Source organism: Geodermatophilus tzadiensis, assembly GCF_003002915.1.
GTDB lineage: Bacteria > Actinomycetota > Actinomycetes > Mycobacteriales > Geodermatophilaceae > Geodermatophilus > Geodermatophilus tzadiensis.
Genome location: NZ_PVTG01000017.1, coordinates 1 through 56,970, shown reverse-complemented (window position 1 = coordinate 56,970; position 56,970 = coordinate 1). Strand labels below are relative to the sequence as shown.

General features: G+C 76.6%; 54 protein-coding genes and 1 tRNA gene (1 of these 55 only partly in view). 16 read left to right on the top strand and 39 right to left on the bottom strand.

All coding sequences use genetic code 11. The features are described from left to right. On the bottom strand, positions 1–507 hold the 5' portion of the coding sequence (locus LY71_RS19075) for an ABC transporter permease (RefSeq protein ID WP_211297424.1). It extends 189 nt beyond the left edge of the window; 507 of the gene's 696 nt are visible here — the first part of the coding sequence; the start codon lies at positions 505–507; its stop codon lies beyond the left edge, outside the window. Between the two features lie 39 nt (positions 508–546). On the opposite strand from LY71_RS19075, the gene LY71_RS19070 reads away from it, so the two are divergent. After that, positions 547–1,731 (top strand): ABC transporter ATP-binding protein, encoded by a 1,185-nt coding sequence (locus tag LY71_RS19070; RefSeq protein ID WP_211297423.1) that lies wholly within the window; start codon positions 547–549, stop codon positions 1,729–1,731. Between the two features lie 9 nt (positions 1,732–1,740). Here LY71_RS19070 and LY71_RS19065 read toward each other — a convergent pair whose 3' ends face one another. The 10 genes from LY71_RS19065 to dacB all read right to left on the bottom strand — a co-directional run bounded on the left by LY71_RS19065 (position 1,741) and on the right by dacB (position 11,169). Further along, positions 1,741–2,259, bottom strand: a complete 519-nt coding sequence (locus LY71_RS19065) for a DUF3180 domain-containing protein (protein WP_245888090.1) — start codon at positions 2,257–2,259, stop codon at positions 1,741–1,743. A gap of 5 nt (positions 2,260–2,264) precedes the next feature. Next, positions 2,265–2,768 (bottom strand): 2-amino-4-hydroxy-6-hydroxymethyldihydropteridine diphosphokinase, encoded by a 504-nt coding sequence (folK, locus tag LY71_RS19060; RefSeq protein ID WP_106280644.1) that lies wholly within the window; start codon positions 2,766–2,768, stop codon positions 2,265–2,267. Then, a complete protein-coding gene (folB, locus tag LY71_RS19055) occupies positions 2,765–3,139 on the bottom strand; it encodes a dihydroneopterin aldolase (protein ID WP_106280642.1) in 375 nt (124 codons plus the stop codon). Before folB ends, folK begins: the two co-directional genes overlap by 4 nt. After that, complete coding sequence (gene folP / locus LY71_RS19050; RefSeq protein ID WP_211297422.1) at positions 3,132–3,986, bottom strand: dihydropteroate synthase; 855 nt, start codon at positions 3,984–3,986, stop codon at positions 3,132–3,134. Before folP ends, folB begins: the two co-directional genes overlap by 8 nt. Then, on the bottom strand, positions 3,983–4,600 hold the full coding sequence (folE, locus tag LY71_RS19045) for a GTP cyclohydrolase I FolE (RefSeq protein WP_106280640.1): 618 nt from the start codon (positions 4,598–4,600) through the stop codon (positions 3,983–3,985). Before folE ends, folP begins: the two co-directional genes overlap by 4 nt. Positions 4,601–4,673: 73 nt before the next feature. Next, positions 4,674–6,689, bottom strand: a complete 2,016-nt coding sequence (gene ftsH / locus LY71_RS19040) for an ATP-dependent zinc metalloprotease FtsH (protein ID WP_106280638.1) — start codon at positions 6,687–6,689, stop codon at positions 4,674–4,676. Positions 6,690–6,911: 222 nt separating this feature from the next. Next, a complete protein-coding gene (gene hpt / locus LY71_RS19035; protein WP_425433034.1) occupies positions 6,912–7,583 on the bottom strand; it encodes a hypoxanthine phosphoribosyltransferase in 672 nt (223 codons plus the stop codon). Further along, a complete protein-coding gene (tilS, locus tag LY71_RS19025) occupies positions 7,580–8,608 on the bottom strand; it encodes a tRNA lysidine(34) synthetase TilS (RefSeq protein WP_106280636.1) in 1,029 nt (342 codons plus the stop codon). The genes hpt and tilS overlap by 4 nt, the downstream gene beginning before the upstream one ends. Positions 8,609–8,621: 13 nt before the next feature. Beyond that, complete coding sequence (locus LY71_RS19020) at positions 8,622–9,707, bottom strand: zinc-dependent metalloprotease (protein WP_211297421.1); 1,086 nt, start codon at positions 9,705–9,707, stop codon at positions 8,622–8,624. A gap of 40 nt (positions 9,708–9,747) precedes the next feature. Then, a complete protein-coding gene (gene dacB / locus LY71_RS19015; RefSeq protein WP_106280633.1) occupies positions 9,748–11,169 on the bottom strand; it encodes a D-alanyl-D-alanine carboxypeptidase/D-alanyl-D-alanine endopeptidase in 1,422 nt (473 codons plus the stop codon). A gap of 68 nt (positions 11,170–11,237) precedes the next feature. Between dacB and LY71_RS19010 the strand changes: the two genes are divergently transcribed. After that, the gene (locus LY71_RS19010) at positions 11,238–11,729 is read left to right on the top strand and encodes an inorganic diphosphatase (protein ID WP_091109232.1); all 492 of its coding nucleotides are present in this window, start codon (positions 11,238–11,240) and stop codon (positions 11,727–11,729) included. 153 nt (positions 11,730–11,882) lie between these two features. Here LY71_RS19010 and LY71_RS19005 read toward each other — a convergent pair whose 3' ends face one another. The 7 genes from LY71_RS19005 to tmk form a co-directional block, all read right to left on the bottom strand. Next, positions 11,883–12,629, bottom strand: coding sequence for an SAM-dependent methyltransferase (locus LY71_RS19005; protein WP_106280631.1), 747 nt, complete (start codon positions 12,627–12,629; stop codon positions 11,883–11,885). Positions 12,630–12,651: 22 nt separating this feature from the next. Further along, on the bottom strand, positions 12,652–13,416 hold the full coding sequence (locus tag LY71_RS19000) for a response regulator (protein ID WP_106280628.1): 765 nt from the start codon (positions 13,414–13,416) through the stop codon (positions 12,652–12,654). Between the two features lie 91 nt (positions 13,417–13,507). Beyond that, positions 13,508–14,155 (bottom strand): flagellar brake protein, encoded by a 648-nt coding sequence (locus tag LY71_RS18995; RefSeq protein WP_146146185.1) that lies wholly within the window; start codon positions 14,153–14,155, stop codon positions 13,508–13,510. 130 nt (positions 14,156–14,285) lie between these two features. Then, the gene (locus LY71_RS18990) at positions 14,286–16,694 is read right to left on the bottom strand and encodes an ATP-binding cassette domain-containing protein (protein ID WP_106280623.1); all 2,409 of its coding nucleotides are present in this window, start codon (positions 16,692–16,694) and stop codon (positions 14,286–14,288) included. 108 nt (positions 16,695–16,802) lie between these two features. Further along, a tRNA-Thr gene (locus LY71_RS18985) sits at positions 16,803–16,875 on the bottom strand. A gap of 109 nt (positions 16,876–16,984) precedes the next feature. Beyond that, the gene (locus LY71_RS18980) at positions 16,985–18,157 is read right to left on the bottom strand and encodes a DNA polymerase III subunit delta' (RefSeq protein ID WP_106280621.1); all 1,173 of its coding nucleotides are present in this window, start codon (positions 18,155–18,157) and stop codon (positions 16,985–16,987) included. Further along, complete coding sequence (tmk, locus tag LY71_RS18975; protein WP_281261626.1) at positions 18,154–18,777, bottom strand: dTMP kinase; 624 nt, start codon at positions 18,775–18,777, stop codon at positions 18,154–18,156. Before tmk ends, LY71_RS18980 begins: the two co-directional genes overlap by 4 nt. A gap of 132 nt (positions 18,778–18,909) precedes the next feature. Between tmk and LY71_RS18970 the strand changes: the two genes are divergently transcribed. Next, on the top strand, positions 18,910–19,704 hold the full coding sequence (locus LY71_RS18970) for a trans-aconitate 2-methyltransferase (RefSeq protein ID WP_106280616.1): 795 nt from the start codon (positions 18,910–18,912) through the stop codon (positions 19,702–19,704). Here the strand turns inward: LY71_RS18970 and LY71_RS18965 are convergent. From LY71_RS18965 to LY71_RS18945, 5 genes are all read right to left on the bottom strand, one after another. Further along, positions 19,691–20,452, bottom strand: a complete 762-nt coding sequence (locus LY71_RS18965; RefSeq protein ID WP_245888089.1) for a class I SAM-dependent methyltransferase — start codon at positions 20,450–20,452, stop codon at positions 19,691–19,693. The genes LY71_RS18970 and LY71_RS18965 overlap by 14 nt on opposite strands. Positions 20,453–20,460: 8 nt before the next feature. Continuing rightward, positions 20,461–23,334: a type I DNA topoisomerase gene (gene topA / locus LY71_RS18960; protein ID WP_106280614.1), complete on the bottom strand. Its 2,874-nt coding sequence runs from the start codon at positions 23,332–23,334 to the stop codon at positions 20,461–20,463. Positions 23,335–23,542: 208 nt separating this feature from the next. Continuing rightward, positions 23,543–25,123: an alpha/beta hydrolase gene (locus tag LY71_RS18955; protein ID WP_106280612.1), complete on the bottom strand. Its 1,581-nt coding sequence runs from the start codon at positions 25,121–25,123 to the stop codon at positions 23,543–23,545. Continuing rightward, complete coding sequence (locus tag LY71_RS18950; protein ID WP_106280609.1) at positions 25,120–25,440, bottom strand: hypothetical protein; 321 nt, start codon at positions 25,438–25,440, stop codon at positions 25,120–25,122. The genes LY71_RS18955 and LY71_RS18950 overlap by 4 nt, the downstream gene beginning before the upstream one ends. Positions 25,441–25,613: 173 nt before the next feature. Continuing rightward, positions 25,614–27,869 (bottom strand): sodium-translocating pyrophosphatase, encoded by a 2,256-nt coding sequence (locus LY71_RS18945; protein ID WP_106280607.1) that lies wholly within the window; start codon positions 27,867–27,869, stop codon positions 25,614–25,616. A gap of 206 nt (positions 27,870–28,075) precedes the next feature. On the opposite strand from LY71_RS18945, the gene LY71_RS18940 reads away from it, so the two are divergent. The 3 genes from LY71_RS18940 (at position 28,076) to LY71_RS18930 (ending at position 32,106) form a co-directional block, all read left to right on the top strand. Further along, on the top strand, positions 28,076–30,721 hold the full coding sequence (locus LY71_RS18940; RefSeq protein WP_106280605.1) for a DEAD/DEAH box helicase: 2,646 nt from the start codon (positions 28,076–28,078) through the stop codon (positions 30,719–30,721). An 87-nt stretch (positions 30,722–30,808) separates the two neighbouring features. Further along, the gene (locus tag LY71_RS18935; RefSeq protein WP_106280603.1) at positions 30,809–31,519 is read left to right on the top strand and encodes an SDR family NAD(P)-dependent oxidoreductase; all 711 of its coding nucleotides are present in this window, start codon (positions 30,809–30,811) and stop codon (positions 31,517–31,519) included. After that, positions 31,519–32,106, top strand: coding sequence for an SDR family oxidoreductase (locus LY71_RS18930; RefSeq protein WP_106280601.1), 588 nt, complete (start codon positions 31,519–31,521; stop codon positions 32,104–32,106). Before LY71_RS18935 ends, LY71_RS18930 begins: the two co-directional genes overlap by 1 nt. Positions 32,107–32,112: 6 nt before the next feature. Here LY71_RS18930 and LY71_RS18925 read toward each other — a convergent pair whose 3' ends face one another. Both LY71_RS18925 and LY71_RS18920 read right to left on the bottom strand, forming a co-directional pair. After that, positions 32,113–32,787, bottom strand: coding sequence for a cyclase family protein (locus LY71_RS18925; RefSeq protein WP_106280599.1), 675 nt, complete (start codon positions 32,785–32,787; stop codon positions 32,113–32,115). A 22-nt stretch (positions 32,788–32,809) separates the two neighbouring features. Beyond that, the gene (locus LY71_RS18920; RefSeq protein ID WP_106280597.1) at positions 32,810–33,391 is read right to left on the bottom strand and encodes a helix-turn-helix domain-containing protein; all 582 of its coding nucleotides are present in this window, start codon (positions 33,389–33,391) and stop codon (positions 32,810–32,812) included. 135 nt (positions 33,392–33,526) lie between these two features. Between LY71_RS18920 and LY71_RS18915 the strand changes: the two genes are divergently transcribed. Continuing rightward, positions 33,527–35,107: a purine-cytosine permease family protein gene (locus LY71_RS18915; RefSeq protein ID WP_106280595.1), complete on the top strand. Its 1,581-nt coding sequence runs from the start codon at positions 33,527–33,529 to the stop codon at positions 35,105–35,107. 26 nt (positions 35,108–35,133) lie between these two features. Here LY71_RS18915 and LY71_RS18910 read toward each other — a convergent pair whose 3' ends face one another. From LY71_RS18910 to ssd, 8 genes are all read right to left on the bottom strand, one after another. Further along, the gene (locus tag LY71_RS18910) at positions 35,134–35,490 is read right to left on the bottom strand and encodes an Rv3654c family TadE-like protein (protein WP_106280593.1); all 357 of its coding nucleotides are present in this window, start codon (positions 35,488–35,490) and stop codon (positions 35,134–35,136) included. Continuing rightward, a complete protein-coding gene (locus LY71_RS18905) occupies positions 35,487–35,819 on the bottom strand; it encodes a TadE family type IV pilus minor pilin (RefSeq protein ID WP_106280762.1) in 333 nt (110 codons plus the stop codon). Before LY71_RS18905 ends, LY71_RS18910 begins: the two co-directional genes overlap by 4 nt. A gap of 53 nt (positions 35,820–35,872) precedes the next feature. Continuing rightward, positions 35,873–36,139 (bottom strand): DUF4244 domain-containing protein, encoded by a 267-nt coding sequence (locus LY71_RS24250; protein ID WP_245888087.1) that lies wholly within the window; start codon positions 36,137–36,139, stop codon positions 35,873–35,875. A 117-nt stretch (positions 36,140–36,256) separates the two neighbouring features. Further along, entirely contained in the window at positions 36,257–36,889 is a 633-nt protein-coding gene (locus tag LY71_RS18895) for a hypothetical protein (RefSeq protein WP_106280591.1), read from the bottom strand. A gap of 56 nt (positions 36,890–36,945) precedes the next feature. Beyond that, entirely contained in the window at positions 36,946–37,680 is a 735-nt protein-coding gene (locus LY71_RS18890) for a type II secretion system F family protein (protein ID WP_245888085.1), read from the bottom strand. Further along, positions 37,677–38,468, bottom strand: a complete 792-nt coding sequence (locus tag LY71_RS18885; RefSeq protein WP_106280588.1) for a type II secretion system F family protein — start codon at positions 38,466–38,468, stop codon at positions 37,677–37,679. The genes LY71_RS18890 and LY71_RS18885 overlap by 4 nt, the downstream gene beginning before the upstream one ends. Continuing rightward, positions 38,465–39,607: a TadA family conjugal transfer-associated ATPase gene (locus LY71_RS18880; RefSeq protein WP_106280586.1), complete on the bottom strand. Its 1,143-nt coding sequence runs from the start codon at positions 39,605–39,607 to the stop codon at positions 38,465–38,467. The genes LY71_RS18885 and LY71_RS18880 overlap by 4 nt, the downstream gene beginning before the upstream one ends. Next, positions 39,604–40,719, bottom strand: coding sequence for a septum site-determining protein Ssd (gene ssd / locus LY71_RS18875; protein ID WP_106280584.1), 1,116 nt, complete (start codon positions 40,717–40,719; stop codon positions 39,604–39,606). The genes LY71_RS18880 and ssd overlap by 4 nt, the downstream gene beginning before the upstream one ends. A gap of 127 nt (positions 40,720–40,846) precedes the next feature. On the opposite strand from ssd, the gene LY71_RS18870 reads away from it, so the two are divergent. Beyond that, complete coding sequence (locus LY71_RS18870) at positions 40,847–41,695, top strand: HAD family hydrolase (RefSeq protein WP_106280582.1); 849 nt, start codon at positions 40,847–40,849, stop codon at positions 41,693–41,695. Positions 41,696–41,709: 14 nt separating this feature from the next. Here LY71_RS18870 and LY71_RS18865 read toward each other — a convergent pair whose 3' ends face one another. Next, the gene (locus tag LY71_RS18865) at positions 41,710–42,678 is read right to left on the bottom strand and encodes an aldo/keto reductase (protein ID WP_106280580.1); all 969 of its coding nucleotides are present in this window, start codon (positions 42,676–42,678) and stop codon (positions 41,710–41,712) included. Between the two features lie 42 nt (positions 42,679–42,720). Then, entirely contained in the window at positions 42,721–43,509 is a 789-nt protein-coding gene (locus tag LY71_RS18860; protein ID WP_106280577.1) for a Fic family protein, read from the bottom strand. A gap of 64 nt (positions 43,510–43,573) precedes the next feature. On the opposite strand from LY71_RS18860, the gene LY71_RS18855 reads away from it, so the two are divergent. From LY71_RS18855 to LY71_RS18845, 3 genes are read left to right on the top strand one after another with little or no spacing between them, the layout of a single operon-like run. Beyond that, positions 43,574–44,137, top strand: a complete 564-nt coding sequence (locus LY71_RS18855) for a histidine phosphatase family protein (protein ID WP_106280574.1) — start codon at positions 43,574–43,576, stop codon at positions 44,135–44,137. Next, positions 44,134–44,655 (top strand): bifunctional adenosylcobinamide kinase/adenosylcobinamide-phosphate guanylyltransferase, encoded by a 522-nt coding sequence (gene cobU, locus LY71_RS18850; RefSeq protein WP_106280572.1) that lies wholly within the window; start codon positions 44,134–44,136, stop codon positions 44,653–44,655. The genes LY71_RS18855 and cobU overlap by 4 nt, the downstream gene beginning before the upstream one ends. Continuing rightward, positions 44,652–45,428: an adenosylcobinamide-GDP ribazoletransferase gene (locus LY71_RS18845; RefSeq protein WP_106280570.1), complete on the top strand. Its 777-nt coding sequence runs from the start codon at positions 44,652–44,654 to the stop codon at positions 45,426–45,428. Before cobU ends, LY71_RS18845 begins: the two co-directional genes overlap by 4 nt. Positions 45,429–45,461: 33 nt before the next feature. On the opposite strand, the gene LY71_RS24245 is transcribed toward LY71_RS18845, so the two are convergent. The 3 genes from LY71_RS24245 to LY71_RS18830 all read right to left on the bottom strand — a co-directional run bounded on the left by LY71_RS24245 (position 45,462) and on the right by LY71_RS18830 (position 49,775). Then, on the bottom strand, positions 45,462–45,611 hold the full coding sequence (locus tag LY71_RS24245) for a hypothetical protein (protein ID WP_245888083.1): 150 nt from the start codon (positions 45,609–45,611) through the stop codon (positions 45,462–45,464). A 193-nt stretch (positions 45,612–45,804) separates the two neighbouring features. Beyond that, a complete protein-coding gene (cobN, locus tag LY71_RS18835; RefSeq protein ID WP_106280564.1) occupies positions 45,805–49,413 on the bottom strand; it encodes a cobaltochelatase subunit CobN in 3,609 nt (1,202 codons plus the stop codon). Between the two features lie 32 nt (positions 49,414–49,445). Continuing rightward, complete coding sequence (locus LY71_RS18830) at positions 49,446–49,775, bottom strand: tetratricopeptide repeat protein (protein ID WP_245888081.1); 330 nt, start codon at positions 49,773–49,775, stop codon at positions 49,446–49,448. A gap of 149 nt (positions 49,776–49,924) precedes the next feature. Between LY71_RS18830 and LY71_RS18825 the strand changes: the two genes are divergently transcribed. Together LY71_RS18825 and cobG are read left to right on the top strand one after the other, a co-directional pair. Next, positions 49,925–50,749, top strand: coding sequence for a DUF4383 domain-containing protein (locus LY71_RS18825; protein ID WP_106280562.1), 825 nt, complete (start codon positions 49,925–49,927; stop codon positions 50,747–50,749). 44 nt (positions 50,750–50,793) lie between these two features. After that, positions 50,794–51,957 (top strand): precorrin-3B synthase, encoded by a 1,164-nt coding sequence (gene cobG, locus LY71_RS18820; RefSeq protein WP_106280560.1) that lies wholly within the window; start codon positions 50,794–50,796, stop codon positions 51,955–51,957. A 73-nt stretch (positions 51,958–52,030) separates the two neighbouring features. On the opposite strand, the gene LY71_RS18815 is transcribed toward cobG, so the two are convergent. After that, the gene (locus tag LY71_RS18815; RefSeq protein WP_106280557.1) at positions 52,031–53,209 is read right to left on the bottom strand and encodes a glucose-1-phosphate adenylyltransferase family protein; all 1,179 of its coding nucleotides are present in this window, start codon (positions 53,207–53,209) and stop codon (positions 52,031–52,033) included. 42 nt (positions 53,210–53,251) lie between these two features. Between LY71_RS18815 and LY71_RS18810 the strand changes: the two genes are divergently transcribed. Genes LY71_RS18810 through LY71_RS18800 form a run of 3 tightly spaced genes read left to right on the top strand, consistent with a single transcriptional unit; the run spans position 53,252 to position 56,641 of the window. Continuing rightward, the gene (locus LY71_RS18810; RefSeq protein ID WP_106280555.1) at positions 53,252–53,872 is read left to right on the top strand and encodes a precorrin-8X methylmutase; all 621 of its coding nucleotides are present in this window, start codon (positions 53,252–53,254) and stop codon (positions 53,870–53,872) included. Then, positions 53,869–55,362: a precorrin-2 C(20)-methyltransferase gene (locus LY71_RS18805; protein ID WP_106280552.1), complete on the top strand. Its 1,494-nt coding sequence runs from the start codon at positions 53,869–53,871 to the stop codon at positions 55,360–55,362. The genes LY71_RS18810 and LY71_RS18805 overlap by 4 nt, the downstream gene beginning before the upstream one ends. A gap of 49 nt (positions 55,363–55,411) precedes the next feature. Beyond that, complete coding sequence (locus LY71_RS18800; protein ID WP_106280550.1) at positions 55,412–56,641, top strand: MFS transporter; 1,230 nt, start codon at positions 55,412–55,414, stop codon at positions 56,639–56,641. Positions 56,642–56,970 lie beyond the last annotated feature (329 nt).

Genomic DNA, 56,970 nt, shown 5'->3' with positions numbered 1-56,970 from the left:
CGTCAGCGCCACCGTGGACACCGTGGCGATGCGCAGCCCGGCCATGAACGCCGGCAGCGCCAGCGGGAGGTCCACCCGCCAGAGGGCCTGGGCCGGGGACAGCCCCATCCCCCGGGCCGCCTCCCGGACGTCGGCGGGCACGCCCTGCAGCCCGGCCAGGAAGTTGCGCACCAGGATGACCAGCGAGTACGCGACCAGGCCGACGAGCACGGTGTTCGACGACAGCCCGGTGAAGGGCACCAGCAGCGCGAACATCGCCAGCGACGGGATCGTGTAGACGACCGTGGACAGCCCGAGGACCGGCGCGGACAGCAAGCGGCTGCGCCGGGCCAGCAGCGCCAGGGGCAGCGCGATCACCGCGCCGATGACCACCGCGAGCACCGTCAGCCGCACGTGCTCGCCGGTGTAGGCCAGGATGGAGTCCCAGTTGTCGGTCACGTAGGACGGGTCGAACCACGGGTTCGGGGCCTCGTCCACCGCGAGCAGCCCCACCGGGGGGTCGCTCACCGCGTCCAGCAGAGGGCGCGCACCCAGGGAGGTCACCCCGTGGACGCTACTGCCGGGAGCGGCGCGGAGGGCGCCGCGCAGGAGATCCGGCTCGAGGGGGTCAGCAAGACCTACGCCGACGGCACGGTCGGGGTCGAGCGGCTGGACCTGACCTTCGCCGCGGGCGAGCTGTCGGTGCTGGTCGGCCCCTCGGGCTGCGGCAAGACCACCACGATGAAGATGATCAACCGGGTCATCGAGCCGACGACGGGACGGATCCTGCTCGGCGGCGAGGACGTGACCCGGGTCGACGCCGACCGGCTGCGCCGCCGCATCGGCTACGTCATCCAGAACGTGGGCCTGTTCCCCCACCAGACGGTGCGGGCGAACGTGGCCACGGTGCCGCGGCTGCTGGGCTGGGACCGGCGCCGCACCCGGGCCCGGGTGGACGAGCTGCTGGCCACCGTCGGCCTCGACCCCGCCGTCCACGGCGACCGCTACCCCAGCCAGCTCTCCGGCGGCCAGCGCCAGCGCGCCGGCGTCGCCCGGGCGCTGGCCGCCGACCCCTCGGTCCTGCTGATGGACGAGCCGTTCTCCGCCGTCGACCCGGTGGTCCGCGAGCGGCTGCAGGGGGAGTTCCTGCGGCTGCAGGAGACGGTGCGCAAGACGATCGTCTTCGTCACCCACGACATCGAGGAGGCCGTGCGGCTCGGCGACCGGATCGCCGTGATGAGCTCCGGCGGGCGGGTCGAGCAGTTCGCGCCGCCGGCGGAGCTGCTGGGCCGGCCGGCCAACGCCTTCGTGGCCGACTTCGTCGGCGCCGACCGGGGCCTCAAGCGGCTCGCGGTCACCGGCATCTCGGTCGAGGACCTCGAGCGGCCGCCGGTGGTGCACGTCGCCGACGGGCTGGCCGACGCGCGCGCCTCGCTGCAGGTCACCGGGGCGCGCTGGGCGGTGGTCCTCGACGACGCCGGCCGGCTGCACGGGTGGCTCTCGGCCGACCGGGCCGCCGGCGCGGGCACCGTCGGGTCGGCGGCGCACCGGATGGACGCCTGGGTGCCGGCGGAGGCCAGCCTGAAGACGGCGTTCTCCACGATGCTGCAGCACGAGGCCGGCTGGGTGGCGGTGCTCGACGGCGAGGTGTTCCTCGGGGTGCTCACGCCCGAGTCGCTGCACCGGGCACTGCGCCGCTCGGTGGACGGGACGGTCCCCGAGACCGCCGGCGCCGCCGTACCGGCACGCTAGAGCCCGTCGTCAGGCGCGAGCGCCGTCTCCGGGGCGCTGGTCGTCGCGCCGGGACGGCGGCACGCGGCAGACCGACTCCAGCCACAGCGCGGCGGCGGTGAGCGCGGCCGCGCAGAGCACGCCGATGACCGCGGTGACCGTGTCGCCGGCCGCGGCCTCCAGGCGCCCCACCGCGGGCGCCACGTGCAGCAGCACCCCGGCCCACACGCCGGCGACGGCCGCGCCGACGAAGGCGCTGGCCTGCGCGAGCACCGCCAGCCGGGCCACCAGCATCGGCTCGACCGGGCGGACCAGCGGCGCCGCCGCTTCCCCGTGCTGCGGGCGGGTGTCGCCGCGCCGGGCGGCCCGCTCGGCGGCCAGCCGCGCGCGCAGCGTACGGGCGCCGAGCGCCTCGGCGACCGCGAGCAGCGCCAGCGGCACCGGCAGCCACCAGCGCAGCGGCGGCAGGCTGCCGTAGGCCACGCGCACGACCAGCCACGCCGCCAGCGCCAGCCCGGCCCCGACGACGAGGAGGTCCCGCCGGTTCACCGGCCTCACTGCAGGTGCTCCCACCTCACGACCGCGGCGACGTCCGCGGCGGGCAGCGCGGCGACCAGGTCGGCCACGCGGCCGCGTCCGGGCAGGACGGCGGTCGGGTCCAGCGACAGCCAGGGGACGAGCACGAACGCCCGCTCGTGCGCCCGCGGGTGCGGCAGCGTGAGCGCCGGGTCGTCGGAGACCACCGGGGCGCCGTCGTCACCGGTGACCGTGACGACGTCGACGTCGAGGGTCCGGGCGCCCCAGCGCACCTCGCGGGTGCGCCCGGCGGCCTGCTCGAGCTCGTGGGCCCGGGCCAGCCACCCGGCGGCGTCGCGGTCGCCGCGGACGACGGCGACCGCGTTGAGGTAGGGCGGCTGCTCGACCGGGCCCCACGGCGGGGTCTCGTACAGCACCGAGCGGGCGACCAGGCCGTCGTCCTTCAGCGCCTCGATCGCGCCGCGCAGGGCACCGGCCCGGTCGCCCAGGTTGGCACCGAGCGACAGCACGGCGCGGCTCACGCGCGCTCCCGCCGGATGGTGACGGTGACGTCGTCGAAGGGGACGCCGAGGTCGGCCTGCGGCTTGTGCACGGTGATCTCGGCGGCCTGCACCAGCGGGTCGGCCAGGCAGACGTCGGCCAGCCGCTGGCAGAGGGTCTCGAGCAGGTCGACCGGCTCCCCGGTGAGGACGGCGTGCAGCCGCTGGGCGAGCTCGGCGTAGTTGACCGTCAGGGCGAGGTCGTCGGTGGCGGCCGCCGGCGCGGTGTCCACCTCGAGGACGGCGTCGACGCCGAACGTCTGCCCGTTCTCGCGCTCGAAGCCGTAGACGCCGTGGTGGGCGTGCGCGGTCAGGCCCCGGACGGCGATCCGGTCGGGCCGGGCGTCAGCCACGGTGCAGCCCCCGCGCGGCGTGCACGGCCGCCACGGTGCGCACCGCGTCCACCGAGGAGGCGGCGTCGTGCGCCCGCACGCCCCAGGCACCGGCCTCGGCGGCGAGCACCGTGGTGGCGAGGGTGGCGGCGTCGCGCTGCTCGGCCGGCCGCGGCTCGGCGTCCGGTCCGGCGAGCAGCCGGCCGAGGAAGGTCTTGCGGGAGGCGCCGACGAGCACCGGCAGCCCGAGGGCGATGAGCCGGTCGAGGCCGCCCAGCAGCGCCCAGTTGTGCTCGGCGCGCTTGGCGAAGCCCAGCCCGGGGTCGAGCACCAGCTGCCGCGGGTCGACGCCGGCGGCGACGACGTCCTCCACCCGGGCCGTCAGCTCGGCGCACACCTCGGTGACGACGTCGCCGTACCGGGCGGCGGCGTACATCTCGCGGCTGTGCCCGCGCCAGTGCATGAGCACCCAGGGGACGCCGGTGTCGGCGACCAGGTCGGCCATGTTCTTGTCGGCCAGCCCGCCGCTGACGTCGTTGACCAGGACCGCGCCCGCCGCGATGGCGGCCTCGGCGACCTCGGCCCGGGTGGTGTCCACGCTGGTGCGCACGCCGGCGGCCGACAACTCGCGGACGACCGGCACCACCCGGCGGCACTCCTCGTCGACGTCGACGCGGTCGGCGCCCGGGCGGGTGGACTCGCCCCCGACGTCGACGTAGTCGGCGCCGGCCGCGTGCATCGCCAGCCCGTGCGCGACCGCGGTCGGCGCGTCGGCGAAGCACCCCCCGTCGGAGAACGAGTCGGGGGTGACGTTGAGGACGCCCATCACCACGCAGCGCCCCGGCCGCGGGAGGGCGGTGGCGGTCACCGGCCCAGTACGAGGCCCATGGCCTCGGCGCGGGTGGCGGCGTTGTCGCGGATGATGCCGCGCACCGCCGAGGTGACCGTGATCGAGCCGGGCTTGCGGATGCCCCGCATGCCCATGCACAGGTGCTCGGCCTCGATGACGACGAGGACGCCGCGCGGCTTGAGGTGCTCGTCGACCGCGTCGGCGATCTGCCGCGTCATCCGCTCCTGCACCTGCGGCCGCCGGGCGTAGACGTCGACCAGCCGGGCGATCTTCGACAGCCCGGTCACCCGGCCGTCCTCCCCGGGGATGTACCCGACGTGCGCGGCGCCGTGGAAGGGCACCAGGTGGTGCTCGCAGGTCGAGTACATCGGGATGTCCTTGACCAGCACCAGCTCGTCGTGGTCCTCGTCGAAGACCGTCGCGAGGATCTCCCCCGGGTCCTGCCAGAGACCGGCGAAGGTCTCGGCGTAGGCGCGGGCCACCCGGCCGGGGGTGTCGCGCAGCCCCGGCCGGTCGGGGTCCTCCCCCACGGCCAGCAGCAGCTCGCGGACGGCGGCCTCGGCCCGTGCCGTGTCGACGCGCGACAGGTCGACGCGGACCTCGTCCTCCGGCTCCTCCGGGAGCTCGCTCACGCCGACTCCTCGCTGGCGCTCGTCGTCACCTCTCGCGGCGCTGCGGTGCTCACGGGTGAGCTCGCGAGCCCACTCACCTCTGGACGGGTGCGCCGACGTCGCCCACGGCGGTGCTGCCGCCCTTGACCAGGCTGGCCCCGTGGCCGTGCGCGTGCCCGTTGCCGTTCGCCTGGGCCGCGGCCTCGGCGGGCGTGAGCACCGGCGGCTGGTCGGACGGCGTCCGCTTGCCGAAGCCGTTGTAGGGCGCCAGCGAGGGCCGCTTGGTGACCGGCGCGCAGATGCGGGCCATGTCCTCCTTGGAGAGGGTCTCCTTCTCCATGAGCTCGAGGACCAGCGAGTCGAGCACGCCCCGGTACTCCACCAGGATCTCCCACGCCTCGTCGTGCGCGGCCTCGATGAGCGCGCGCACCTCGGCGTCGATGTCGGCGGCGACGGCCTCGGAGTAGTCCGGCCGCGAGCCCATGTCCCGGCCGAGGAACGGCTCGGAGTCGGTGCTGCCGTACTTGACCGCGCCGAGCTTGGCGCTCATGCCGTACTGGGTGACCATCGCGCGGGCCATCGAGGTGGCCTTCTCGATGTCGTTGCCGGCACCGGTGGTCGGCTCGTGGAACACCAGCTCCTCGGCCGCCCGCCCGCCGAGGGCGTAGGCCAGGGTGTCGATCATCTCCGAGCGGGTCTGGGTGTACTTGTCCTCGGTCGGCAGCACGAGCGTGTGCCCGAGCGAGCGGCCGCGCGGCAGGATCGTCACCTTGTGCACCGGGTCCAGGTTGGGCAGTGCGTGCGCCACCAGCGCGTGCCCGCCCTCGTGGTAGGCGGTGACCTTCTTCTCCTTCTCGCTCATCGCCCGCGTCTTGCGCTCGGGACCGGCGATGACGCGGTCGATCGCCTCCTCGAGGACGGCGTCGGTGATGACCGAGGAGTTCTGCCGGGCGGTGAGCAGCGCGCCCTCGTTGAGTACGTTGGCCAGGTCCGCGCCGGTGAAGCCGGGGGTGCGCCGGGCGACGGTCTCCAGGTCGACGTCGGGCGCGAGCGGCTTGCCCTTTGCGTGCACCTGGAGGATCTGCTTGCGGCCCTCGAGGTCGGGCCGGTCGACGGCGATCTGCCGGTCGAAGCGGCCCGGGCGCAGCAGCGCGGGGTCGAGGATGTCCGGCCGGTTGGTGGCGGCGATCATGATGACGCCGCCCTTGACGTCGAAGCCGTCCATCTCGACGAGCATCTGGTTGAGCGTCTGCTCGCGCTCGTCGTGCCCGCCGCCCATGCCGGCACCGCGGTGGCGGCCGACGGCGTCGATCTCGTCGACGAAGATGATCGCCGGGGCGTTGGTCTTGGCCTGCTCGAACAGGTCGCGCACGCGGCTGGCGCCGACGCCGACGAACATCTCGACGAAGTCCGAGCCGGAGATCGAGAAGAACGGCACGCCCGCCTCGCCGGCCACCGCGCGGGCCAGCAGGGTCTTGCCGGTCCCGGGCGGGCCGAACAGCAGCACGCCCTTGGGGATCTTGGCCCCGACGGCCTGGAACTTCACCGGGTTCTGCAGGAAGTCCTTGATCTCCTGCAGCTCCTCGATGGCCTCGTCGGCGCCGGCGACGTCGGAGAAGGTCGTCTTGGGGCTGTCCTTGGTGATCTGCTTGGCCTTGGACTTGCCGAAGGCCATGACGCCCCGGCCGCCGCCCTGCATCGAGTTGAACAGCCAGAACAGCAGCAGCAGGAGGATGAGGAAGGGCAGGAAGCTGATCAGGACGCTGACGAAGACGCTGTCCTGCGTGACGTTGGTGGTGAAGTCGACGCCCTCGGCGTCACCGGCGCCCGAGACCAGGTCGAAGACGTCGTCGGACGCGCCGACGGGGTAGGCCGCGCTGATCCGGTCCTCGCCGTCGACCGGGTCGACGAGGTCGAGGTCGAGGGTCTGTTCCTTGTCGTTGATCGTGACCGAGGAGACGTTGCCGTCCTCGATCTGCTGCAGCGCGACGGAGGTGTCGACCGCCTTGTAGTCCGAGCCGCCGCCGAGGAACGAGGACAGGCCGAGGGCCACCAGGACGACGAGCACGACCCAGAACCACACGGAGCGGAAGATCTTCTTGCGTTCCATACACCGATGCCGGGCGGCCGGAGGGCTCCGGCCTGGCCCGTCGACCCTCCTGATCGTCCGGGTGACGCGCCGCGCGAGCCGGGCGGACACCCTCGCGCGGTCCAGCGTCGTTGCGCTCGACGGTACACCGGGACACCTGTGGACCCCCTGTCCGCGAGCTGCGCGGTCGCCGCCGCGCCACCCGTGCGGGTGGCCCGGCGGCGCGGGCGGGACGGGCGGCGGTCAGTCCGAGTAGACCTCGGGCTTCAGCGTCCCGATGTAGGGCAGGTCGCGGTAGCGCTCGGCGTAGTCCAGGCCGTAGCCGACGACGAACTCGTTGGGGATGTCGAAGCCGACGTAGCGCACCGGCACCTCGACCTTGATCGCGTCGGGCTTGCGCAGCAGCGCGCACACCTCCAGCGACGCCGGCCGCCGGCTGCCCAGGTTCTTCAGCAGCCAGGACAGGGTCAGGCCGGAGTCGATGATGTCCTCGAGCACCAGCACGTGCCGGTCGGAGATGTCGCGGTCGAGGTCCTTGAGGATGCGGACGACGCCGGAGGAGCTGGTGGAGCTGCCGTAGGAGGAGACGGCCATGAACTCCATCTGCGTGGGCAGCTGCAGCGCGCGGGCGAAGTCGCTCATGAACAGCACCGCGCCCTTGAGGACGCCGACCAGCAGGACCTCCCGGCCGGCGTAGTCGCCGGCGACCTCGGCGGCCAGCTCGGTGATCTTCTCCTGGATCTGCTGCTCGGACAGCAGCACGTGGTGGATGTCGGGGCCGTAGCCGTGGTCGGGGCCCAGGCCGCCGGGCACCGCCCCGGTCGACGCGGCCCCGGTGGACGCGGCCTCGGTGGACGTGGCCTCGGTGGACGTGGCCTCGGTGGACGTGGCCTCGGCCGACGCGGTCTCGCTCACGGGTGCTGCTCCTCGGGCTGGGGGACCGGGCGGGGGTCGGCGGCCGGCCGGGCGGTCGCGCCCCGGCAGCCGGCGGGCCGCAGCACCAGCCTGCCAGACGTCCGGAGCGCCTCGGCACCGCCCGGCAGGGTCACCGGTCCCTGTCCCCGCCACCCGGTGAGCAGCGCGTCGACGGCGGCGAGGTGGACCGCCGCGAGGTCGGGGACGCCGGCCTCGCGCAGCCAGCCGCGCAGCACCCGGCGGCGCAGCGCGGCCGGCAGCGCGGCGAGCTCCGCGGCGGGCAGGCCGCCCTCGCGCGGCAGGCGGGCGCGCTCGGCGTCGGCCAGGGCGTCGAGGACGTCGAGGTCCTCGCGCAGCAGGTCCGCCGTCCGGGCCAGGGCCCCGGCCACGCCGCCGCCGAGGACGTCCTCGAGCAGCGGCAGGACCTCGGCCCGCAGCCGGGCGCGGCGGAGGGCGGGGTCGGTGTTCCACGGGTCGTCCCAGACCGGCAGGCCCAGCGCGTCGCACGCCTCGCGGGTGGCCGACCGGCGGACGGCGAGCAGCGGCCGCCAGTACGGCGGGCGGTGGGCCACCATGCCGGCCAGCGACCGCGGGCCCGAGCCCCGGCCCAGCCCCAGCAGCACCGTCTCGGCCTGGTCGTCGAGGGTGTGGCCCAGGGCGACGCGCGCGCCGTGGGCGGCCGCCGCGCCGTCCAGCACGGCGTAGCGCGCGGTGCGGGCCGCGGCCTCCGGGCCGCCGCCGGGGCGGACGTCGGCGGGCAGCACCACCACGGGGTCCAGGCCGAGGCCGCGGACCAGCTCGGCGGTGGCGGCGGCGCGGGCGGCGGAGCCGGGCTGCAGGCCGTGGTCGACGGTCACCGCGCCGGCCGGCACCCCGGCGCGGGGTGCCTCGAAGGCGACCGCGGCGGCCAGCGCGAGCGAGTCCGCTCCCCCGCTGACGGCCACCAGCACCGGCTGCGCCGAGGCCCGCAGGCCCGGGCGGACGGCGCCGCGGACGGCCGCGACCGCCGGCGGCGGCCCGCTCACCGGAGTCCGGGCGTCAGGCGGGAACGGCCGGGCGGCCGTGCACCCGCTCGACCCAGCGGGCGGGGTCGGTGAGCTCCTCGACCAGCGGCAGCGTCTCCGGCCCCGACCAGACCCGGTTGAAGCCGTCCATGCCGACCCGGTCGACGACGCCCCCGACGAAGGTCCGCCCGTCGGCGTACTGCTTCATCTTCTGCTCCAGGCCCAGCAGCCGGCGCAGCACCCGGTCCAGCGGGCCGCGGCCCTTGCGGCGCTGGGCGAAGCGCTTGCGCAGCGTGCGCACGGAGGGCACCACGTCGGGGCCGACGCCGTCCATGACGAACTCGGCGTGCCCCTCGACCAGGCTCATCACCGCGGTGACCCGGTCGAGCACGGCGCGCTGGGCGGGGTCGCGGACCAGCGCCATCAGGCCCTGGGAGCCGGCGTCGTCGTCCCCGCCGCGGACGGCGTCGCTGATGCCGCGGACCAGGTCGGCCATGCGGTCGCGCAGCGCGTCCGGGGACAGGTCGGTGGCCTGCACGAACTCCGTGATCTGCGCCTCGAGGTGGTCCTGCAGCCACGGGAAGGCGGTGAACTGCAGCTGGTGGGTGACCTCGTGCAGGCACACCCACAGCCGGAAGTCCGACGGGTCGACGCCCAGCCGGCGCTCGGCGTCGACGATGTTGGGCGCCACGAGCAGCAGCCGGCCGCCGGTGCCGAAGACCTCGTACTGGCCCAGCACCCGGGAGGAGAGGAAGGCCAGCAGCCCGCCGGCCTGCACGCCGGTGGCGCGGGAGCCGATCGCGGTGGCCAGCGGGCCGGGGCGGCTCTCCGACCGCTCGAGGAGCGCGCCGGCCAGCGGGTCGAGCAGCGCGGCCATGCCGGCGGTGTTCGCGTCGATCCAGCCGGGCCGGTCGACGACGGCGACCTCGGGGACCGGCCCGCCCTCGACCGGGCGCAGGCCGGTGAGGCCCTCGACGTGCGCCACCGCGGTGGCGGAGGCGCGGTGCAGCTCCGCGACGACCGCCGCCGCCTCCTCCCGGGTGGTCTCGGGCCCGGGCCCGGTCAGCCGGCGGGCGGTGCGCCCGGCGAGCTCCCAGTCGACCAGTGCACTGCTGCTCATTTTTTCACCCTACGCGGGCGGCCTGGGCGCCCGGAGGCGCTCACGGGCAGCCGCAGGCGGCCATCGCGGAGGCCACGGCGTCGAGCGCGGCCTCCTCGGGGCCACCGCCGCCCGAGGTGCCGTTGGCCACGAGCGCGTAGGCCAGCAGCCGACCGTCGGCGGTGACGACGGTGCCGGCGAGGCCGTGCACGCCGAGCAGCGTCCCGGTCTTGGCGCGGACGGCGCCGGGCGCGGTGCCGGGGTCGGTGTCGCCGCGGTCGGCCAGCGTGCCGTCGTAGCCGGCCACCGCGAGGCCGGACAGCACCGCCGAGGTCCCCTCCAGCGAGCCGTCGGCGGCGCCGGCGACCAGCTCGGTGAGCACCGCCGGGGTGACCAGGTCCAGCCGGGACAGCCCGCTGCCGTCGTGCAGCTCGACGTCGGCCACGTCCAGGCCGGCCTCCTCCAGGGCACCGGTCACCGCCCGGGCTGCGCCGTCGAAGGTGGCGGGCAGGTCGCGGGCCAGCGCGACGTGCCGCGCCAGCGACTCGGCGAGCAGGTTGTCCGACTGCGACAGCGCCTGCTCCACCAGGCGGGCCACCGGGGCGGAGCGGACGCTGCCCAGCGTCTCCGCGCCGTCGGGCGCCGCGCCGAGCTCGACCGTCGCACCGGGGACGCCGAGCGCCTCGGCGAGCGCGCGCCCGGCGTCGGTGCCCGGCGCGCCGCTGCGCGGGTCCTCGCCGGGCCGGAGCCGGGCGCCGTCGACGGCGGTGGCGGTGACCGGCGCCGCGTAGGTCGACGGCGCGTCCTCCGGCCCCCAGCCCTCCGCCGTCAGCGGGCCCTCGAACAGGGCGTTGTCGACGACGACGCGGGTCACCGCCGTCCCGGCGGGCAGCGCGGCCCGCACCTGCGCGGCGAGGTCGGCGACGGTCGGCGCGCCCGGGTAGGTCAACGAGGGCGCCGTCGTGGACAGGGTGGGGTCGCCGCCGCCGACGAGCACCACCTCGCCCGGGCCGGTCCCGGCGACGACGCGCGTCTCGAGGGTCTGCTCGGGGTCGAGGGTGGTCAGCGCGGCGGCCGCGGTGAGCAGCTTGGCCGTCGAGGCGGGGGTGACCGGGTCGTCGGCGCCCAGCGCGAAGAGGATCTGCCCGCCGACGACGTCGACCACCTCGGCCGAGACGCCGCCGCCGAGCGCCGGTACGGCCAGCAGCGGCGTCAGCACCGTGCTGAGCGCGTCGGGGTCGGGCGCGGGGGCCTCGTCGGACAGCGCGGCGAGCACGGGCGCCGGTGCGCCGACGTCGGGCAGCACCGCGGCCGGGCCGTCGGCGGCGTCCGGGGCGGCGTCGTCCCCGCGCAGGAACAGCAGCCCGGCCACCACCAGCGCGGCGACGACCACGAGCGCCACGACGGTCACCAGCAGTCGTCTGCGCAGCCGCCCGTAGCTCGGCGTGACCGACGTCGACCCGCTCGGCGCGATCGTTCCCACCCCCAGGGAGTGACCCCCGGGCGGACCTGCACCGGTGGACCTGATACCGGTGGGCCACACTACGTGCCGTGCAGTTCGACGTGACGGTAGAGATCCCCAAGGGCCAGCGGAACAAGTACGAGCTGGACCACGCCACCGGCCGCATCCGGCTCGACCGGATGCTGTTCACCTCCACCCGGTACCCGGCCGACTACGGGTACATCGAGAACACCCTGGGGCTGGACGGCGATCCGCTCGACGCCCTGGTGCTCCTGGAGGAGCCGACGTTCCCCGGGTGCCTGATCACCTGCCGGGCGATCGGCATGTTCCGGATGACCGACGAGGCGGGTGGGGACGACAAGGTCCTCACCGTCCCGGCCACCGACCCCCGCATGGCCCACCTCCAGGACATCACCGACGTCTCGGAGTTCGACCGGCTGGAGATCCAGCACTTCTTCGAGACCTACAAGGACCTCGAGCCGGGCAAGTCGGTCGAGGGCGCCAACTGGGTGGGCCGCGCCGAGGCCCAGGCCGAGATCGAGGCCTCGATCAAGCGGGCGGCGGAGGCCGGCGGCCACTGACGGCCCGAGGGGCCCGGCCCCTCGGCGAGCGCACGACGGACGACGCACGGCGGTGCACCCCCGGTCGGGGTGCACCGCCGCCGTCGTGTGCGGGGCGGGTCAGCCGTCCCTGTCGTGCAGGACGACTCAGCGATCCCCGTCGTGCAGGACGACTCAGCGATCCCTGTCGTGCAGGACGACGGTGAGGAAGCCCAGCTCGCCGCGGTAGCCCTCCAGCCACTGCCGGCGGTGGGCGCGGGCGGCCTCCAGCGCGGCCTCGCGGTCGCCGTCCGGGGCCTCGGTCAGCGCCCACTCGGTGAGCGCGCCGGTCCAGCACCACTCGTACTCGTCCCACTCCGCCCGGGTGCTCAGGTGGCCGTAGCCTGGCTCCAGGCCCGCGCGCCGCACCTCGGCCAGCAGCCCGGGCAGGTCGGGCAGCTCCCCCGGCCCGGCACCCAGCCCGGCCAGCGCCGCCGGGCTCGGGCCGGCCTCCCAGAAGCCGTCGCCGAAGAGCACCCGCCCGCCGGGGCGCAGGTGCCCGCGCAGCGCCGCGAGCGTGCCGGCCGGGCCGCCGAAGACGTGCGTGGCGCCGACGCAGACGACGGCGTCGAACGGCCCGGCCCGCCAGGTCGCGGCGTCGTCCTGCACGAACTCGACCCGGCCCAGCACGCCGGCCATCGCGGCGCGGTCGCGGGCGGCGTCCAGCGCCGGGCCGGAGGTGTCCACGCCGACGCCGGTCAGTCCCGGGTGGGCGGCCACCAGCGGCAGCAGCCAGGCGCCGGAGCCGCAGCCGAGGTCGAGCACCCGGCCCTGCGGCGGCGGGGCCAGCCGGTCGAGGAGGCGGTGCAGGCTCTCGTCGGAGACGGGGGCGGCGACGGGGTGCCAGCGGTGGGCGATCGCGCTGAGCCGGGCTCTGTCCACGGCCGCATCCTGGCCGACGGCGTCAGGCCTCCGGGTCGGCGTCCTCCGGGGGCCCCTGGCGCAGCTCGGCGGCCAGCGCGGTGAACACGGCGCAGGTGGCCGGCACCTCGCGGGCGAGGACGGCCGCCACCTCGGCCGGGTCGGGCAGGGTGCCCTCGGCCGCGGCGTCGTCCCAGGCGGCGCAGGCGCGGGCCAGCGGCTCGGCGCCGAGGTTGGCCGCGGCACCGCGCAGCCGGTGGGCGGCCTGGCCGAACAGCGCGACGTCGCCGGCGGCCGCGGCCGACTCGACGGCGGCGACGGCGGCGGGGGCCTGCGCGACGAAGACCTCGAGCAGGGTGGCGACGAGTGCGCGCTCCTCGTCGCTGTCGACGGCACCCAGGTCGCCGACGCGCTGGCGCACCGCGCCCTCCAGCGCCGTCTCCGGAGCGCCGAGCACCTCGTCGATGGCCGCGGTCAGCTCGCCCACGGTGCAGGGCTTGTGCAGGTAGGCCGCGCCGAGGGCCCGGCCGGCGGCGACGTCCCCGGGCAGCGCGCGGCCGCTGAGGAAGACGACCGGCACGGTCGCCGAGTCGGGGTCGGCGCGCAGGTCGGAGACCAGGCCGAGGCCGCTGCCGCCGGGCATGAACATGTCGGTGACCACGACCTCCGGGCTGAAGGCGTGCTCGATCACCGCGCGCGCCTCCGGCGCGGAGGCCACGGCGCGCACCCGGTGGCCGGCCCAGCGCAGGCGGGCCTCGAGCAGCAGCCGGGTGGTGTCCTCGTCCTCGACGACCAGCACCCTCGCCACACGGGCCTCCTCGCGCGTCCGCGGGGCGGCGGCGCGCCGTCCCGTCCCGGGAGGCATCGGCAGGCGGGGGCTGCTCCTGCAGCCGGGACGGCTAGATCACGCCGCGGGAGCGCAGGTCGCGCAGCTCGGCGAAGACCCGGCGCCGGATGGTGTCCTGCCGCTTCTCGCCGAGCCCGAGGAAGCGCAGCGACAGCTCCGGGCGCCCGTCCTCCCGCTCGTGGCGGCGGATCACCTCCGCGTCGAAGCGCAGGCGGGTGCCGTCGAGGTCGAGGGTGACCCCGAGGACGGCGCCGACCTCGATCGCCGGCGCGCCGGCGGGCGGCGCGACGAACAGGCAGCGGCTGCCGCCCTCGCTGAGGTCGAGGGTCGCGCCGCCGAGGACGGCCTTGCCGACCTCCACCTCCAGGGGCAGCGCCATCGGCGCGCGGACGGCCGCCCGGCGCTGCCCGCGCGAGGCCGGCCCGGTGGTGCGGATCCGCCACGTGGGGGCGTCGCCCCCGCCGACCTCGACCAGCTGGGCCGGCACCGAGCGCAGCTCGTCGGGCCCGCGCCAGATCAGCTCGAGGTGCTCGCCGACGTCGAGGCGCACCCGGCGCTTGGCGGCGTCGGTGCCCACGCTGAGCACCATCTCGCCGCCCGAGACCTCCTCGACGAAGCTCAGCAGCACGTCGTCACGGCTCTCGGCCTTCACGTCGACGACCGCCCGCTCCTCCGGGTGGTCCACTCCCGGCGTCGCCATGCCCGTCCTCCTGCTCGCCCGCCCGGGGGACGTCCCCCCGGGGTCTGTACAGAGCAGATCGGCACCGACCTGACCGGACGTGAGCGGAGTCCGCGGTCGGATCCCCCGATCGGGGGGAGGGACCGCTCACTCACCCGCCGACGTAGGCCGCCAGGTGCTCACCCGTGAGGGTGGAGCGGGCGGCGACCAGGTCGGCCGGCGTGCCCTCGAAGACCACGCGGCCGCCGTCGTGCCCGGCCCCGGGGCCGAGGTCGACGATCCAGTCGGCGCGCGCCATGACCGCCTGGTGGTGCTCGATGACGACCACCGAGCGGCCGGCGTCGACGAGCCGGTCGAGCAGGGCGAGCAGGTTCTCCACGTCGGCGAGGTGCAGCCCGGTGGTGGGCTCGTCGAGGACGTAGACGGTCGTGGACCCCTGCGCGCCCTTCTCGGCCATCTGCGTGGCCAGCTTGAGCCGCTGCCGCTCGCCGCCGGAGAGGGTGGTGAGCGGCTGGCCGAGCGTGAGGTAGCCGAGCCCGACGTCGGCGAGCCGGTCGAGGACCGTGTGCGCGGCCGGCGTGCGCGCCTCGCCCGCACCGAAGAACTGCTCGGCCTCGGTCACGGACATGGCGAGCACCTCGGCGATGTTCCGGCCGCCCAGCGTGTACTCCAGCACCGCCGCCTGGAACCGCCGGCCCTCGCACTCCTCGCACGGGGACTCGACCGTGGCCATGACACCGAGGTCGGTGTAGATGACGCCGGCACCGTTGCAGGTCGGGCAGGCGCCCTCGGAGTTCGAGCTGAACAGCGCGGGCTTCACGCCGTTGGCCTTGGCGAACGCCTTGCGGATCGGCTCGAGCAGGCCGGTGTAGGTGGCCGGGTTGCTCCGCCGCGAGCCGCGGATCGCGCCCTGGTCGACGACCACGACGCCGTCGCGCGGCGCGACGGAGCCGTGGATCAGCGAGCTCTTCCCCGAGCCGGCCACGCCGGTGACCACGCAGAGGACACCGAGCGGGATGTCGACGTCGACGTCGCGCAGGTTGTGGGTGCTCGCGCCGCGCACCGCCAGCTGCCCGGTCGGCGTCCGCACCGACGGCTTGAGCGACGCGCGGTCGTCGAGGTGGCGGCCGGTGAGGGTGCCGCTCCCCCGCAGCCCCTCCAGGCCGCCCTGGTAGACGACCTCCCCGCCGGCCGTGCCGGCCAGCGGGCCGAGGTCGACGACGTGGTCGGCGATGGCGATCGTCTCGGGCTTGTGCTCGACGACGAGCACCGTGTTGCCCTTGTCCCGCAGCTGCAGGAGCAGGCCGTTCATCCGCTCGATGTCGTGCGGGTGCAGGCCGATGGTGGGCTCGTCGAAGACGTAGGTGACGTCGGTGAGCGAGGACCCGAGGTGGCGGATCATCTTGGTGCGCTGCGCCTCTCCCCCGGACAGCGTGCCCGCGGGCCGGTCGAGGGAGAGGTAGCCCAGCCCGATCTCGGTGAACGAGTCGAGCAGGCGCTGCAGGCCGGTCAGCAGCGGGGCGACGGAGGGCTCGTGCAGCGCACGGACCCAGTCGGCCAGGTCGCTGATCTGCAGGGCGCAGAGGTCGGCGATGTTCCTCCCGTCGATCCGCGACGACCGGGCCTCCGGGGTGAGCCGCGTGCCGTCGCACTCGGGGCAGGTCTGGAAGGTGATGACCCGCTCGACGAAGCGCCGGACGTGCGGCTGCAGCGAGTCGACGTCCTTGGACAGCATCGACTTCTGCACCCGGGGGATCACGCCCTCGTAGGTCAGGTTGACGCCCTCGACCTTGATCTTGGTCGGCTCCGCGTAGAGGAGGGCCTGCATCTCCTTCTTCGTGTACCGCCCGATCGGCTTGTCCAGGTCGAGCCCGATCCCCTGGAACAGGCGGCCGTACCAGCCCTCCATGCTGTAGCCGGGCACCATCAGCCCGCCCTCGTTGAGCGACCTGCTCTCGTCGTAGAGCGCGGTGAGGTCGAAGTCGGAGACCGAGCCCATGCCCTCGCACCGCGGGCACATGCCGCCCAGGTAGACGACGTCGCGCACCACGTTCATCTCGACCCGGCCGCCGGCCTTCTCGGTGCTCATCACCCCGCTCGCCTTGCGCGTGGGGACGTTGAACGAGAACGCGGTGGGGGGACCGACGTGCGGCGTGCCGAGCCGGCTGAACAGGATGCGGAGCATCGCGTTCGCGTCCGTGGCGGTGCCGACGGTGGAGCGCGGGTTGGCGCCCATGCGCTCCTGGTCGACGATGATCGCCGTCGTCAGGCCCTCGAGCAGGTCCACCTCCGGCCGCGACAGGGACGGCATGAAGCCCTGCACGAAGGCGCTGTAGGTCTCGTTGATCAGCCGCTGGGACTCCGCAGCGATCGTGCCGAACACCAGCGAGCTCTTGCCCGACCCGGAGACGCCGGTGAACACCGTCAGCCGGCGCTTCGGGATCTCGACGCTGACGTCCTTGAGGTTGTTCTGCCGCGCGCCGATCACGCGGATGAGGTCGTGGCTGTCGGCGGCGTGCGGGGCCGGCGACCGCTGGTCGCTGCTGGTGGCGGTGCTCATGCTGCCTCCGTCCGGTGGGCGCCGCCGTCGTCGGCGCGCTCGCTGTCTACCGGAAGGGAGGGACGTTCGGCGTCACCCGGACGGCTGCCGGGGCGTGGGGAGCAGGAGAGCCGCCTGTCGGAATCGAACCGACGACCTTCTCATTACGAGTGAGATGCTCTACCGACTGAGCTAAGGCGGCGGACGTGCGGTGCACAGCCTACGTCACGCACCCGTCCGGCCCGTGCGGTGGCCCTCCTGCAGGGGCCCGCCGCGAGCCTGCGAGCGGTGGGGGGCAGGAGGGTCCTCTCTCAGGCCGGCAGGCGCAGCGCCACGGTGAGCGCCTCGACGGCGACCTGCGGCTTCACGTTCTGCTCGAGCGCCGTCCGGCAGGCCAGGACGGCGTCGATGCGGCGCAGCGCCCCCTCGGCGCCGATCCGGCGGGCGAGCTCCTCGGCGTCGGCCCGACGGTCGGGGTGGTTGAGCGGCAGCTGCTCGGCCGGCGCGGCGTGCAGGACGAGGGCGTCGCGGTAGAGCCCGGCGAGGTCGACCAGGGCCCGGTCGAGGGAGTCGCGGCCGATGCGGGTGGCCCGGCTCCTCTGCCGCTTCTCCAGGTCCTTGAGCACGCCGGCGCCGCGGCTGGCGGCGGCCACGCCCGGCCCGCGCGCGCCGACGCCGAGACTGGCCTTGACCGCCTCGGTCTCCGCGCCGTCGAGCTCCGCGGCGGCGCGGTCGGACTCCTCCTTGGCCGCGCCGACGAGGTCGTCGGCGGCGGTGAGGCAGGCGGCCAGCGAGACCAGCCGCAGTGGCACGTCGAGCACCGCCTTGCGGGCCATGCGGGCGGTCTCGTCGCGGGCCAGGTGCCGGGCCCGCCCGACGTGCCCGCCGGCGGCGCCCGCCGCCCAGGCCGCCAGCGCCGGGTCGATCCCGTCGCGGCGCACCAGCACGTCGGCGACGGCGTCGGCCGGCGGCGTGCGCAGGCCGACCACCCGGCAGCGGGAGCGGATGGTGACCGGGACGTCCTCGGGGTGCAGGCTCGGCGCGCACAGCAGGAACACCGTCCGCGGCGGCGGCTCCTCGATCATCTTGAGCACCGCGTTGGCAGCCTGCTCGGTCATCCGGTCGGCGTCCTCCACGACGACGACCTGCCAGCGGCCCTGCGACGGCGCGCGCCCGGCCAGCCGCACCAGCTCGCGGGCCTCCACGACGCCGATGGACAGTCCCTCGGGGACGACAGTCTGGACGTCGGCGTGGGTGCCGGCCAGCACGGTGCGGCAGGCGTGGCAGGTGCCGTCGCCGCCGTCGGGGCACTGCAGCGCGGCGGCAAAGGCCCGGGCGGCGACCGAGCGGCCCGACCCCGGCGGGCCGGTGAACAGCCACGCGTGGGTCATCGCCGCCGGGTCGGCGACGGCGGCCCGCAGCTCGGCCACCACGGCGGGCTGGCCGATCACCTGCGCCCAGACGCCGTCGGCCGGGGCGCTCACGCGACCCGCCCGGGCAGCAGGGCACCGACCCGCTTGCGGACGGCGGCAGCGATCTCCTCGGCCGGCCGCTCCGCGTCGAGGACCAGGTAGCGGCCGGGGTCGGCGTCGGCCAGCGCGCGGAAGGTGGCGCGGACCCGCTGGTGGAACTCCAGCGACTCCGACTCCAGGCGGTCGGCGGCGGCGCGGCCGAGCGCGCGGGCGAGCCCCGTCTCGGGCGGCAGGTCGAGCAGCACGGTGAGGTCGGGCACCAGCCCGCCGGTGGCCCAGGTCGAGATCCGGCGCACCTCGTCGAGGTCGAGGGTGCGGCCGGCGCCCTGGTAGGCCAGCGAGCTGTCGACGTAGCGGTCGGTGACGACGACCTCGCCGGCCTCCAGCGCCGGGCGGACCACGGCGTGCACGTGGTGGGCGCGGTCGGCGGCGTAGAGCAGCGCCTCGGCGCGGGGCGCGAGGTCGCCGGTGGCCGGGTCGAGCAGCAGCGCACGGATGCGGGCGCCGGGCGGGGTGCCGCCGGGCTCGTGGGTGATCCGCGCGGGGAGCTCGTGCAGGCCGAGCCAGTCGAGGAGCAGCCGCGCCTGGGTGGACTTGCCGGTGCCCTCCCCACCCTCGAAGGCGACGAACAGCCCACGGCCGGGCGGACGCGGGTGGACGTCGATCGCGGGGCTCCCTCGCAGCGGGCGGCCACCGGGCCTCCCGGCGGCCGGTCCACGGTACCGGCCGGGTCCGACGTCCCCGGGGCTCTACGGTCAGGTCCCGTGGACGCCGCCTGGGACCCCGCGCTGTACCTGCGCCACGCCGGGGAGCGCGCCCGGCCCTTCGCCGACCTGCTCGCCCGGGTGGACGCCGACGCGCCGCGGGTCGTCGTCGACCTCGGCTGCGGCGAGGGCGCGCTGACCGCCTCGCTGGCCGCGCGGTGGCCCGAGGCGCGGGTCACCGGCGTGGACTCCTCACCGGAGATGCTCGCCGCGGCGGCCGCGCACGCCGTCCCGGGCCGGGTGGGGTTCGAGCGCGGCGACGTGCGGGACTGGCGGCCGGCCGGACCGGTCGACGTCCTGGTGAGCAACGCCGTCCTGCACTGGGTGCCGGGGCACGCCGCGCTGCTCTCCCGGTGGGCCGGGCTGCTGGCGCCGGGTGGGTGGCTGGCGGTGCAGGTGCCGGGCAACTCCACCGCCCCGACGCACCGGCTGCTGGCCGACCTGTGCACCTCGCCGGCCTGGGCGGGGCGGCTGGCTCCCGCCGCTCCCCCGCCGGACGCGGTGCTCGAGCCGGCGGGCTACCTCGACGTGCTGGCGGGCGCGGGCCTGGTCCCCGACGTGTGGGAGACGACGTACCTGCACGTGCTGCGGGGACCCGACCCGGTGCTGAGCTGGGTGCGCAGCACGGTCCTGCGGCCGGTGCTGGCGCTGCTCGACGACGACGGGGCCGCCGCGCTCACCGCGGAGTACGCCGCGGCGCTGCGGACGGCCTACCCGGCGCGGCCGGACGGGACGACGGTGCTGCCGTTCCGCCGGGTGTTCGCCGTCGGCCGGGCGCCGCTCAGCGCGGGGTGAGCCGGTAGGCGTCGGTGCGGTACGGCAGTTCGAGGACGTCGCGGCCGCGGGTGCCGGGGTGGCCGGCCAGCAGGTCGCGGATGCCGCCGAGGAACGCCTCGCGGGCCGCCGGGGTCATCGTGGCGACGTAGCTGCGGGTGCCGATGCCGCCGACGACCTGCTCGGGCGTCACCCGCTGCACGGTGGCCGACTCGTGGGTCGCCACGTCGGCCGGCAGCGCCCGGGCGAACTCCGCGACCACGCCCTGGTCGGCCTCGTGCCCGCGGGCCTCGGCGGCCAGCGCGGCGCCGAGGGCGGCGACCCACGGCACCCGTTCGTCGCGGACGTTCCAGACGAACCCGACCACCCCGCCGGGCCGCAGCACCCGCCGCAGCTCGGGCGCGGCCGCGTCCGGGTCGAACCAGTGCGCGGCCTGCCCCGCGACGACGGCGTCGACGCTTCCGTCGGGCAGCGGCACCTCCTCGGCGCCGCCGCGGTGCGCCGGGACGCCGGGGTGGCGGGCGCGCAGCTGGTCGAGCATCTCCGCCGACGGGTCGACCGCGACCACGTCGTGCCCGGCTGCGACCAGGACGTCGGTGAGCAGGCCGGTGCCGGCGCCGAGGTCGAGGACCCGCAGCGGCCGCGGACCCAGCAGGAACGCGACGGCGTCGGCCGGGTATCCCGGGCGCAGCGCGGCGTAGTCGGCCGCGACCGACCCGAACGACGTCCGCCGCTGCTGCCAGGCGGCGGGGTCGATCGAGCCGGTCACGGCCGCGGTCAGCTCGCGGGGACGGCGGGAGAGGCTGCCTTCCCGGCGGTCTTCTTCGCGGTCTTCTTCGCGGTCGTCTTCTTGGCGGCGGTGGTCTTCTTCGCCGCCGTCGTCCTCGCCGCGGCCTTGGGCGCCGCCTTCTTCTTCTTGGTCGCGGCGGGCCGGCTGCGGCGGTCGGCGAGCAGCTCGGCGGCGCGGTCGAGGGAGATCGTGTCGACCTCGTCGCCCTTGCGCAGACTCGCGTTGGTCTCGCCGTCGGTCACGTAGGGGCCGAACCGGCCCTCGCGGACGGTGATCTGGCCCTGCGTCACCGGGTCGGGCCCCAGCTCCTTGAGCGGCGCGGCGGCGGCCCGCCGACCCCGCTGCTTGGGCTGGGCGAACAGCGCCAACGCCTCGTCGAGGGTGACCGTGAACAGCCGCTGCTCGTTCTCCAGCGACCGCGAGTCGGTGCCCTTCTTGAGGTAGGGCCCGTAGCGACCGTTGAGCGCCTGGATCTCCTCGCCGTCGGGCGCAGTGCCCACGCTGCGCGGGAGGGTCAGCAGCTGCAGCGCCTGCTCGAGGGTCACCGTCTCCGGCGACATCGACGAGAACAGGCTGGCCGTGCGCGGGGCCTCCTTGCTCCCCTCGGGCACCACCGTGGTCACGTAGGGGCCGTAGCGGCCGGCCTTGACGACGACCGGGGAGCCGCTGTCGGGGTCGGTGCCCAGCTCGCGGTCGCCCGAGGGCGCGGCGAGCAGCTCGGCGACCTTCTCGCTGGTCAGCTCGTCGGGGGCGAGGTCCTCGGGGATGCTGATCCGCGGCCCGTCCTCGCCACCGGCCTGCAGGTAGGGCCCGTAGCGCCCGACGCGGACCACGACCGGCTCGCCGTTCGGCCCGGTGGCGCGCAGCGGGATGGAGTTGACGCCACGGGCGTCGATCTCCTCCAGCTGCTGACCGATGACGGTCTTGAGGCCGCCGGAGGCCGCGATGCCGCCGGCGTGCCGGCCCTCACCGCCGAAGTAGAACTCCGTCAGCCAGTCGACCCGGCCCAGCGACCCGCTGGCGATCTCGTCGAGCTCGTTCTCCAGCGACGCGGTGAAGTCGTAGTCGACGAGCGCGGCGAAGTGCTGCTCGAGCAGGTTGACCACGGCGAAGGCGACGAAGGAGGGCACCAGCGCCGACCCCTTCTTCCACACGTACCCGCGGTCCTGGATGGTCTGCATGATCGACGCGTAGGTCGACGGGCGGCCGATGCCGAGTTCCTCGAGCCGGGCGACCAGGCTCGGCTCGGTGTAGCGGGACGGCGGGCTCGTGGTGTGCCCCTTGGGCTCGAGCTGCTGGGTGTCGAGCTGCTGGCCGCGCTCGAGGCGGGGCAGCCGCCGCTCGGCGTCGTCGCTGCCGTGCTCGTCGTCGCCGCCGCCGGAGCCCTCGTCGCGGGACTCAACGTAGGCGCGCAGGAAGCCGGGGAAGGTGATGGTGCGCCCCGACGCGGTGAACTCGACCCGCTCGTCGGTGGTGCTGCGGCCGGCCAGCCGGATGCTCACGGTCTGCCCGACGGCGTCGGCCATCTGCGAGGCGACGGTGCGCTGCCAGATCAGCTCGTAGAGCCGGAACTCGTCGCGCGCCAGCTGCCCGGCGAGCTGGCCCGGCGTCCGGAAGGAGTCACCGGCCGGCCGGATCGCCTCGTGCGCCTCCTGCGCGCCCTTGGCCTTCTTGCTGTAGCGGCGGGCCTCCGCTGGGACGTAGGCGTCGCCGTAGAGCTCGCGGGCCTGGGTGCGGGCGGCGTTGATGGCCTCGGTCGAGAGGTTGGTCGAGTCGGTCCGCATGTAGGTGATGTGGCCGTTCTCGTACAGCCGCTGCGCCACCCGCATGACCTGCGCCGACGACCAGCCGAGCTTGCGGCCGGCCTCCATCTGCAGGGTCGAGGTGGTGAACGGCGCGTAGGGACGGCGGCGGTAGGGCTTCTCGTCGACCCGGCTGACGGTGACCTGCCGGCCCTCGAGCCGGGCGGCCAGCCCGCGGGCGCCGGCCTCGTCGAGGTGCACGACGTCGCCGGTGACCTGGCCGGTGGCCGGGTCGAAGTCGCGGCCGGTGGCCACGCGGCTGTCGTCGACGCTGACCAGGCGGGCGCGCAGCGTCGTCGGCTCACCCGCGTCGGCCCCGGTGCGGCCGGGGACGGCGAAGACGCCGTCGAGCGACCAGTAGTCGGCCGCGGTGAACGCCATCCGCTCGCGCTCCCGCTCGACCACGATGCGGGTGGCCACCGACTGCACGCGCCCGGCCGAGAGCTTGGGAAGGACCTTCTTCCACAGGACCGGGCTGACCTCGTAGCCGTAGAGCCGGTCGAGGATGCGGCGGGTCTCCTGCGCGTCGACGAGCGCGGTGTCGAGCTCGCGCGGGTTGGCCACGGCGCGGGCGATGGCCTCGGGGGTGATCTCGTGGAAGACCATCCGGCGCACCGGCACCCGCGGCTTGAGCGTGTCGACCAGGTGCCAGGCGATGGCCTCGCCCTCGCGGTCCTCGTCGGTGGCGAGGTAGACCTCGCTGGCGTCCTTGACCAGCTGCTTGAGCCGGGTGACCTGCTGCTTGCGGTCGGGGCTGACCACGTACAGCGGCTCGAAGGCGTTGTCGACGTCCACCCCGAGCCGCGCCCAGGAGGCGCCCTTGTGCTCGACGGGCACGTCGGCAGCGTTGCGGGGCAGGTCGCGGATGTGCCCGACGCTGGCCTCCACGACGTAGCCGTTGCCGAGGTAGCCGGCGATCTTCCCGGCCTTGGTCGGCGACTCCACGATGACCAGCGGCCGGCCGCCCCCGGTGGCGGCGGGCCGGCGTCGGGCGGGCGTGCTGGTACCGCCGGCGGTGCGGCCGGCGCTCTCGCCGTTCTTCGCGGTCTTCGTGGGCACGGTGCTCCTGTCGGTGGTGCTGTCTCGCGGCGGCGCGGTGCGCGGTGGTCGGCTCCGGTGCGCCCCTCGGCGGGCCACGGTAGGCCACGTCGACGGAACGACACCGTCTGACGACCGCGCGTGGGCGCGCCGTCACCCGCACCAACGGCGGAGCGCGCCTCCTGTTCCCGGCCCTCCCGTGGGGCCCTCGGCGCGGACGGGGAGCCGGTCAGCCGGGCTCCCGGGCGCCGCGCACCACCTCCCCCATCGCGGCGAGCGTCGGGTGGTGGGGGCTGTAGTACTCGCCGTGCAGCGTGTGCCAGTCGGTCGGCAGCGCGGTGGAGCCGAACGACTCCTCCCAGGTGCTGTACCCGAACCAGCCGAGGTAGGAGACGGGGTCGAACGGGGACGAGGCGTCGTAGACCTCGGGCACCTCCAGCCCGCTCACGTCGTACTCCTCGATCCCCGGGCTGCCGAGGAGCACGAGGGCGTCGGCGGCCAGCCGGCCCGGCTGGTCGCCGGCCTCGTCGGCCACCACGGTGCCGTAGCTGTGCGCCAGCACGGTCACCCTCGGGTCCGCCGGGCGGACCGGGTCGGCCGCACGGGCCGCGGCGAGGCCGGCGAGGTCCCCGGCCAGCGCCGCGCCACCCTCGGCCGCCCGGCCCCGGTCCACGGCGCGGACGGTGCCCAGGCCGGACGGCGGCCGGTAGCCGAACCAGGCGACGGTCGCGACGGTGGCGACGGACGCCGCCGGTGCGGCGTCGATCGCCGCGGCGGAGACCGCCTGGGCACTGTCACCGAGGTCGTCGAGGTCGGTGCCGACGTCGTTCGTGATCCCCGGGACGAGGAGGGCCACGCTGTCGGCCGTGTCGAGGTCGCCGTAGGCGACGGCCACCTGCTCCCGCCACGGGTCGAACGCCCAGAGCTGCACGGGCCGGCCGGCTGCCTCCTCGACGGCGATCTCCGCGGCGGCGGCCCGGGCCGCCGCGTACCCGGTGCCGTCCGGGTCCTCCAGGGTGCGCTCCAGGACCAGCCGGTTGGCCTGGTCGCGGGCCCAGGCCGGCAGCCCGTCGAGGCCACCCACCAGATAGGGCTCGGTCCGCACCACGAACTGCCGGGCCGGCTCGGACAGGCCCGCCCACCACCCGGCCACCGCCTCCGGGGACGTCCCGGCCACCGGCAGGCAGGACGGCTGCCACACGCCACCGAGGGCGACGGCCGCGGACAGCCCGGTGGAGTCGGCCGGCAGCCCGGCAGCGCCGGGACCGCCGACCGCGGCCAGCGGCTCACCCGTGCCCGCCGCGTGCGCCGCCGCCACCGCCGCCGCGTGCAGGGCGTCCGCCGCCAGCCCCGCGACCCGCTCGGCGGCGGCCGCCTGCTCGGCCATCCCGGCGTGGTGGTCGGCCAGCGCCCCCAGCGAGGCGCCGTCGGGGAGTGCGGCGGGCGCGGGGGTCACGACACCGCCGGTCTCGTCGACCGTCACGCCCAGCGCCGCGGCCTCGGCCAGCGCCTGGGCGGCCAGCTCCTGCGCCGTCCGGGCCTGCCGCGCGGTGTCCCACAGCCGGTCGAGGGAGGAGCCGAGCGCGCCGGTGACCGCCGTGACGGCCGCCGAGACCTCGCCCAGGGCCCGGGCGGCCTGCTGCGCGGCAGGCCCGGACCAGCACTCCGCGTCGGCGAGGGCGCGGGCGGCGGTCTCCACCCGCGCCCGCCACGGGGGCAGCCGCTCACCGACCGCCTCGAGGGTGAAGACGGCGCCGTCGAGCAGGGCGGTGTCCCAGTCGGCGACGGCGGTCAGGCCCGGCGCGCTCACGCCGTCGCCTCGGCGGCGGACAGGACCCGCTGGGCGAGCAGCCGGTCGGACACCGCCGCGTCGAGCAGGCGGTAGGCGTGCACCGCGGCCAGCAGCGTCTGCCCGGCCGCGGCCGCCCCGCCGACCACCGCGTCGACCAGGCTCACCCACGCCTGCCCGGTGGCGCCGGCGTGCTCGGCCACCTCGCCGGGGGTCGCCGTCGCCAGCGACACGGCGGTGGACCGGCAGAGGTCGGCGTCCCCGGACAGCTCGGCGGCGAGGGCGGTCAGCTCCTCACCGAGCGCCTGGACGGCGTCGAGTTGGACGGCGATCTCCACGGACAAGGGACCCTCCCGGCGTCGGCGCCGGCCCGGGGTGGACCGGCGCCGCGGACGCTAGGAGCGGCAGGCGGCAGCGGTCCTCCCGCCGTCCACACCCCCGGTGCCCGTCCACAGACCCCGCCGCGGGCCCCGCCCGGGAGGGACACCGGGCGGAGGCTCGCGGCGTGGGATCAGGGAACGCTCGTGGTCAGCGACCCCGTGGTCTCGTCGGTGGTCCCGCCGACGACGACCGAGCGGCGCTTGGAGACCACCACGGCACCGACGACGACGAGCGTCGCGGCCCCGGCGATGAGCAGGCGCACCGTGGTGTTGGCGTCCTCGCCGACGGAGAGCCCGACCACCGCGGGCGCGATGAGCAGCGCCACCAGGTTCATCACCTTGATCAGCGGGTTGATCGCCGGGCCGGCGGTGTCCTTGAACGGGTCGCCGACGGTGTCGCCGATGACGGTTGCCGCGTGCGCCTCACTGCCCTTCCCGCCGAAGGCGCCGTCCTCGACCATCTTCTTGGCGTTGTCCCAGGCCCCCCCGGAGTTGGCGAGGAAGACCGCCATCAGCGTCCCGGCCGCGATGGCGCCGACCAGGTAGGCGGCGAGCGGCCCGAAGCCGAGGCCGAAGCCGACCGCCACGGGGGCGAGCACGGCGAGCAGACCCGGCGTCGCCAGCTCCCGGAGCGAGTCCTTGGTGCAGATGTCGACGACCGCGGAGTAGTCCGGCCGCTCCGAGAAGTCCATGATCCCCGGGCGGGTGCGGAACTGCTCGCGGACCTCGAAGACCACCCGTCCCGCCGCGCGGGACACGGCGTTGATGGCCAGGCCGGAGAAGAGGAAGACGACGGCCGCGCCGATCACCGCGCCGACGACGTTGTCCGGCTCGACGAGGCTGAACGCCTCGCCGAGGTCGGCGCCCTCGAGCGCGACGAGCACCTGCTGGTTGTAGGAGCCGAACAGCGCGGTGGCGGCGAGGACGGCGGTGGCGATCGCGATGCCCTTGGTGATCGCCTTGGTGGTGTTGCCGACCGCGTCGAGGTCGGTGAGCACCCGTGCGCCGTCGTCGTCGATGTCCCCGGACATCTCCGCGATGCCCTGGGCGTTGTCGCTGACCGGGCCGAAGGTGTCCATCGAGACGATGACGCCCGCGGTGGTCAGCAGGCCGCAGCCGGCCAGGGCGACGGCGTACAGCGCGGCGCCTCCGCCGATGAGGAAGGCGCCGTAGACGGCGCCGCCGATGAGCAGGGCGGCGTAGACGGCCGACTCCAGGCCCAGCGAGATGCCCGAGAGGACGACGGTGGCCGGTCCGGTGAGCGAGCTGCGGCCCACGTCGCGGACCGGCTTGCGGCTGGTCTCGGTGAAGTAACCGGTGAGCAGCTGGATGGCCGCGGCCAGGACGATGCCGATGAGGACCGCGACGAAGCCGAGGACCTGCGGGTCGACCACCGAGTCGGGGACGTCGGCGACGCTGGGCAGCACGGTGAAGGCCGCGGCGGCGACGAGCACGAGGGAGACGACCGCGGAGGTGAAGAAGCCGCGGTTGATGGGCGCCAGGCCGCTGGAGTCGTTCTTGCCCGGGTTGCTGGCGAGGATGCCGACGACCGAGGCGAGCACGCCGATGGCGGCGACGACCAGCGGGAACACCATGCCGACCGCGCCGAAGAAGACCTGCCCGAGGATGAGGGCGGCGACCAGGGTGACCGCGTAGGACTCGAAGAGGTCCGCGGCCATGCCGGCGCAGTCGCCGACGTTGTCGCCCACGTTGTCGGCGATGGTCGCGGCGTTGCGCGGGTCGTCCTCGGGGATGCCGGCCTCGACCTTGCCCACCAGGTCCGCGCCGACGTCGGCGGCCTTGGTGAAGATGCCGCCGCCGACGCGCATGAACATGGCCAGCAGCGCACCGCCGAACCCGAAGCCCTCGAGCACGACCGGCGCGGTCTCGTCGAACAGGAGCAGCGCCAGCGCGGCGCCGAACAGGCCGAGGCCGACGGTGATCATCCCGCAGACACCGCCGGTGCGGTACGCGATGCGGAAGGCCGGCCGGTACCCCCCGGTCCGGGCCGCGGCGGCCACGCGGACGTTGCCGCGGGTGGCCAGCGTCATCCCGATGAACCCGACCGCCGCGGAGAACAGGGCGCCGACGAGGAAGAACACCGCGCGGCCGATCCGTGTGCCCCAGCCGCCCTCGGCCACGGGGAGGACGAGGAGCAGCAGGAAGACGATGACCGCGAAGACCCCGAGGGTGCGGAACTGGCGGCGCAGGTAGGCCCCCGCTCCCTCCTGCACGGCCCGCGCGATCTCGCGCATCCGTGTGGTGCCCTGGTCGGCGGCCACCACGGCTCTGACCAGGGACCCGGCGAAGAGCAGTGCGGCGAGCGAGATGACGAGGGCCGCCGTCACGAGGACGACGTCCCCGCCGGAGAGATGACTGTCCGGCATATGGACCTCCCAGCGGTCGGCTGCCACCGGGCGGCCACGCGACCCCGGTCGGCGGAGAGCACGCCCGCGGACAGGGGTCCTGCCCGCGGACGTCGCGCCAATGTAACGGGAATCACACTCTGCGGAACCCCCCTCGCGGCGAGGTCCTGCCGCGCAGCGGGGTCGGGGGCGTACAGCGGGTTGCCCCCGGGTGTGAGAGTGGTGGGGTGACCACGCTCCACCCGGTCCGGCCGGCTGCTCCCCCACCCGGCCCGGAGGGTGCACCAGGGGGCGACGCACCCCGGGGTCCGGCAGCGGGCACCCCGGCGGTCCACACGGCGGCGGCCGCGCACGGGTCCGAGAGCGTCCCGCCCGCGACCGCCCCGCCCGGTGGTGAGCTGCTCGAGGACCTCCTCGTCGGGACGCCCGACGAGGAGCACCCGGTCACCCACGTGCACCGCCTGGCCGTGCGGGAGAGCCGCACACTGCCCTGGCCGGCCTGGGTGGAACCGGCGCTGCGCCGGCGGCTGGAGGACTCGGGGGTCCGCGAGCCGTGGCGGCACCAGGTGGAGGCCGCCGAGCTGGCGCACGGCGGCACGTCGGTGGTCGTCGCCACGGGCACGGCCTCGGGCAAGTCGCTGGCCTACCAGCTGCCCGCGCTGACCCGGCTCGCGGAGGACCCGCGCGCCTGCGTGCTCTACCTCGCGCCGACCAAGGCGCTGGCCCGCGACCAGCTCGCCTCGGTCGCGGCGCTCGCCGACCCCTCGGTGCGCCCGGCGGCCTACGACGGCGACACCCCGGCCGAGGAGCGCGACTGGGTGCGCCGGCACTCGCGGTGGATCGTCACCAACCCCGACATGCTGCACCGGGGCGTGCTGCCGACCCACCAGCGCTGGTCCTCGACGCTGCGCCGCCTGGCCTACGTCGTCGTCGACGAGTGCCACGCGTACCGCGGCGTCTTCGGCTCGCACGTCGGGCACGTGCTGCGCCGGCTGCGCCGCATCTGCCGCCGCTACGGCGCCGACCCGGTGTTCGTGCTGGCCTCGGCGACGGTGGCCGAGCCGGCCGCGGCCGCCACCCGCCTCGTCGGGGCGCCGGTCGTCGCCGTCACCGACGACGGCTCCCCCCGGCCGGGTGCGACCTTCGCCCTGTGGGAACCGCCGCTGACCGAGCGCACCGGCGAGCACGGTGCCCCGCTGCGCCGGTCGGCGGCCGCCGACGCGGCCGGGCTGCTGGCCGACCTCGTCGAGCGCGGGGCGCGCACGCTGGCCTTCGTCCGCTCCCGGCGCAGCGCCGAGTCGGTGGCCGAGCAGGCACGGCGGCTGCTCGCCGAGCGGGGCCGCGACGACCTGGTCCGCCGGGTCGACTCCTACCGCGGTGGCTACCTGCCCGAGGAGCGGCGGGAGCTCGAGCGGGCGCTGTCGGCCGGGGACCTGCTCGGCGTGGCGACGACCAACGCCCTGGAGCTCGGCATCGACATCGCCGGGCTGGACGCGGTCGTGCTGGCCGGCTACCCGGGCACGCTGGCGTCGCTGTGGCAGCAGGCGGGCCGGGCCGGGCGCGCCCAGCGGGAGTCGCTGGTCGTCTTCGTCGCCCGGGACGACCCGCTGGACCACTACCTGGCCCACCACCCGCGCGCGGTCTTCGGCCGGCCGGTCGAGGCCACGGTCACCGACCCGGCCAACCCCTACGTCCTCGGTCCGCAGCTGTGCTGCGCGGCCGCGGAGCTGCCGCTCACGCCCGACGACCTGCCCGCCTTCGGCGGGCCCGTGGCCGAGGCGCAGCTCGAGGCGCTGGTCGCCGCCGGTGAGCTGCGGCGCCGGCCCGCGGGCTGGTACTGGGCCGGCCGCGGCCGTGCCGACGTGGACATCCGCGGCAGCGGCGGCGAGCCGGTGGCGATCATCGAGGGCGAGACCGGCCGCCTGCTGGGCACCGTGGACGGCGGCGCCTCGCACGCGACCGTGCACGCCGGCGCGCTCTACGTGCACCGCGGCGAGACGTACGTCGTCGACGAGCTCGACCTCGAGGACGCCTGCGCCGTGGTGCACGCCGAGGCGCCGGAGTGGACGACGGTCGCCCGCGACGTCACCGACCTCGGGATCGTCGCCACCGACCGCACCCGCCGGCTGGGCACGGTCACCGCGCACACCGGCGTCGTCGACGTGACCAACCAGGTCGTCGCCTACCAGCGGCGGCGGGCGGGGACCGGTGAGGTGCTCGCCGAGTTCCCGCTGGACCTCCCGCCGCGGCAGCTGCGCACCCGCGCCGTCTGGCTCACCCTCGACGCCGACGCGGTCGCCCGCGCCGACGTCGACGACCTCGCGCTGCCCGGCTCGCTGCACGCCGCCGAGCACGCCGCGATCGGCATCCTGCCGCTGCTGGCGACCTGCGACCGCTGGGACCTCGGCGGCCTGTCGACGGCCCTGCACCCCGACACCGGCACCGCGACGGTGTTCGTCTACGACGGCCACCCCGGCGGCGCGGGCTTCGCCGAGCGGGGGTTCGCGGCGCTGCGCCGCTGGCTGACGGCGACCCGCGCCACCGTGGCCAGCTGTGAGTGCGAGGCCGGGTGCCCCTCCTGCGTCCAGTCGCCCAAGTGCGGCAACGGCAACGACCCGCTGGACAAGGCCGGTGCCGTCCGCGTCCTGGACGTGGTCCTCGACGAGCTGGCCGCCGCGGAGGAGACGGCGGCCGGGGAGGACGCGGACGACGAGGACCAGGACGACGAGGACGCCGCCCGGGTCACGCCGACCGGCCCGGTCCGCGGCCTGCTGCGCCGGCCGAGCACGGGGCGCGCGCCCGTGCCGGCCGACCCGACCCCCGAGGCGGCCGACCCGGGCGGGGGGCACGTCGAGGACGACCTCGTCTTCTGAGGCCGCGCCCTCGGGACGCTGCGCCCGGCTGACAGACTGGCCGCCGACCGCGCCCGGCCGGCGGCGGGGCCTGAACCGGGAGGTGGCGTGTCCGAGCAGGAGGACCGGCCGGACGTCGCCGTCGTCACGGGCGCGGCCAGCGGCCTGGGCGCGGCGACGGCCGACGCCCTGGGCACCGCGGGCTGGCGGGTGGCCGGCTTCGACCTGCGGCCCGCCCCGGCCACCGCCCTCGGTGTCGAGGTCGACGTGACCGACGCCGCCGCCCTGGCCGCGGCCGTCGACCGGGTGGAGCGCGAGCTCGGGCCCGTCGGTGCCCTGGTCACCGCGGCCGGGGTGTACGAGATCCTGCCGGTCGAGGAGATCGACGACGCCCGCTGGCACCGGATGATGGCGGTCAACCTGTCCGGCACCGCCCTCACCTGTGCCGCCGTCGTCCCCCGGATGGTCGCCCGCGGCCGGGGCGCCGTCGTCACCGTGTCGTCCGACCTCGGGGTGGGCGGCAGCCAGGGCGACGCCCACTACGCCGCGAGCAAGGGAGCCATCGTCGGGCTGACCCGGGCGCTGGCCACCGAGCTCGCCGGCACCGGCGTCACCGTCAACACCGTCGCGCCCGGGGCCGCGGACACCGCCATGCTCGAGGACGCCTCGCCGTGGCGGTCCCCGGAGTTCCTGGCGACGCTGCCGGTGCAGCGACTGGTCCGCCCGGAGGAGATCGCCGCCGCGGCGCTGTTCCTCATCGGGGCCGGGACGGCGGTCTCCGGGCAGGTCCTCTCCCCGAACGCCGGGGCGACCATCTGATGGCCGACCGGAGCGCCCTCCTCCGCTGCGACGACGCCGCCGTCGCCGAGGCCGTGCACGGCCGGCTGACCGCGGACGGCCTGCGGGTCACCGCCGTGCCGGCCGCGACCGACCCGTTCGCCGCGGTCGCGGAGGCCGCCGGCGCGGCGGGCACGCTGCACGTCCTGGTCTGCGCGGTCGGGCAGCCGCCCCCGGCGCCCTTCCCCGGGAACGACCCGCAGCGCTGGTACGCCGACGTGATGGCCTGCCTGGACCCCGCGTTCCGGCTCGTCCGCGCGGCCGCGCCCGCCCTGCGGCGGTCCGGGGCCGGGCGGCTGGTGTTCCTGGGCAGCGGGTGGACGGTGGCCGACCGGCCGGGGTCGACGGCCGCCGCCGCGGCGCAGGGTGCGCTCGTCGCGCTGACCAAGACCCTCGCCCGGGACCTCGGCCCGGACGCCGTCGCGGTCAACCAGGTGGTCACCGACCCGGAGGACCCGCCGGCCCCCGCGGTGGTCGCGGCCGCCGTGTCCTACCTGTGCGGCGAGGCGGCCGGGTCGGTCGTCGGACAGCTCGTCACGCTCGGCCGCGGCGGTCAGCTGCGCCCCTGAGCGCCCTCAGGCCGACAGGCGGAAGGCCACGGCGCGGACGGGGGCGCCGTCGGCGCCGGCCAGCCGCAGGGGCAGCACGCTGACCACCGGGTCGACCGCGGGGACCCGGCCCAGGTCACGCAGGTTCTCGACGATGACGCCCCCGGCGCCGAGCACGGCGAGGTGGGCGGCGAAACCGTCCGCGGGCTCCCCGCCGAGGACGGTCTCGTCGAGGCTGAGCGCGTCGAGCCCCACGGTGCGCACGCCGGCGTCGACCACCCGGGCGGCGGCCTCGCCGGTCAGGTAGGGGTGGTCGAAGTAGGCGTCGGTGCCCCAGTGCTCGTCCCACCCGGTGCGCAGCAGCAGGATCCGCCCGGGCGCCAGCCGGTCGACCCAGGGCGCCAGGTCGGCCCACTCGATCCGGCCGTGCGGCGGCTTGCCGCGGACGTCGGCGACGACGGCGGGCCCGAGGCAGTGCTCCAGCGGGATCTCGTCGATGCGCGGACCGTCCTCCAGGAAGTGGTAGGGCGCGTCGACGTGCGTGCCGGTCTGCGAGCCCATCCGCACGTGCAGGACGTTGTAGCCGTCGGCCGCCACGGTGGTGGCCGGGCTGAACCGGGCGACCGGGTCCCCGGGGTAGACCGGGGTGTCGTCGTCGAGCGGGTGGGAGAGGTCCACGACGTCGCGGACGGGACGGGTCACCGGGCCTCCTCGGGGACGGCGGTCAGGGGGCGGGGGTGAGGACCCACAGCACCTCGCAGGCGGCCGACGACACGTTGAGCCAGGTGTGCGGCGTCGCCCCCGGCATGGTGAAGGCGTCCCCCTCGTCCAGGTCGACCACCTCGCCGGGCAGCAGCAGCCGCAGCCGGCCGCGGAGCACGTGGACGAACTCCACGTCGCAGGCCAGGGAGTAGAGCTCCTCGCCGCCACCCCCACCGGGTTCGACGACCGACCGGATGACGTGTAGCGCCCGCTGCATCCCCGCCGTGAGCAGCACCTCGCGGACGCCGGCGCCCCCGAAGTGGATCGGCGGGGCCTCGGCCGCGCGGACCAGCGAGGTCGCGGGCGGCTCGAACAGCTGCCCGACGCCGATGCCGAGCACGCCGCACACCGCCACGAGGGAGGCGACCGAGGGCGAGACCTCGTCACGCTCGAGCCGGCTGAGGAAGCCCTTGGTGAGCCCGGCCTGCGCGGCGACGGCGGCGAGGGTCAGGCCCGCCGCCTGACGCGCGGCCCGCAGGCGGGCGCCGACCAGCGCGTCGGCCGGGTCACCGGGCCGGGTGAGCCGCCGCACCTCCCCCGCCACACCGTCCCCCTCGCCGTCTGCCGCACCTCGACGACCTGAGTCAACTCTTGGTAAACGACCGTTGTCCAGAGGGCAACTCGCCTCTACATTCTGCGCACCGCGGTGGTGCGTCCACCGCCTCGACGGGGAGTGCACATGAGTGGAGCGGAGATCGCCGGGCCGGCGGCCGGACAGCGGCGTCCGCGGGCGACCGAGGTCGAGCAGCACGGGATCGACACGATCCCCGACGCGGAGCGGACGTCGAGGCCCTTCGACCTGTTCCGCATCCAGTTCGGCGGCGCCAACACCTTCGCCACCGTCATCCTCGGCACCTTCCCGGTGCTGCTGGGCCTCGACCTGGTGGAGGCGGTGGCGGCGACGGTCGTGGGCGTGGTGGTCGGCGCGCTGATCCTCATGCCGATGGGCCTGTTCGGCCCGCGCACCGGCACGAACAACGCCGTGTCGTCGGGCGCGCACTTCGGCGTCCGCGGGCGGGTCCTGGGCTCGTTCCTGTCGCTGCTGACCGCGATCTCCTTCTACTCGATCTCGGTCTGGGTCAGCGGGGACGCGCTGGTCGGCGCCTCGACCCGGCTGTTCGGGACCGGCGACTCCGACCTGCTCCGCGGGGTCATCTACGCCGTCCTCGGCGCGCTGGTCATCGTCGTGGTGGTCTTCGGCTACCAGCTGATGCTGCTGGTCAACAAGGTCGTGGTGCTGGCCAACACGGTGCTGATGCTGCTCGGCCTGGTCGCCTACGCCACGCTGTTCGACCCCGGCTACGACCCCGGCCCCGACGCCTACGCGCTGGGCGGCTTCTGGCCGACCTTCGTGCTCTCCGCGCTGATCGTCATGGGCAACCCGGTCAGCTTCGGCGCCTTCCTCGGCGACTGGTCGCGCTACATCCCCGCCGACACGCGGCCCTCGCGGCTGATGGGGGCGACCTTCATCGGCCAGCTGGCCACCCTGGTGCCGTTCCTCTTCGGCGTCGGGACGGCGACCCTCGTGGCCGGGGAGGCCGACTACGTCTTCGCGCTGATCCAGGTCTCGCCGCTGTGGTACGCCGTCCTGCTCATGGTGGTGGCCTTCCTCGGCGGCATGTCGACCGGCGTCACCTCGCTGTACGGGACGGGGCTGGACTTCTCCTCGGTCTTCCCCCGGCTCAACCGCGTCCAGGCGTCGCTGGTCATCGGGACGCTGGCGTTCGTCTTCATCCTGGTCGGCCGGCTGGTGTTCGACCTGCTCGCCAGCGTGAACGCCTTCATCGGCGCGATCGTCATCTGCACGACGCCGTGGATGGTGATCATGATGATCGGCTACTGGGTGCGCCGCGGCCACTACTCGCCGGTCGACGTGCAGGTCTTCAACCAGGGCCGGCTGGGTGGGCGTTACTGGTTCACCGAGGGCGTCAACTGGCGCGGGATGGCCGCCTGGATCCCCGCGGCCGTCGTGGGCCTGCTGTTCGCCAACTACCCGCCGCTGATCGAGGGCCCGTTCCGCAACGCCGCCGGCGGCGTGGACGTCAGCCTGCCCATGTCGCTGGGGCTGGCCGCGGTCGTCTACCTGGCGCTGCTGTTCGCCTTCCCCGAGCCCCGGTACGTCTTCGGCCCGGCCGGCCCGCGGCTGGTCCCGGCGCGGGAGTCCGTGGCCCCTCCGGTGACCGACGACCCCCGCGCCTCCGTCCACCGCGCGGGCCGGCGCACCCCGCTGCAGCCCACGGCGGAGCCGGCCGAGCGCTGACCGTCCCGCGGCCCGGTGGCGCCCGGTCACGGCGTCACCGGGCCGGCGCGGGCGAGGGCCCGGGCCGTGCGGGTGCCCAGCGGCCCCAGCGGGACGGTCACCGCGACGTCGACCTCGACGACGGCGCCGTCCCCGACGGTGCAGGCGGTGAGCGCGGCGCCGTTGGCCCGGGCGACCTCGCCGGCCGTGTCGCACGCGGCGGGGTCGCCGGCCACCGCCCGGGAGGCGGCGGCGAGGGCGGCCAGATCGGCGGCCGATCCCGCCCGGTGCCGGGCGACGACGGCGGCGCCGACCAGCACCGCGGCCAGCCCGATCGCGGCGAGGACGCCGGCGAGGGCGACGGTCCAGACGGTGGCCGAGCCCCGCTCCCGGTCGGCGGTCACGCGGCCACTCCCGGTTCGAGCCGGGCGACCGCGGTCGCGCCGACCTCGACGCCGAGGCGCACCGGCCCCACCGGGACCACCTCGGCGCTGACCGTCACCCGGACCTCGGCGCCGGCGACCGCCACCGTGGTCACCGCCCCGTCGGGCGCCACCCGGGCGGTCACCGCCCGGACGACGGCCGGGTCCTCCCCGCGGGCGGCGGCCCGGGCTCCCTCCCGGGCGGCGTCGACGCAGCGCAGCTGCACGCCGACGACCACCACCGCGGCCACGACGGCAGCCAGCACCAGCAGCAGCACGGGCAGCACGACGGCGGTCTCGGCGGTGACCATGCCGGCCTCCCGCCGCCCGGCGACGCGGGCCCCGGTGCGCGACCGGCGCACGGTCAGGACAGGACGGTCAGCGCGGACTCGACCAGGTCGCCGAGCGCGGTGACGATCGAGCCGCCGGTCACCACCTGGTACAGCACCGCGGCGAACGCGCACGCCGCGACGGTGCCGACGGCGTACTCGGCGGTGCTCATCCCGGCCTCCGGTTCCGTGCGGAGGCGTCGCCAGCGGGCGGCGAGCTCCCGCCGGGGAGCGGGCGCGTGCGCGGCCGGGGCGAGGACGTCGCCGTCCGGTCCGGGGGTGCTGGGGTGCTCGACGGTCACGGGGTCCTCCTCGGGTCCGCCCCGCCGGTGCGGGGCACGACCCGACCCTGCGGGCACCCTCCGGCCCGTTCCAGGGCCGCGGCGGACCTGTGGGCGGAGACCGTCCCTGTGGACGGTTCAGCGGCGCAGCGCCTGGCTCTCCCGGTAGGACCGGTCGCGGACGTCGCGGAAGAGCGCCACCGGCTGGAGGTCGTCCGCGCCGAGGGTCGGCCGGAACCGCAGCTGCTCGGCCTCGGTGGCGGGGAGTTGCGCCTCGAGGGTCAGCCGCGCCCAGCGCGTCCAGTCGCCGGTGAGCGGTGCCGCGAGCAGCTCCCAGCCCGTGCCGGTGCGGTCGCTGCGCGCGCCGAGCAGGACCAGGCGCCCCGTCCCGGTGCGGTAGGGCAGCACGGAGGAGAACGTCCGGCCCAGCGGGTGCGGGAGGAACACGTGCCGCAGGCCGGGCGGCCCGCCCGCGGTGTTCACCAGCACGTCCAGCGGCCCGCCGTCCCGTCCCAGGCCGGGGAAGCGGACGGCGAGCCCGATGACGTCGGGCAGCGGCCGGGGCAGCCCGGCGCCGCGCGAGACCCGGACGACCACGTCGTACGTGCCCGCCTCGTCGAGGACGCGGGCGCCCCAGGCGCCGTCCCCGTCGGCCACCACGGTCGCCGCAGCGGCCCGTCCGCGGGGGTGGAAGACGCGCGACCCGCGCACCGCCGTGCCCAGGGCCAGCGTGGTGGAGGTGAGGGCACGGGGGATCGCGAGCAGGTCCATGCCCTCCGGCTACCCGGTGGCCCTCCCCGGCGCACCCCGGAGGAGCGGGACGGTGCTCACCCGAACACCTGCCCGGCGATGCCGATGACCAGCGGCGCGACCCCGAGACAGACGAAGGCGGGCAGGAAGCACAGGCCGAGCGGGGCGAGCACCCACACCCCGGCCCGCCGCACGCCGGCCTCGGTGCGGCTGCGGGCCGCGGCGCGCGCCTCGGCGGCGAGCACGCGCAGCGCGGGCACCGCCGCGGCACCGGACTCCCCCGCCCGCACCAGGACCCGGCCCAGCCCGGCGAGCCGGCCGGGGGCGGCGCCCCACGCGACCCGTGGCGCGGCGCCCAGCCGCAGCCGGCCCGCGACGGCGGCCAGCGCGTCCCCCAGCGGCCCGGGCAGGACCGGTGCCACCGCGGCGAGGGCCCCGGCGACCGGGAGCCCGGCCCCGAGGCAGACGGCCAGCAGGTCGCAGGCCACCGGCAGCTCCCCGACCAGCTCCGCCTCCCCGTCGTCCTCGCGCGGGCCCCGCTGCAGCAGCCGGTCGGCGAGCACGGCGACGGCCGCACCCGCCACGGCGCCCGCGGCACCGCCGAGCAGGAGCGCGGCCGCCAGCCCGGCTGCGGCCGGCAGGAGGACGCGGCGCACGCCGGCCGGCGGCGGTCCGGGCGGTCCGGCGGCGCGCGGCCGGACCGGTGGCCCGCTCAGCGATCGCACGCGGGCCGCCAGCCGCGCGGTCGACGAGGGCCAGGCGAGGAGGGCGCCGGCGAGCAGCAGCGCGGCCAGCGCCGCGGGACCGCTCACCGCAGCGCGCGGCGGACCAGCCGCGCCGACCAGGTGAGCCCGGCCGCCTCCAGGGCCACGCCGAGGACGAGCAGCACCTGCCCCGCGGCGGTGGTGGTCAGCACCGCCCAGGGGTCGGCGCCGATGCCGCTGCCCATGGCCAGCCCCAGCAGCGGCAGCCCGGCCAGCAGCGCGGCGCTCGCCCGCGGGCCGGCGGTCGCCGAGCGCAGCTCCAGCCGCTGCCGCCGCCGGGCGCGCAGGTCGTCCTCCACGGCGCCGACGACGGCCGCCAGCGAGCAGCCGGTGTGCGCGCTGAGCCGCACCGCCGCGGCCACCCGGGTCAGCGCCCGGTCCAGCTCGGCACCGGGCCCCTCCGCGGCGGCGTCGGGTGCCCGCAGCGCCCGGGCGAGCGCCGCGCCGCTGGCGTCGTCGGCGCAGACGGCGACCGCCGACGTGGTGGCCGCCTCCAGCGGCCGGCCGCTGCGCAGCTCGGCGGCGAGGGCGGCCAGCGCGTCGGCGAGGGCGTCGAGCCGTTCCTCGTCCCGGCGGCCCGCCCGCTGCCGCAGGACCGCCCGGACCGCGGCGGCGGCCGCCGCGCCCGCGAGCGCGGCGACCAGCGGAGTGCTCAGCAGGACTCCCCCGGCCGCCGCCGCGACCGCGGCCAGGGCGGGCCAGGCCGACGGCGGCACCGCGGCCCGTGCCGGCGGCCGTGGCCCGCGGGTGAGCCGCCGGAGGCGCCGCCGCCGCAGCGTGGTGCCGCCGGGCCACAGCAGCGCAGCGGCCGCGCCCAGCAGCAGCACGGCGGTCACGGGACCGTCCCGCCGTCGAGAAGGGCGGCCAGCCGGCGCTGGCCGGGGCACGGGCCGCCGTTGGCGCGCCAGCCGGGCTCCACGGCCACCAGGTCACCGTCGCGGCGCACCACGCCGACCTCCTCCACCCGGCGGCCGGTCGGGCCGCGGCGCAGGTGGACCACGACGGCGAGCGCTGCCGCGGCCTGGCTGTGCACCGCCCCCCGGTCCAGCCCGGCGGCCACGCCGAGCGCCTCGAGCCGGGCCGGCACCTCACCCGGCCGGTTGGCGTGCAGCGTGCCGCAGCCACCGTCGTGGCCGGTGTTGAGCGCGGCGAGCAGGTCGGTGACCTCCGCGCCGCGGACCTCGCCGACCACGAGCCGGTCGGGGCGCATCCGCAGCGCCTGACGCACCAGGTCGCGCAGCGAGACCTGCCCGGCGCCCTCGACGTTGGGCGGGCGGGTGAGCAGCCGGACGACGTGGGGGTGGGCCGGGGTGAGCTCGGCGGCGTCCTCGCAGAGCACGATGCGCTCACCCACGGGCACCTCGCCGAGCAGCGCGGACAGCAGCGTCGTCTTGCCCGAGCCCGTGCCGCCGGTGACGAGGAAGGCCAACCGGGCGCGCAGCACCGCCCGCAGCAGCTCGGCCGACCCGCCAGGCAGCGTGCCGCGGTCGGTGAGGTCGGCGAGGTCGAGGGAGCAGCGGCGCAGCACCCGCAGGGAGAGGCACGTGCCCGTAGCGGAGACCGGCGGGAGGACGGCGTGCAGTCGGGTGCCGTCGGGCAGCCCGGCGTCCACCCAAGGCGCGGCGTCGTCGAGGCGGCGCCCGGCACCGGCCGCCAGGCGCACGGCCAGCCGGCGGACGGCGTCCTCGTCGGGGAAGCGCAGCGCCGCGCGCTCGAGGCCCGAGCCGCGGTCGACCCACACCTCGTCGGGACCGTTGACCAGCACGTCGGTGACGCCGGGCTCCCGGAGCAGCGGCTCGAGCGGCCCGGCGCCCGCCAGTTCGTGGACCGCGTCGCGCACCGCGTCGAGGACGTCGGCGTCCCCGAGCAGGCCGGCCTCCTCGCGGACCAGCGCGGCGACGGCGGCCCGGCTGGGCGGCCCGGGCTCGAGCGCCAGCCGGGCGCGGACCCTCTCCACCAGGGGCAGCGCGCTCACGCCGCCCGCTCCCGGCCGTCGCGCTCCCCGAGCAGCCGGCGGGTGAGTCCGCCGAGCGGGCTGCGCGGGCCGACCGACGGCGGCTCCCCGCGTTCGCCGCGGGTGAGGCAACCGCGGTCGTGGGCCAGCTCGCCGGCCACCGGCCGCCCCGTCACCGCGGCCACGTCCCGCGCCGAGAGGCCGCCGGGCACCGGGCGCACGACCAGGCGGGCGGCCGACCACGGCACCGGCCCGCCGGGCGGTCCGCAGACGAGCAGCCGGGCGGCCGAGGCGGCCCGCAGCCGCGCGGGGACCACGAGCACGGCCAGGTCGGCCTCGGCCAGCGCCGCCTCGGCCAGGGCCGTCCCGCCGGACCCGGGGCGCGGCAGGTCGACCACCACCGGTCGGCCGCACGACCGTGCGGCGTCGACGACCGCGGTCAGCGCCTCGGGCGGCAGCGGCTCCGGGTCCTCGCGCGAGGCGGCCAGCACGTGCACCCCGCCGACCTCGGGCAGCGCGGCGAGCAGGGCGTCGCCGGCCACCCGCCCGCGGATGCCGGTCAGCCCGGGCCAGCGCAGCCCCTCGGCGTCCTCGGCACCCAGGAGCAGGTCGAGGCCTCCGCCCCACACGTCGGCGTCGACCAGCAGCGCTCCCCCGGCCTCCTCGGCGGCGGTGGCGGCGAACGCGGCGGCCAGCGTGCTGGCCCCCGCGCCCCCGCAGCTGCCGCCGACGACGACGAGCCGCCCCCGCTCGACCGGCGAGCGGACCGCGCCGGCGGCCCTCGCCACCAGCCACGCCTCGTCGGCGGGCAGCACCGCGACCCGCTCGGCGCCCAGCTCGACCGCGGCCGCCCACGCCGCCGGGGGCAGCGGCTCGGCCGCGACGACGACCACGCCGGGGCGCCGGGGCAGCGACCGCACCGCCGCCCCGGCGAGCGCGTCGGCGCCGAGCAGCACGAGGGCGGCGTCCCGGTGGGCGCGGCGCAGCGCGGGCCCGTCGGTGGCCACCTGCGGCTCGGTGCCGGCCGCGGCGAGCACGCGGAGGACGTCGTCGAGCAGCTCCTCGTCGGTGCTGACCACCAGGGGGCGGGCCGGCGCGGTCGGGGAGGCGGTCGGGGAGCGGCGAGGGGGCACGCGCCCGAGCCCAGCGCAGCGCGGGCCCTCGGCGTGCGGGTCGGCGCGACCTGTGGATGACCCGGAGGGGTGTGGACGGCGCCGCGATCCCCGTCACACCCCGGGAGCCCGCTTACAGTCGTGAACCGTGACCCGCGCTGCGGCGTTCTTCGACCTGGACAAGACGGTCATCGCCAAGTCCAGCACCCTGGCCTTCGGCCGCCCGTTCTTCGCCGGCGGGCTGATCAACCGCCGCGCCGTGCTCAAGGGCGCCTACGCGCAGTTCACCTTCTCCCTCGCCGGCGCCGACGCGCAGCAGATGGAGCGGATGCGGGCGCAGATCACCCGGATGGCCACCGGCTGGGACGTCGCCACGGTGCACGACATCGTCCGGGAGACGCTGCACGAGATCGTCGACCCGCTGGTCTATGCCGAGGCCGCCGACCTCATCGAGGAGCACCGGGCGGCCGGGCGGGAGATCGTCATCGTCTCCAGCAGCGGTGCGGAGATGGTGGAGCCGATCGGCGAGATGCTCGGCGCCGACCGCGTGGTGGCCACCCGGATGGTCACCGCCGACGGCCGGTACACCGGCGAGATCGAGTTCTACGCCTACGGGGAGAACAAGGCCGCGGCGATGCGGCAGGTGGCTGCCGAGAGCGGCTACGACCTGGCCGACTGCTTCGCCTACAGCGACTCGGTGACCGACCTGCCGATGCTCGCCGCAGTCGGGCACCCGACGGCGGTCAACCCCGACCGGGCGCTGCGCAGGGCCGCGGCCGAGCGTGGCTGGCCGGTCCTGGAGTTCACCCGGCCGGTGACCATGCGCTCGCGCTTCCCGGTGCCGCCGGCACCGGTGGTGCGGGGCGCTGCCATGGGCGTGGGCGCCGCGGTGGCGGGGCTGGCCTGGTACGCGCGGCGGCGGGCGCTGCGCGTCGTCTCCTCGGCGCCGTCCGTGCCGGTGCCGGCCGCCGGGCGCCGGCGTCGCCGCGGGGCCTGAGGGAGGACCCTCGGTCAGCGCGGGAGCCGCTCCCGGAGGCCGTCGACCAGCGTGCGGGCCGCCGACACCGGCGCGAACGCCCGCGCCGCCGCGGTGAGCGCCGCCTGTTCGTCGGGGCGCAGGTCGACCTCCCCGGCGGCCGCGTTGGCCTCCACCTGCTCCACGCTCGACGCCCCGGGGATGACCACCACCCGCGGCAGCGACACCAGCCAGGCCAGCGCGATCGTCCCGGGCCGGACGCCGTGCGCGTCGGCGACCTCGCGGAGGACGTCGAGCAGCGGCTGCACGCGGCGCAGGTTCTCGGTGCCGAACAGCGGGTTGGCCGCCCGGACGCCGCCGGGCCGGTGGCCGGCGTCGTACCGGCCGCCGAGCAGCCCCTGCGCGAGCGGGCTGTAGGCGATGACCACCCGACCCTCGCGCTCGGCGAAGGGCACGAGGTCGGCCAGCGCGCCCGGCCGGGCCAGCGAGAACTGCACCTGGTTGCTGACGACCGGGCGGCCGAGGGCGGCGTCGGCCGCACGCCACCGGTCGAGCGAGTAGTTGGAGACACCGACGGCACCGATGCGGTCCTCGTCGAGGAGCGTGCGCAGCCCGGGCATCGTCACCGTGTCGGGGACGACGGGGTTGGGCTGGTGCACCTGGTAGAGCGGGACCCGCTCCAAGCCCAGCCGCCGCGCGCTGCCCTCGAGCCGGCGCCGGACGACCGGCGGGAAGGGCGCCACGGGGAACAGCTTCGAGGCGACGACGACGTCGGCGCGCTCCTCCCCCAGCGCCTCGCCGAGGATCCGCTCGCTGCGGCCGAAGCCGTAGACCTCCGCGGTGTCGAACAGGGTGACGCCGAGGTCGCGGGCCCGCCGCACGACGTCCTTCGCCGCGCCGGTGGCGTACGCCTCGCCGTAGCCCCACTCGCGGGAGCCGAACTGCCAGGTGCCCAGACCGATCCGGCTGACCGGTCCGAGCCCGTCGACGTCGAGGGTGCGCATGCGGCCACTGTCCCCCGGCGGCGCGGGGGACGCAGGCGGAGATCAGCCGCGCAGGATCGCCTCGGCGATGGCCAGGCCCTCCCGGGCGCCGAGCTCGGTGGCGTGGCAGCAGTGCACCAGCCACGCGGCCACGCCCTCGGGACCGCCGGACGCGTAGCCGGCCAGCCGGGCCCGGTACTCCTCGGCGCCCAGCTCGGCGAAGCCCACCTCGGGCACCGACACGGCCTTGGGGTCCAGTCCCCGGCCGATGGCGGTGAGCCGGCCGGCGGCCCGCGCGACGACGCCGTCGGCGGCGCCGAAGGGCGCGAGGGCGGCCAGCTCGCCGTGCACGAGACCGGCGACCAGCACGGCGGGCACCGTCGAGGTGCCGGTGACCACCGGGAACAGGCCGCCCAGCCGCGCCCCGGCGTGCGGCGCGGGCCGGCCCAGGTCGCGGCGGTCGACGAGGTCGGCGGCGGCCAGCACGTGCAGCCGGGCCAGCACCTGCCCGGGCGCCCTCGCCCAGGTGTCGACCATCGACCCGAGGGCCACCGACACCCGCAGCGAGCCCTGCACCACCGGGTCGTCGACCGAGCCCGCGCGCAGGTCGGCCAGCGGGACGTCGACGCCGTCGAGGGAGGCCGAGGCGCGGGCACCCCGCAGCGCCGACTCGGTGCTCACCTCGGCCGACCGGTTGCGCATCAGCCGGTGCGCCAGCAGCCGGTCGATGCCCGCGCGCGCGGCGTCGGCGGCCTCGCGGACGCCGGGGAGGTCCAGCAGCGGGGCCAGCGGGTCGGGACCCGCGGGCCGGCCGGCGGGACGGGCGGCGCCGGGGCGGACGGGGATGGTCACGTCCCGACGGTACGAGCACCCCGGCAGGACTCCGCCGCCGCCTGGCCTACGCTCGGCGACCACCATGGCTCGCCCGCTCACCCTCCTCCTCGTCCGGCACGGCCAGAGCGAGTGGAACGTCGCCGGGCTGATGCAGGGCCAGACCGCGCACGTGCCGCTCACCGAGCTGGGGCACCGGCAGGCCGCCTCCGCGGCCGCCGAGCTGGCCGCCCTCCGGCCCGGGGCGGTGCTGTCGAGCGACCTGCTGAGGGCGGTGCAGACCGCCGAGCACTGCGCCCGCGCCGTGGGCCTGCCCTTCACCACGACGCCCGCGCTGCGCGAGCAGGGCTACGGCGTGCTGGAGGGCCGGCCGTCCCGGGAGCTGTGGGACGTCGTCGACTGGACCGACCCGCACTGGTCGGCCGAGGGCGGCGAGAGCCTGGCGCAGCTGCACGCGCGGGTCGCGGACCTCCTCGCGCGGCTGTCCGCCGACCCTCCGGCCGACGTGGTCGCGCTGGTCACCCACGGCGACACCATCCGGGCGGCGCAGGCGGTCGCCGCCGGTCTCGGCCCCGCCGACCTGCCGGCCCTCACCCCGCACAACGGCACGGTGACCCGCCTGGAGCTCGCGGCGGAGCCCGCGCCGTGAGCCGGGTGCTGGTGCTGGGCGGCTCGCGGTCGGGGAAGTCGGCGCACGCCGAGTCGCTGGTCGCCGACCGGGCGGACGTCGTCTACCTGGCCACCTCCGCGCCGGCCACCGACGACCCCGAGTGGGCCGGGCGGGTGGCCGCGCACCGGGCCCGGCGCCCGGCGGGCTGGACGACGCTGGAGACGACGGCGCCCAGCGAGCTGCTGCGCGGGGGCACGGTGCTGATCGACAGCGTCACCACGTGGGTGGCGGCGCTGATGGACGAGACCGGCGTGTGGAGCGAGGCGCCCGGCGCCCTCGACCGGCTCGCCGCCCGGGTGGACGCGCTGGTCAACGCCTGGGCGATGACGCCGGCGCACGTGGTGGCGGTGAGCGACGAGGTCGGCCTGGGCGTCGTCCCGGAGTCCCGGGCCGGACGGCTGTTCCGCGACGCGCTGGGCGAGGTCAACCAGCGGCTGGCCGGCACCGCTGACGAGGTGTGGTTCGTCGTCGCGGGCCTGCCCCAGCGGCTGCGGTGAGCGCCCGGCCGCGGTGGGCCGGCCCGCTGGAGTCGGTGGCGCTGCTGACCGTGGTGCGGGTGCCGGCCGCGGCGGCGACGTCGACCCGCGGGGTCCTGCCGTGGGCGCCGCTGGTCGGGCTGGCGCTCGGCGGGGTGGCCGCCGGCGTGGGGGTGCTGGGCACGCGGCTGGTGTCCCCGCCGACCGGGGCGGTGGCCGCGCTGGCCGTGCTCGCCGCGCTCACCCGGGGCCTGCACCTCGACGGCCTGGCCGACACCGCCGACGGGCTGGGTCCGCTGCGCGACCGGGAGCGGGCGCTGCAGGTCATGCACCGGGGCGACGTGGGCCCGTTCGGCGTGGTGGCGCTGGTGCTGGTCCTGCTGCTGCAGGCGGCGGCCGCGGCGGCCCTGCTCGGCCGAGACGGCGGCTGGCTCGCGCTGTGGACCGCGGTGGTGGTGGCCCGCCTGGCGATGGCGCGCACGGGCCTGCCCGGGGTCCGCACGGCCGAGGGGTCGTCCCTCGGTCAGGCGGTGGCGGGCACGGTGTCGCGGCCGTGGCTGGCCGGGTGGCTGGTGGTCACCGCGGCGCTCGCCGGGGCCGCAGGGTGGACGGCCGGAGGCGTGCTCGCAGCGGCGGTCCTCGTCGCCGCCGGAGCGACGGGGCTGCTCGTGGCCGAGCGGGTCCGGGTCCGCGCGACGGCCCGCCTCGGCGGGGTCACCGGCGACGTGATGGGGGCGATGGGCGAGGCGGCGGCGACCGTCGTGCTGTTGGTCGCCGCCGCCTCGCTGCCCTAGCGACCCCGCCGCCGGAGCAGCGGGGTCGGCCGCTCAGCGGCGGCCGGTCAGCGACCCGAGCAGCCGGCCCAGGCCACCGGAGGCGGCCGTCGTCGGCGCGCCGCGGCCCATCCGCCGGGAGGGTGTGCCGCTCGCCATGCGGGTGCGGCCCATCGAGCGGCCGGCCGCGCCCCGGGTGCTCATCCCGCGGGTGCTCATCCCGCGGCCGCCCATCCCGCGGCCGCCGGCAGCGGCGCCCCGTCGAGCCGTCGTCTCTGCAGTTCCGAGGAGTCGGTTCAGGATGCCCATGCAAGAGCTGTTACCCAGCGCACACGGATCATGCGTCACTCCCCGGCGGGTCCCGGCGCGCCGTGACGCAGGGCACGCGCCTAGATCATCACGGGGCGACCTGCTGGGCCGGCGTCTCCCCGCCCTCGAGGTCGCCCTCGGTGTCGAGGTAGGCCTGCTGCAACCCGGCGAGCACCGCGGGGTCCGGCTCGGCCCACATCCCCCGGTCGACCGCCTCCAGCAGCCGCTCGGCCATCCCGTGCAGCGCCCAGGGGTTGGACCGCTCCAGGAACTCCCGGTTCTCCGGGTCGAGCACGTAGGTCTGCGTGAGCTGCTCGTACATCCAGTCGGCCACCACTCCGGTCGTGGCGTCGTAGCCGAACAGGTAGTCGACGGTCGCGGCCAGCTCGAAGGCGCCCTTGTAGCCGTGCCGGCGCATCGCCTGCAGCCACTTGGGGTTGACCACCCGCGCCCGGAACACCCGGGAGGTCTCCTCGGTCAGCGAGCGGGTCCGCACCTGCTCGGGGCGGGTGGAGTCGCCGATGTAGGCCCGCGGCGCCGAGCCGGTCAGCGCGCGGACGGTCGCCACCATCCCGCCGTGGTACTGGAAGTAGTCGTCGGAGTCGGCGATGTCGTGCTCGCGGGTGTCGACGTTCTTGGCCGCCACCGCGATCCGCCGGTAGGCCGCCTCCATGTCCGGCCGCGCCTGCACGCCGTCGAGGTCGCGGCCGTAGGCGTAGCCGCCCCACACCGCGTACACCTCGGCGAGGTCGGCGTCGCCGCGCCAGTCCCGCGAGTCGATCAGCGACAGCAGCCCGGCCCCGTACGCGCCCGGCTTCGAGCCGAACACCCGGGTGGTCGCCCGCCGCCGGTCGCCGTGCCCGGCGACGTCGGCCTCGACGTGCGCCCGCACGAAGTTCTGCGACGCCGGCTCGTCGAGGTCGGCGACCAGCCGCACCGCGTCGTCGAGCATGGTCACCACGTGCGGGAAGGCGTCCCGGAAGAAGCCCGAGATGCGCACGGTGACGTCGATCCGCGGCCGGCCGAGCTCGTCGAGCGGCACCGGCTCCAGCGCGGTCACCCGCCGCGACGCGTCGTCCCACACCGGCCGGACGCCGAGCAGCGCGAGCACCTCGGCGACGTCGTCCCCGGAGGTCCGCATCGCCGACGTCCCCCACACCGACAGCCCCACCGAGGGCGGGTAGCCACCGGTGTCGGCCACGTAGCGCTCCAGTAGCGACTCGGCCATCGCCTGCCCGGTCTCCCAGGCCAGCCGCGAGGGCACCGCCCGCGGGTCGACCGAGTAGAAGTTGCGGCCGGTCGGCAGCACGTTGACCAGCCCGCGCAGCGGCGAGCCCGACGGCCCCGCGGGCACGTAGCCGCCGTCGAGGGCGTGCAGGGTGGCGTCGAGCTCGTCGGTGGTCCGCTCCAGCCGCGGCACCACCTCCTCGACGGCGAACCGCAGCACGTCGGCGACCTGCGCGTCCTCCCGGCCGAGCACCTCGCGCACGACCGGGCCGACGGCGCCGGCGGTCCACCCGGCGTCCTCCATGCCGGAGACCAGGGCCGCGGCCTGCGCCTCCACGGCGTCGGTCGCGTGCAGCCCGGCGGTGCCGTCCTCGGTCAGCCCGAGCGCCTCGCGCAGCCCGGGCAGCGCCACCGCACCGCCCCAGATCTGCCGCGCCCGCAGCATGGCGAGCACCAGGTCGACCCGGTCGGAGCCCGACGGCGGTGTGCCCAGCACGTGCAGGCCGTCGCGGATCTGCGAGTCCTTGATCTCGCACAGCCAGCCGTCGACGTGCAGGATCATCTCGTCGAAGTGGTCGTCGTCGGGCCGGTCGGCGAGCCCGAGGTCGTGGTCGAGCTTCGCCGCCTGCAGCAGCGTCCAGATCTGCGCCCGGACGGCCGGCAGCTTGGCCGGGTCCATCGCCGCGACGTTGGCGTGCTCGTCGAGCAGCTGCTCCAGCCGGGCGATGTCGCCGTAGGAGTCGGCCCGCGCCATCGGCGGCACCAGGTGGTCGACGAGCGTGGCGTGCGCGCGGCGCTTGGCCTGGCTGCCCTCGCCCGGGTCGTTGACCAGGAACGGGTAGACCAGCGGCAGGTCGCCGATCGCGGCGTCGGGCCCGCAGGACGCCGACAGCCCGACCGTCTTGCCCGGCAGCCACTCCAGGTTGCCGTGCTTGCCGACGTGCACCAGCGCGTGCGCGCCGAATCCCGACCGCAGCCACCAGTAGGCGGCCAGGTAGTGGTGCGAGGGCGGCAGGTCGGGGTCGTGGTAGATCGCGATCGGGTTCTCCCCGAAGCCGCGCGGCGGCTGCACCATCACGACGACGTTGCCGGCGCGCAGGGCGGCGAAGACGATGTCGCCGCCGTCCACGAACAGGGAGCCCGGCGGCTCGCCCCAGTGCTCCGTCATCGCCGCGCGCAGGTCGGCGGGCAGGGTGTCGAAGAAGCGCCGGTACTCCGCGGCGGGGATGCGCACCGGGTTCCCCGAGAGCTGCTCGTCCGTGAGCCAGTCGGCGTCCTGGCCGCCGGCGGCGATGAGCGCGTGCACGAGCGCGTCGCCGTCGAGGTCGGCCACACCGGGCAGCGCGTCGGGCCCGTCGAAGGGGCCGATGTCGTAGCCCTGCCCCTGCATGGCGGCCAGCAGCCGCACCACCGACGCCGGCGTGTCCAGCCCGACGGCGTTGCCGATCCGCGCGTGCTTGGTCGGGTAGGCCGACAGCATCACCACGATGCGGCGCTCGGCGGGCGGGGTGTGCCGCAGCCGCGCGTGCGCCACCGCCGTCCCGGCGACCCGCGCCGCCCGCTCGGGGTCGGCGACGTAGTGCGTCAGCCCGTCGTCGTCGGTCTCCTTGAAGGAGAACGGCACGCTGATCAGCCGGCCGTCGAACTCGGGGATGGCCACCTGGTTGCCGACGTCGAGCGGGGAGAGGCCGTCGTCGTCGGCCAGCCAGTCGGCGCGCGAGCGGGTCAGGCACAGTCCCTGGACCACCGGCACGTCGAGTGCGGCGAGCTGGCCGACGTCCCAGGCGCCGTCGTCCCCGCCGGCCTGCGCGGTGGCCGGCCGCGAGCCGCCGGCGGCGAGCACGGTGACGACGAGCGCGTCGGCGGTGCGCAGCACGTCGAGCAGCTCGTCGGACACGCTGCGCAGCGAGGAGGTGAACACCGGCAGCGCCTCACCGCCGGCGTCCTCGATCGCCGAGCACAGGTCCTCGACGAAGGCGGTGTTGCCCGCGAGGTGGTGCGCCCGGTAGTAGAGGACGGCGACCCGCGGGCCGCTCCCCCGGCCTCCCCGCTCCAGCACACCCCAGTCCGGCGCCACCGACGGCGGCTCGAAGCCCTCGCCGGTGAGCAGCACCGTGTCGGAGAGGAACCGGTGCAGCTGGACGAGGTTGTCCGGCCCGCCCTGGGCGAGGTAGCCGTGCGCCTCGGTGGCCACCCCCATCGGGACGGTCGAGAGCTCCATCAGCTCGGCGTCGGGGACCTGCTCCCCGCCGAGGACGACGACCGGCGCCGGCCCGGCGAGCAGCGGCGCGAGCAGCTCCTCGTACTGCCGCCGCACCCCCAGGATCCGGACGACGACGAGCTGCGCACCGTCGGTCAGCGCCGCGGTGCCCTCGGCGCCGAGCCGGACGGGGTTGCCCAGCCGCCAGTCGGCCCCGCTGGCGCGGGCGGAGAGCAGGTCGGTGTCGCTGGTGGACAGCAGGACGAACACGCGGTCAGACGCTACCGGCCGCCCACGGCCGGTCAGGCGGCGCCGAGGGCGTCGGCGAGGCGGTGGTGCACCGTGGCCTCGGCCGGACGGTTCTGCCGCTCCAGGGTGCGGGCCAGCGCGCGGCGGGCATAGCCGTTGGCCGGGGCGAGGTCGACCAGGCGCAGCAGCGCCGCCTCGGCCCGCCGCAGCTGCGCGGAGCCGAAGTAGCTGCGGGCGAGCAGCTCCAGGGCCGCCGCGTTGCCCGGCTCGGCCTCCACCAGCGGCTCGAGCAGACGCGCGGCCTCGACGGGCTGACCCATCGCGAAGAACAGGTCGGCGCGGAGGAACTCGGAGTGCAGGTCGGTCTCGAAGGGCTGGGTCACGGCCGGTCAACCGCCACCCCGCGCCGGCTCTTCCCGGCCCGACACGCCCGGGCGGTGGACGGCACGAGGGAGTCCGGAAACAGGTGCATCCGTACGCCACCGAGTTGGGAACAACCGGTGTGGCACCACCCGACCCGAGGAGCCCTGCCATGGCCCTGTCCCTGCACCGCCCCCGGAAGGCCGACCGTGCACCGGCGTCCGCCTCCTCCGCCCCCGCCTCCACGCCCGCCGGGCCCCCTACCGCCCAGGCCGCTCCTGCCGAGGCCGCGGTCCCCGCTCGGCCGGCTGCCGCCGAGCCCGACGCCGAGCCCGCCGGCCCGGCGACCGAGCAGGGCGGCCGCGTCTACACCGTCCAGCGCATCGGCGCGTTCGTCGTCGCCGGGGTGATCGCCCTGTTCGGCATCCTCGGCTTCGCCAACGGGCTGGCCTTCTTCTCCACCGACGGCGAGCGGATCCTCGGCCTGTCCTCGAACGGCCTGCTGTCGACCATCTCGATCGTCACCGCGGTCGTCCTGGTGTTCGCCGCCTTCCGCAGCCCGCGCACCGCCTCGACGGTCATGATCGTCATCGGCGTGCTGTTCCTGGTCTCGGCGCTGGCCAACCTGGCCGTGCTCAACACCGACTGGAACGTCCTGGCGTTCGGGCTGAGCAACGTCGGCTTCTCCGTCGTCGCCGGGGCCGTGCTGCTCCTGCTCGGCGCCTACGGCCGGGTCAGCGGCAACCTGCCGGCCGACAGCCCGTACGCGCGGGCGTCCGCCGACGACGACGTCTCGCCGGTGTCGCCCGACGAGTTCCCGTCGACGCCGGCCGAGTTCGCCGCCGAGCGCGCCATGCGCGACGCCGAGGTGGCCGTCGTCCAGCACGTGGCCTCCTTCGAGCAGCGCCGCCGCGTGGCCGCCATGGCGCAGGTGCAGACCCGCAAGGAGCGCCGCGAGGTGTGGATGTCGTTCGACCGCGCCCGCCACGACGCCTGATCCGGCCGAGGTCGTGGCGCCCGCGTCGTAGCCTCGCGGGCGCCATGACCTCAGCAGCACGGACCTCCTCCCCCCGGCAGCGCGCCGACGCCTGCCCCGGCGCGCTGCAGACCCACTCGGCCGCCGACGGCGAGCTGGCCCGGGTCCGCGTCCCCGGCGGCGTGCTCACCGCGCCGCAGCTGCGGGCCCTCGCCGCGGCCGCGCGCGACCTGGGGGACGGCGCGCTGGAGCTGACCAGCCGCGGCAACCTCCAGCTGCGCGGACTGGCGCCGGGCGCGTCCGCCGCACTCGGCGAACGGCTGGCCGCGGCCGGCCTGCTGCCCAGCGAGAGCCACGAGCGGGTGCGCAACGTGCTGGCCAGCGCGCTGACCGGCCGGGCCGGCGGGCACCTCGACGCCCGGCCGTGGGTCGCCGCCCTCGACGCCGGCCTGTGCGCCGACCCCGCCCTCGCCGGTCTGCCCGGCCGCTTCCTCGCCACCCTCGACGACGGCCGCGGCGACGTGACCGGCCTGGCCGGCGACGTCGGCCTGCTCGCGCTGTCCCCCGGCGCGGTGGCGCTGGTGCTCGCGGGCGCCGACAGCGGGCTGCGCGCGGCGCCCGCCGACGCCGTCGGCCTGCTGCTCGCCGCCGCCCGCGCCTTCCTCGCCGAGCGCGCCGCGCAGGGTGGCACCGCCTGGCGGCTGGCCGAGCTCGCCGACGGTCCGGCCCGGGTGGCGGCCCGGCTGCCCGGCCCGCGCGTGGCCCCCGCCGTCCTGCCGGAGGCCCCGGCGACCGGCCCCGTCGGCGCGGAGGCCCAGGCCGACGGGCGGACGGCGCTGATCGGCGTCCTGCCCCTGGGCCGGCTCTCCGCCGCTCAGGCCGACCTGCTGGCCGCGCTCACCGGCGAGGTGCAGCTGACCCCCTGGCGCAGCGTCGTCGTCCCCGACCTCGCCGAGGACCGCGTGGACGACGCCGCCGTCGACCTGTACCGCACCGGCGTGGTCTTCGACGCCGACAGCCCGTGGGTGCGGGTCACCGCCTGCGCCGGGCGGCCCGGCTGCGCCAGGTCGCTGGCCGACGTCCGCGCCGACGCGGCCGCGGCCGTCGCCGCCGGGACGGTGCCCGACGGCGCCCGGCTGCACTGGGCCGGCTGCGAGCGCCGCTGCGGCCGCCCGCGCGGGGACGTCCTCGACGTGGTCGCGACGACCGACGGCTACCGCATCGGCTGATCAGGATCCCCCGGCGTCCCCTCCAGGGGCCCGCCCCGAGCGTGCGAGGGGTGGGGAGGAGGGGCCTCCTTCCTCAGTCGTCCTCCGGGTCCGGGTAGCGGGCGCCGGCGGCGATCTCCGTGCCCTCGGGGACCTGCACCCGGCGGCCGAGCAGCGCGACGTCGCCCTCGCCGCCGACCGTGCAGCCGCGGCCGACGTCGACGCCGTCGTCGACCACCGCGCGGGTCACCGTCGCGCCCGACCGGATCCGCACGCCGGGCAGCAGCACCGAGTCGACGACGGTCGCGCCGGCCTCCACCACCACGCCGGGCGAGATCACCGAGCCGCGCACGTCGCCGGAGACCCGGGTGCCGCCCGACAGCAGGCTGTTCTCGATCCGGCCGTCGTCGAGCACCCGGGCCGCGCTGCGCCGGCCGCCGCGGGTGTGGATCGGCCACTCCGGGGCGTCGAGGTCGATCGGCGGCTCGGGCGTGAGGAACTCCTGGTGCGTCCGCCAGTAGGACTCCACCGTGCCCACGTCGCGCCAGTAGCCCCCCAGCGGGTACGCGCGGGCCAGGCCATCCTCCGTCTGCGCGGGCAGCAGGTGGGTGCCGAGGTCCTCCAGCCCCTCCTCGCCGAGCTCGGACCGCAGCTGCTCGAGCCGGTCCAGGGTGGGCCCCGGGCTGAAGACGAACACCTCGTTGGTGGCCGTGGTGGTGGCCGGCTCGTCGGGCTTGTAGGCGTAGCCGGTGACCCGGTCGCCGTCGACCTCGACGATCCCGTAGCGCGACGCGTCGTCGGCGGCGACCTCGGTGGTCACCATGGTCACCTCGGCCCCCGACGCCAGGTGCGCGTCGGCGACCTCCCGGTAGTCCAGCTCGTAGACGGCGTCGGCGCTGACCACGACGAGCGCGTCGGCGCCGAACGCGCGGACCAGGTCGGCCTGCCGCCACAGCGAGTTGGCGGTGCCGGTGTTCCACCCGCCGCGCTCGGTGCCCTGGAACGGCGGCAGCGTCATCAGCCCGCCGGTGGTGCGGTCGAGGTCCCACGGCCGGCCGTTGGCCAGGTGTTCGGCCAGCGACGTCGGGTGCTGCTGGATCGACACCCAGACGTCGGCGATCTGGGAGTGCTGGCAGTTGCTCAGCGGGAAGTCGATGAGCCGGTAGACACCGGCGAACGGGACGGCGGGTTTGGCCCGCGTCTCGGTCAGCAGCTGCAGCCGGCCGCCGGCGCCACCGGCCAGCACGAGGACGAGCACGCGGGGGAGAGCCATGCCCCCGGCTACCCGCTCCCGGCGGGACGTAGCCTCGCGCCGGTGTACGAGTACGAGAAGGACGGCGCCGAGATCTACCGGCAGTCGTTCGCCACGATCCGCGCCGAGGCGGATCTGCGCGGCCTGCCCGACGACGTCGCCCGGGTGGTCGTGCGGATGGTGCACGCCTGCGGGCAGGTCGACCTGGTCGAGGACGTGGCGTACAGCCCCGACGTCGTCACCCGCGCCCGGGAGGCGCTCGACGCCGGCGCCCCGGTGCTCTGCGACGCGCAGATGGTCGCCTCCGGCGTGACCCGGCGCCGGCTGCCGAAGGACAACGACGTCGTCTGCACGCTCAACGACCCGCGGGTGCCGGCGCTGGCCGCCGACCTGGCCACCACCCGCACCGCCGCCGCGCTGGAGCTGTGGCGCGACCGGCTCGACGGCGCCGTCGTCGCCATCGGCAACGCGCCCACCGCGCTGTTCCACCTGCTGGAGATGGTCGCCGCCGGCGCGCCGCGCCCGGCCGCCGTCCTCGGCATCCCGGTCGGCTTCATCGGCGCGGCCGAGTCCAAGGAGGCCCTGACCGCCTCCGACCTGGAGTTCCTCGTCGTCCGGGGACGGCGGGGCGGCAGCGCGATCACCGCCGCGGCCGTCAACGCGATCGCGAGCGACGTCGAGTGAGCGGCCGCCTGTACGGCGTCGGGCTCGGTCCCGGCGACCCCGAGCTCGTCACCGTCAAGGCCGCCCGGCTGATCGCCGCCGCCGACGTCGTCGCCTTCCACGCCGCGCAGCACGGCCGCTCGGTGGCCCGCGCGGTGGCCGCCCCCTACCTGCGCGAGGGGCAGGTGGAGGAGCTGCTGGTCTACCCGGTGACCACCGAGGCCACCGACCACCCCGGCGGCTACCAGGGCGCCATCGACGAGTTCTACGAGGCCGCCGCGGCCCGGCTGGCCGCGCACCTCGACGCCGGCCGCGACGTCGTCGTGCTGGCCGAGGGCGACCCGTTCTTCTACGGCTCCTACATGCACATGCACAAGCGGCTGGCCCACCGCTACCCCACCGAGGTCGTCCCCGGCGTGACCAGCGTCAGCGGCGCCGCGGCGGTGGCCGGCCGGCCGCTGGTCGAGCGCGACGAGGTGCTCACCGTGCTGCCCGGCACGCTCCCCGCCGACGAGCTCGCCGAGTGGCTGGCCACCACCGACTCCGCGGCGGTGCTGAAGCTCGGCCGCACGTTCCCGCAGGTGCGCGAGGCGTTCGAGGCCGCCGGCCTGCTCGACCGCGCGCTCTACGTCGAGCGGGCCACCACCGACCGCCAGCGCACGCTGCCGCTGGCCGACGTCGACCCCGCGTCGGTCCCCTACTTCTCCCTCGCGCTGCTGCCCAGCCCGCTGACCGGTCCGGGGAACGCCCCCGCGCGCCCGGACGACGAGGCGCGCGCCGGCGAGGTCGTGGTCGTGGGCCTCGGTCCCGGCGCCCGCTGCTGGACCACGCCCGAGGCCGCCGACGCGGTCGCGGCCGCCGACGACCTGGTCGGCTACGGCCCCTACCTCGACCGGGTGCCGGCCAACCCGCGCCAGACCCGCCACCCCAGCGACAACCGGGTGGAGGCCGAGCGGGCCGCGCAGGCGCTGGAGCTGGCCCGGTCGGGACGGCGGGTCGCGGTGGTCTCCAGCGGCGACCCCGGGGTGTTCGCGATGGCCGCCGCGGTGCTCGAGGTGGCCGCGCAGCCCGAGCACGCCGGCGTGCCGGTGCGGGTGCTGCCCGGGCTGACCGCCGCGCAGGCCGTCGCCTCGCGGGTGGGCGCGCCCCTGGGGCACGACTTCGCCGTCATCAGCCTCTCGGACGTGCTCAAGCCGCTCGACGTGGTCCTCGACCGGCTGCGCCACGCGGCCGCTGCCGACCTGGTGGTCGCGCTGTACAACCCGCGGTCGAAGGCGCGGCCGCACCAGCTCGGCCAGGCGCTCGACGTCCTGCTCGAGGTGCGCAAGCCCGGGACGGTGGTCGTCGTCGGCCGGGACGTCGGTGGGCCGCAGGAGTCCGTGGTGGTCACCACGCTCGGCGAGCTGGACCCGGAGACGGTCGACATGCGCTGCCTGGTGCTGGTCGGGTCGTCCCAGACCCGGGTGACGCCGTCCGGCCAGGTGTACACGCCACGCCGGTATCCGGCCTGACACGCCGTTGCAGGGAACAACGAGCGCCGCGCCCTCCTTGACCTGACCCGTGCCGACCGCCCGACTCCCCCGCCCGGCCGCCTTCTGGACCGCCGCGGTGCTGCTCGTGCTGGTGCTGGCCGCCTCCGGCGTCCCCTCGCCGCTCTACCGCGTCTACCAGGAGCAGTTCGGCTTCGGCGCCGGCGTGCTGACCCTGGTGTTCGGCATCTACGCCTTCGCGCTGCTGGCCGCGCTGCTGGTGGTCGGCGGGCTGTCCGACCACGTGGGACGGCGGCCGGTGCTGGCCGGCGGGTTGCTGCTGCAGGCGGTGGCGATGGTCGTCTTCCTCGCCGCGGACGGCGTGGGGTGGCTGCTGGCCGCCCGCGTGCTGCAGGGGCTCTCGACCGGCGCGCTCACCGGGGCGCTGGGTGCCACCCTGCTGGACCTGCAGCGCGGCGAGCGGCCGCTCGGGCCGCTGGTCAACAGCGTCTCCCCCGGCCTGGGCCTGTCCCTGGGCGCGGTGGGCGCCGGGCTGGCGATCGAGGGCCTGGCCGAGCCGACGCCGTGGGTGTTCGGCGTGCTCACCGTCGTCTTCGTGCTGGGCGCGGCCGCCGTGCTGGCGCTGCCGGAGTCCTCCCCGCGGCTGCCCGGGGCGCTGGCCTCGCTGCGCCCGCAGGTCGAGGTGCCGCGGCCGCAGCGGCGCGCGTTCGCCGTCGCCGTCCCCTGCCTCGTGGCGCTGTGGGCGATGGGCGGGCTGGTGCTCTCGCTCGGCCCGTCGCTGACCGCCGCCGTCTTCGGCATCACCGACCACCTCGTCGGCAGCCTGCTCATCCTGTGCATGCAGGGGACCGGCGTCGTCGGCAGCCTGCTGGCCCGCGACCTGCCGCCGCGCCGGTCGATGGGCGGCGGCTGCCTCGTGTTCGCCGTCGCGGTGGGCGCCCTGCTGGTCTCGCTGGCCACCGGTGCGGCCTGGCTGTTCTTCGTCTCGGCCGGGATCGCCGGTCTCGGGTTCGGGGCCGCCTTCCTCGGCGCGGTCGCCACGGTCACCGCCGGGGTCGCGCCCGGCCGGCGCGCGGGGCTGCTGTCGAGCATCTTCGTCGTCGGCTACCTCGCGTTCAGCATCCCGGCGATCGCCGCCGGGATCGCGTCGGCCTCCGTCGGGCTCGGGCTGGCCGCCGAGGTCTACGGCGTCGTCGTCATCCTGCTCGCGCTCGGCGCGGCGGTGGGCCTGCGGATCTCGGGCCGCCGCGCTCCCGCCACCGAGCCGGCCGAGGAGCCCGCCGAGCCGCTGGCGGCCTGACCGTCGACTGCACGTCCGGACGGGGCTCGACCCGACCGGATGGACCCGGACCCGGACCCGTTGGCCGCTCCGGTCCCTCTTGCGTCCACGGAGCCGAGCGGGCTCCACCAGGCGCTGTTGTCTCGACCCCTCCGCCATCGGGGGTCGCCACCGAGAGTCGCCCGAACGTCCCGGTCCCACGGAGTCGGAGCCCGCGTCAGCCTGTGACCTGCGGGAACTGTCGTACCCCGGCCCTAGGTTCGGCTCGTGCCCGAGATCGAGGACGACGCGCCGCCGGTGTTCACCGGTGGGCTCCTCGACCTGCTCGTCGCCGGGGCGCCGGAGGTGCA

Bases quoted from the DNA above. Each gene is read 5' to 3' on its own strand.
- ftsH (WP_106280638.1), bottom strand. From the start codon at position 6,689: ATGGAACGCAAGAAGATCTTCCGCTCCGTGTGGTTCTGGGTCGTGCTC.
- LY71_RS19020 (WP_211297421.1), bottom strand. From the start codon at position 9,707: ATGAGCAGCAGTGCACTGGTCGACTGGGAGCTCGCCGGGCGCACCGCC.
- LY71_RS18995 (WP_146146185.1), bottom strand. From the start codon at position 14,155: ATGGCGACGCCGGGAGTGGACCACCCGGAGGAGCGGGCGGTCGTCGAC.
- LY71_RS18990 (WP_106280623.1), bottom strand. From the start codon at position 16,694: ATGAGCACCGCCACCAGCAGCGACCAGCGGTCGCCGGCCCCGCACGCC.
- LY71_RS18945 (WP_106280607.1), bottom strand. From the start codon at position 27,869: ATGCCGGACAGTCATCTCTCCGGCGGGGACGTCGTCCTCGTGACGGCG.
- LY71_RS18930 (WP_106280601.1), top strand. From the start codon at position 31,519: ATGGCCGACCGGAGCGCCCTCCTCCGCTGCGACGACGCCGCCGTCGCC.
- LY71_RS18915 (WP_106280595.1), top strand. From the start codon at position 33,527: ATGAGTGGAGCGGAGATCGCCGGGCCGGCGGCCGGACAGCGGCGTCCG.
- LY71_RS18905 (WP_106280762.1), bottom strand. From the start codon at position 35,819: ATGGTCACCGCCGAGACCGCCGTCGTGCTGCCCGTGCTGCTGCTGGTG.
- LY71_RS18895 (WP_106280591.1), bottom strand. From the start codon at position 36,889: ATGGACCTGCTCGCGATCCCCCGTGCCCTCACCTCCACCACGCTGGCC.
- LY71_RS18865 (WP_106280580.1), bottom strand. From the start codon at position 42,678: ATGCGCACCCTCGACGTCGACGGGCTCGGACCGGTCAGCCGGATCGGT.
- LY71_RS18855 (WP_106280574.1), top strand. From the start codon at position 43,574: ATGGCTCGCCCGCTCACCCTCCTCCTCGTCCGGCACGGCCAGAGCGAG.
- LY71_RS24245 (WP_245888083.1), bottom strand. From the start codon at position 45,611: ATGAGCACCCGGGGCGCGGCCGGCCGCTCGATGGGCCGCACCCGCATG.
- LY71_RS18825 (WP_106280562.1), top strand. From the start codon at position 49,925: ATGGCCCTGTCCCTGCACCGCCCCCGGAAGGCCGACCGTGCACCGGCG.
- cobG (WP_106280560.1), top strand. From the start codon at position 50,794: ATGACCTCAGCAGCACGGACCTCCTCCCCCCGGCAGCGCGCCGACGCC.
- LY71_RS18815 (WP_106280557.1), bottom strand. From the start codon at position 53,209: ATGGCTCTCCCCCGCGTGCTCGTCCTCGTGCTGGCCGGTGGCGCCGGC.